The sequence below is a fragment of the Phenylobacterium sp. genome (genome assembly GCF_030693405.1).
Classification (GTDB): Bacteria; Pseudomonadota; Alphaproteobacteria; order Caulobacterales; family Caulobacteraceae; genus Phenylobacterium.
Map to the genome: position 1 here is coordinate 1 of NZ_JAUYAW010000071.1, position 46,908 is coordinate 46,908.

Annotated in this window: 44 protein-coding genes and 3 pseudogenes; 18 read left to right on the plus strand and 29 right to left on the minus strand. The window is 67.0% G+C overall.

Going from position 1 to position 46,908, the window contains the following annotated elements; genetic code table 11:
* The 4 genes from Q8N19_RS14785 to Q8N19_RS14800 form a co-directional block, all read right to left on the minus strand.
* On the minus strand, window positions 1-213 hold a 213-nt coding region (locus Q8N19_RS14785), incomplete at its 3' end, for a hypothetical protein (RefSeq protein ID WP_305591963.1).
* Between the two features lie 623 nt (window positions 214-836).
* Window positions 837-986 (minus strand): hypothetical protein, encoded by a 150-nt coding sequence (locus tag Q8N19_RS14790; protein ID WP_304713911.1) that lies wholly within the window; start codon window positions 984-986, stop codon window positions 837-839.
* Complete coding sequence (locus Q8N19_RS14795; protein ID WP_304754502.1) at window positions 983-2,209, minus strand: LptF/LptG family permease; 1,227 nt, start codon at window positions 2,207-2,209, stop codon at window positions 983-985. The genes Q8N19_RS14790 and Q8N19_RS14795 overlap by 4 nt, the downstream gene beginning before the upstream one ends.
* Window positions 2,206-2,643 (minus strand): HIT family protein, encoded by a 438-nt coding sequence (locus tag Q8N19_RS14800; protein ID WP_304754501.1) that lies wholly within the window; start codon window positions 2,641-2,643, stop codon window positions 2,206-2,208. Before Q8N19_RS14800 ends, Q8N19_RS14795 begins: the two co-directional genes overlap by 4 nt.
* Window positions 2,644-2,706: 63 nt before the next feature.
* Between Q8N19_RS14800 and Q8N19_RS14805 the strand changes: the two genes are divergently transcribed.
* The 3 genes from Q8N19_RS14805 (at window position 2,707) to Q8N19_RS14815 (ending at window position 4,867) form a co-directional block, all read left to right on the plus strand.
* A complete protein-coding gene (locus Q8N19_RS14805) occupies window positions 2,707-3,180 on the plus strand; it encodes a DUF2141 domain-containing protein (protein ID WP_293416840.1) in 474 nt (157 codons plus the stop codon).
* A gap of 73 nt (window positions 3,181-3,253) precedes the next feature.
* Window positions 3,254-3,775, plus strand: a complete 522-nt coding sequence (locus tag Q8N19_RS14810) for a hypothetical protein (protein ID WP_304754500.1) — start codon at window positions 3,254-3,256, stop codon at window positions 3,773-3,775.
* 150 nt (window positions 3,776-3,925) lie between these two features.
* The gene (locus Q8N19_RS14815) at window positions 3,926-4,867 is read left to right on the plus strand and encodes a hypothetical protein (RefSeq protein ID WP_304754499.1); all 942 of its coding nucleotides are present in this window, start codon (window positions 3,926-3,928) and stop codon (window positions 4,865-4,867) included.
* 21 nt (window positions 4,868-4,888) lie between these two features.
* On the opposite strand, the gene Q8N19_RS14820 is transcribed toward Q8N19_RS14815, so the two are convergent.
* From Q8N19_RS14820 to Q8N19_RS14835, 4 genes and pseudogenes are all read right to left on the minus strand, one after another.
* Window positions 4,889-6,106: a pyridoxal phosphate-dependent aminotransferase family protein gene (locus Q8N19_RS14820; protein ID WP_305282681.1), complete on the minus strand. Its 1,218-nt coding sequence runs from the start codon at window positions 6,104-6,106 to the stop codon at window positions 4,889-4,891.
* Between the two features lie 2 nt (window positions 6,107-6,108).
* Window positions 6,109-6,360, minus strand: a complete 252-nt coding sequence (locus tag Q8N19_RS14825) for an acyl carrier protein (RefSeq protein WP_304754497.1) — start codon at window positions 6,358-6,360, stop codon at window positions 6,109-6,111.
* 69 nt (window positions 6,361-6,429) lie between these two features.
* Window positions 6,430-7,383 (minus strand): NAD(P)-dependent oxidoreductase, encoded by a 954-nt coding sequence (locus Q8N19_RS14830; RefSeq protein WP_304754496.1) that lies wholly within the window; start codon window positions 7,381-7,383, stop codon window positions 6,430-6,432.
* A gap of 1 nt (window position 7,384) precedes the next feature.
* Window positions 7,385-8,500, minus strand: a pseudogene (locus tag Q8N19_RS14835) (AMP-binding protein); the annotation flags it as partial.
* 332 nt (window positions 8,501-8,832) lie between these two features.
* Between Q8N19_RS14835 and Q8N19_RS14840 the strand changes: the two are divergent.
* On the plus strand, window positions 8,833-11,376 hold the full coding sequence (locus Q8N19_RS14840; protein WP_304754495.1) for a TonB-dependent receptor: 2,544 nt from the start codon (window positions 8,833-8,835) through the stop codon (window positions 11,374-11,376).
* Between the two features lie 232 nt (window positions 11,377-11,608).
* Here Q8N19_RS14840 and Q8N19_RS14845 read toward each other — a convergent pair whose 3' ends face one another.
* Window positions 11,609-11,869 carry an integrase core domain-containing protein gene (locus Q8N19_RS14845; RefSeq protein ID WP_371133873.1) on the minus strand — a complete coding sequence of 87 codons (261 nt, stop codon included), beginning with the start codon at window positions 11,867-11,869 and terminating at the stop codon, window positions 11,609-11,611.
* A 102-nt stretch (window positions 11,870-11,971) separates the two neighbouring features.
* Between Q8N19_RS14845 and Q8N19_RS14850 the strand changes: the two are divergent.
* Window positions 11,972-12,433, plus strand: a pseudogene (locus Q8N19_RS14850) (integrase core domain-containing protein); the annotation flags it as partial.
* A 186-nt stretch (window positions 12,434-12,619) separates the two neighbouring features.
* On the plus strand, window positions 12,620-13,105 hold the full coding sequence (locus Q8N19_RS14855; RefSeq protein ID WP_293416858.1) for an Hsp20/alpha crystallin family protein: 486 nt from the start codon (window positions 12,620-12,622) through the stop codon (window positions 13,103-13,105).
* Here the strand turns inward: Q8N19_RS14855 and Q8N19_RS14860 are convergent.
* The 5 genes and pseudogenes from Q8N19_RS14860 to coxB all read right to left on the minus strand — a co-directional run bounded on the left by Q8N19_RS14860 (window position 13,055) and on the right by coxB (window position 19,068).
* On the minus strand, window positions 13,055-14,464 hold the full coding sequence (locus Q8N19_RS14860) for an AarF/ABC1/UbiB kinase family protein (protein ID WP_305282680.1): 1,410 nt from the start codon (window positions 14,462-14,464) through the stop codon (window positions 13,055-13,057). The genes Q8N19_RS14855 and Q8N19_RS14860 overlap by 51 nt on opposite strands.
* Before the next feature lie 279 nt (window positions 14,465-14,743).
* Window positions 14,744-15,214, minus strand: a pseudogene (locus Q8N19_RS17010) (integrase core domain-containing protein); the annotation flags it as partial.
* 346 nt (window positions 15,215-15,560) lie between these two features.
* Window positions 15,561-15,902: a hypothetical protein gene (locus Q8N19_RS14870; protein WP_305591969.1), complete on the minus strand. Its 342-nt coding sequence runs from the start codon at window positions 15,900-15,902 to the stop codon at window positions 15,561-15,563.
* Window positions 15,899-18,421: a cytochrome c oxidase subunit I gene (gene ctaD / locus Q8N19_RS14875; protein ID WP_305591971.1), complete on the minus strand. Its 2,523-nt coding sequence runs from the start codon at window positions 18,419-18,421 to the stop codon at window positions 15,899-15,901. The genes Q8N19_RS14870 and ctaD overlap by 4 nt, the downstream gene beginning before the upstream one ends.
* Window positions 18,418-19,068, minus strand: a complete 651-nt coding sequence (gene coxB / locus Q8N19_RS14880) for a cytochrome c oxidase subunit II (RefSeq protein WP_305591973.1) — start codon at window positions 19,066-19,068, stop codon at window positions 18,418-18,420. Before coxB ends, ctaD begins: the two co-directional genes overlap by 4 nt.
* Before the next feature lie 66 nt (window positions 19,069-19,134).
* Here coxB and Q8N19_RS14885 point away from each other — a divergent pair, with 66 nt between their 5' ends.
* Window positions 19,135-19,617, plus strand: coding sequence for a DUF2231 domain-containing protein (locus tag Q8N19_RS14885; protein WP_305591975.1), 483 nt, complete (start codon window positions 19,135-19,137; stop codon window positions 19,615-19,617).
* On the opposite strand, the gene Q8N19_RS14890 is transcribed toward Q8N19_RS14885, so the two are convergent.
* Both Q8N19_RS14890 and Q8N19_RS14895 read right to left on the minus strand, forming a co-directional pair.
* On the minus strand, window positions 19,587-20,078 hold the full coding sequence (locus Q8N19_RS14890) for a CopD family protein (RefSeq protein WP_305591976.1): 492 nt from the start codon (window positions 20,076-20,078) through the stop codon (window positions 19,587-19,589). The two genes, Q8N19_RS14885 and Q8N19_RS14890, sit on opposite strands and share 31 nt — an antisense overlap.
* On the minus strand, window positions 20,066-20,824 hold the full coding sequence (locus tag Q8N19_RS14895; protein ID WP_305591977.1) for a cytochrome c oxidase assembly protein: 759 nt from the start codon (window positions 20,822-20,824) through the stop codon (window positions 20,066-20,068). Before Q8N19_RS14895 ends, Q8N19_RS14890 begins: the two co-directional genes overlap by 13 nt.
* Before the next feature lie 185 nt (window positions 20,825-21,009).
* On the opposite strand from Q8N19_RS14895, the gene mtnP reads away from it, so the two are divergent.
* Window positions 21,010-21,891 carry an S-methyl-5'-thioadenosine phosphorylase gene (mtnP, locus tag Q8N19_RS14900; RefSeq protein ID WP_305591979.1) on the plus strand — a complete coding sequence of 294 codons (882 nt, stop codon included), beginning with the start codon at window positions 21,010-21,012 and terminating at the stop codon, window positions 21,889-21,891.
* Here the strand turns inward: mtnP and Q8N19_RS14905 are convergent.
* From Q8N19_RS14905 to Q8N19_RS14915, 3 genes are read right to left on the minus strand one after another with little or no spacing between them, the layout of a single operon-like run.
* The gene (locus tag Q8N19_RS14905) at window positions 21,869-22,471 is read right to left on the minus strand and encodes a DUF2064 domain-containing protein (protein WP_305591981.1); all 603 of its coding nucleotides are present in this window, start codon (window positions 22,469-22,471) and stop codon (window positions 21,869-21,871) included. The genes mtnP and Q8N19_RS14905 overlap by 23 nt on opposite strands.
* Entirely contained in the window at window positions 22,461-23,144 is a 684-nt protein-coding gene (locus tag Q8N19_RS14910; protein WP_305591983.1) for a TIGR04283 family arsenosugar biosynthesis glycosyltransferase, read from the minus strand. Before Q8N19_RS14910 ends, Q8N19_RS14905 begins: the two co-directional genes overlap by 11 nt.
* Entirely contained in the window at window positions 23,141-24,109 is a 969-nt protein-coding gene (locus Q8N19_RS14915) for a radical SAM protein (RefSeq protein ID WP_305591985.1), read from the minus strand. Before Q8N19_RS14915 ends, Q8N19_RS14910 begins: the two co-directional genes overlap by 4 nt.
* A 162-nt stretch (window positions 24,110-24,271) precedes the next feature.
* Between Q8N19_RS14915 and Q8N19_RS14920 the strand changes: the two genes are divergently transcribed.
* Window positions 24,272-25,075 (plus strand): DUF1499 domain-containing protein, encoded by an 804-nt coding sequence (locus tag Q8N19_RS14920; protein WP_305591987.1) that lies wholly within the window; start codon window positions 24,272-24,274, stop codon window positions 25,073-25,075.
* Window positions 25,076-25,096: 21 nt separating this feature from the next.
* Entirely contained in the window at window positions 25,097-26,206 is a 1,110-nt protein-coding gene (locus Q8N19_RS14925) for an NAD(P)/FAD-dependent oxidoreductase (RefSeq protein ID WP_305591989.1), read from the plus strand.
* Here Q8N19_RS14925 and Q8N19_RS14930 read toward each other — a convergent pair.
* From Q8N19_RS14930 to Q8N19_RS14940, 3 genes are all read right to left on the minus strand, one after another.
* Window positions 26,190-27,611, minus strand: a complete 1,422-nt coding sequence (locus tag Q8N19_RS14930; RefSeq protein WP_305591991.1) for an NAD(P)/FAD-dependent oxidoreductase — start codon at window positions 27,609-27,611, stop codon at window positions 26,190-26,192. The two genes, Q8N19_RS14925 and Q8N19_RS14930, sit on opposite strands and share 17 nt — an antisense overlap.
* Window positions 27,608-28,324 carry a TVP38/TMEM64 family protein gene (locus Q8N19_RS14935; protein ID WP_305591993.1) on the minus strand — a complete coding sequence of 239 codons (717 nt, stop codon included), beginning with the start codon at window positions 28,322-28,324 and terminating at the stop codon, window positions 27,608-27,610. Before Q8N19_RS14935 ends, Q8N19_RS14930 begins: the two co-directional genes overlap by 4 nt.
* Before the next feature lie 181 nt (window positions 28,325-28,505).
* A complete protein-coding gene (locus tag Q8N19_RS14940; RefSeq protein WP_305591995.1) occupies window positions 28,506-31,328 on the minus strand; it encodes a TonB-dependent siderophore receptor in 2,823 nt (940 codons plus the stop codon).
* A 519-nt stretch (window positions 31,329-31,847) separates the two neighbouring features.
* On the opposite strand from Q8N19_RS14940, the gene Q8N19_RS14945 reads away from it, so the two are divergent.
* Window positions 31,848-32,351, plus strand: coding sequence for an Lrp/AsnC family transcriptional regulator (locus Q8N19_RS14945; protein WP_293318469.1), 504 nt, complete (start codon window positions 31,848-31,850; stop codon window positions 32,349-32,351).
* 86 nt (window positions 32,352-32,437) lie between these two features.
* Here the strand turns inward: Q8N19_RS14945 and Q8N19_RS14950 are convergent, their stop codons facing one another.
* Complete coding sequence (locus Q8N19_RS14950) at window positions 32,438-34,033, minus strand: amidohydrolase (protein ID WP_305591998.1); 1,596 nt, start codon at window positions 34,031-34,033, stop codon at window positions 32,438-32,440.
* A 468-nt stretch (window positions 34,034-34,501) separates the two neighbouring features.
* Here Q8N19_RS14950 and Q8N19_RS14955 point away from each other — a divergent pair, with 468 nt between their 5' ends.
* The 7 genes from Q8N19_RS14955 to der all read left to right on the plus strand — a co-directional run bounded on the left by Q8N19_RS14955 (window position 34,502) and on the right by der (window position 40,671).
* On the plus strand, window positions 34,502-34,906 hold the full coding sequence (locus Q8N19_RS14955; protein ID WP_305592000.1) for a DUF6249 domain-containing protein: 405 nt from the start codon (window positions 34,502-34,504) through the stop codon (window positions 34,904-34,906).
* A gap of 22 nt (window positions 34,907-34,928) precedes the next feature.
* Entirely contained in the window at window positions 34,929-35,507 is a 579-nt protein-coding gene (locus Q8N19_RS14960; protein ID WP_305592002.1) for an RNA polymerase sigma factor, read from the plus strand.
* The gene (locus Q8N19_RS14965) at window positions 35,494-35,880 is read left to right on the plus strand and encodes a hypothetical protein (protein ID WP_305592004.1); all 387 of its coding nucleotides are present in this window, start codon (window positions 35,494-35,496) and stop codon (window positions 35,878-35,880) included. Before Q8N19_RS14960 ends, Q8N19_RS14965 begins: the two co-directional genes overlap by 14 nt.
* Window positions 35,881-35,882: 2 nt before the next feature.
* The gene (panB, locus tag Q8N19_RS14970; RefSeq protein ID WP_305592020.1) at window positions 35,883-36,710 is read left to right on the plus strand and encodes a 3-methyl-2-oxobutanoate hydroxymethyltransferase; all 828 of its coding nucleotides are present in this window, start codon (window positions 35,883-35,885) and stop codon (window positions 36,708-36,710) included.
* A 113-nt stretch (window positions 36,711-36,823) separates the two neighbouring features.
* A complete protein-coding gene (locus tag Q8N19_RS14975) occupies window positions 36,824-37,579 on the plus strand; it encodes a tetratricopeptide repeat protein (protein ID WP_305592006.1) in 756 nt (251 codons plus the stop codon).
* Entirely contained in the window at window positions 37,576-38,961 is a 1,386-nt protein-coding gene (locus tag Q8N19_RS14980; protein ID WP_305592008.1) for a PQQ-binding-like beta-propeller repeat protein, read from the plus strand. The genes Q8N19_RS14975 and Q8N19_RS14980 overlap by 4 nt, the downstream gene beginning before the upstream one ends.
* Window positions 38,962-39,099: 138 nt before the next feature.
* Window positions 39,100-40,671 (plus strand): ribosome biogenesis GTPase Der, encoded by a 1,572-nt coding sequence (gene der / locus Q8N19_RS14985; RefSeq protein WP_371133871.1) that lies wholly within the window; start codon window positions 39,100-39,102, stop codon window positions 40,669-40,671.
* Here the strand turns inward: der and Q8N19_RS14990 are convergent.
* From Q8N19_RS14990 to alr, 6 genes are all read right to left on the minus strand, one after another.
* Entirely contained in the window at window positions 40,625-41,380 is a 756-nt protein-coding gene (locus tag Q8N19_RS14990; RefSeq protein ID WP_305592010.1) for an SDR family NAD(P)-dependent oxidoreductase, read from the minus strand. The genes der and Q8N19_RS14990 overlap by 47 nt on opposite strands.
* A 9-nt stretch (window positions 41,381-41,389) precedes the next feature.
* Window positions 41,390-42,388: a bile acid:sodium symporter family protein gene (locus Q8N19_RS14995; protein ID WP_371133872.1), complete on the minus strand. Its 999-nt coding sequence runs from the start codon at window positions 42,386-42,388 to the stop codon at window positions 41,390-41,392.
* Entirely contained in the window at window positions 42,385-43,875 is a 1,491-nt protein-coding gene (gene purF, locus Q8N19_RS15000) for an amidophosphoribosyltransferase (RefSeq protein ID WP_305592012.1), read from the minus strand. Before purF ends, Q8N19_RS14995 begins: the two co-directional genes overlap by 4 nt.
* Window positions 43,872-44,480, minus strand: a complete 609-nt coding sequence (locus tag Q8N19_RS15005; protein ID WP_305592014.1) for a CvpA family protein — start codon at window positions 44,478-44,480, stop codon at window positions 43,872-43,874. The genes purF and Q8N19_RS15005 overlap by 4 nt, the downstream gene beginning before the upstream one ends.
* Window positions 44,477-45,856 carry a DNA repair protein RadA gene (gene radA / locus Q8N19_RS15010; RefSeq protein WP_305592016.1) on the minus strand — a complete coding sequence of 460 codons (1,380 nt, stop codon included), beginning with the start codon at window positions 45,854-45,856 and terminating at the stop codon, window positions 44,477-44,479. Before radA ends, Q8N19_RS15005 begins: the two co-directional genes overlap by 4 nt.
* Window positions 45,857-45,915: 59 nt before the next feature.
* Window positions 45,916-46,908 (minus strand): alanine racemase (alr, locus tag Q8N19_RS15015; protein ID WP_305592018.1); only part of this gene is annotated, 993 nt, incomplete at its 5' end.

The window sequence follows — 46,908 nt, forward strand, 5'->3', positions numbered from 1 at the left end:
ACGAAACTTCGGATCGATGTAGTCGACGTAGCAATGTTGCGGCTCGGTAATGTGGGAGTCAGCGGATATGGGCTTCTTCATCATCTTTATCCAAGCCCGCGTCGTTTCAGGGAAGCGTCCTCGCCGCGCCTGCGCTTGTGCGCGCGCAGCATTGACGGATGGCCGCCGCTTCTTGCTGTCTGGTCCAAGCGCGGTCGCTTGGCGATCACCCATCGTGTACGATCGCAAAATATATATCTGTTAGCCCGAAACTACTATGTATTAAATGACATGGTGAGCTTGGCCGCCCTCCGCGGGTCCCGTGCTCACCGCCGGTCGCGACGGGCCAACTTGCCATATATGGGGGTATGCCGGCTTGCCGGGACGAACGCCTGCGAGGGGCCTTCAAAGAGAGGGTGGTTTGCAAGATGGCTCGACCTGCAGGGTTTCGCCCCAGGGGCCGGACGACCACGCCACCAAACACTCACGCTTCGTTTTGGCCATTTCAACAACCGACCAAAACTCTCAGTGCTGATCCTCATCATGAGGTCATTTATCGTATTGCGACTTACGAGAATGACGTGTACCAGCCATCAGCCGATGAGGCTCGCACGGTATTCGGCTTTTCGTCTCTGAGAGCACGCACTGCGGCCCCATCCTGCCCAAAGCTCCAGCCTACCTCCCGGGGCCCAGGGCAGCTTAGGCGGCGCGGAAGACCGGCCGTGCCGCCCTTTTTTTTGGCAGGTGTGCAATGGTCTATCCGCGCCTCACGGTTCGCGAAATTGCATTCGGCTCTGAGAGGCTGTTTGGAAAAGGCGTGAGCGGGGATTCCGCTTCGTCGTGGTCTGTGATTCAAGCTAGGCGACGCCGCCCAGCCCCAGGCCGCGCTCAAGGATCTCCGGGGTGGCGTCGAGCAATTCCAGCACCTGCAGGATGCCCAGCAGGATGGCGGCGGCGGCCAGGATGCGCGTGCCGACGATCGACAGGATGTAGGCGTAGAGCTTCACGAGGCCTGGACCCGCGCATCCCGCGCCGCCATCGCCCGGGTGATCCTGTCCCCGGCCGTGCCGATCAACCGGCTGATGGGCGTCTCGCCGGGCCTGTTCCGGCTGCCCAGGAACATCCAGACGCCAAACCCGGTGAACAGAGCGAAGGGCGTCCAGATCCCGAAGAAGGCCGGGACGACCCCGCTTTCGGCCAGGGACTGGCCAAGCTGCAGGGCGTGCTGGAAGGCCAGCAGCAGAATGCCGGCGAAGACCAGGCCCGGCGTGCGCCGTCCCCGCTTGGTCGCCAGGCCGAGGGGAAAGGCGATCAGCGGCAGGAAGGGCAGGAAGGCGGCCCGCGCCAGCCGGCCGTAGAGCTCCGACAGCAGGGTGCTGCGGGGCAGGACGCTGTCGCCGGACCCCGCCAGGCGGGCCAGCTCGCCCAGGGTCAGTTCGCGTTCATCGCCGCCGCGGGCGCGGAGCAGTTCGGTGGCGCCGGCCAGGGGGGCGGTGGTGCTGAAACTGTCGAAATCCAGGATGTCATAGACCCCGTCCGTCCCCTCCAGGATGCGCCGGCCGTTCTGGAGGTTGAGGGTCACATTCAACCGGTCCTGGGACACCTGCAGGTCGGCCGTGGTGGCGGTGATCACCTCTTCGCGGCCGGTCGGCGTCAGCCGGCGTATGAACAGCCCCTCCAGCCGCTGACCCTGGGGGTCAGCCCGGTCGGCGGTCATGATCAGACGATCCTCGGTGACGAAGGCGCCCGCCTGCAGTTCGCCGTTCCAGCCGGCGTTGGCCGCCGCGTGCATCACCGCCCGATAGGCGTAGCGGCTGTAGGGCTGCATGTAGCCGAACACGATCAGGCTGACCAAGGTGAGCGCCAGGCCCAGGCAGATGAAGGGGGTGGCTAGCCGGGGGAGGGACACGCCGCTGGCCAGCAGGGCGTCGATCTCCGACCCGTCGCTCAGCCGCGTGATGACAATGAACAGCGCGACGAAGAAGGCCACCGGCAGGGCGAGGCCAAAATAGTGAGGCACCAGCTGGCCGGTCAGCTGCACCACGAAGCCGAAACGATCGCTGCTCTGGGCCAGCAGGTCGAGAAGGCGCAGCGCCCGTTCGAGCAGGAGGGCGATCAGGGTCACGGCCAGGCAGCCCAGCATCGGGCCTGCCGTCAGCCGCAGGACGTAGCGGTCGAGCAGGGGCAGACCGAACGTAAAGGTGGGCTTGGGCGTCAGAGCCGTGGTCACGCCGCGCGCCACTCGCGCCGCCAGGCCTCGGCCAGCGCCGCAAGACCTTCGGGACTGAGCGCCACGGCCGACGCCAGGTTGGGCTGGCCCGGCCAGCCGGCGTCGGCGAAGGTCTCGCCCGCGTGTTCACGCACGCCCTCGTACCGGGGAATCACGTGGAAATGTACATCGGGATCGACCATCATGAGCATCAGATAGTTGATCTTGGCGTAGTCCACAGTCTGGCGCAGAAGACGCTCAATCCCGCGGACCGCCACCTGCAGATCTTCAAAGGCCTGGCCGCTCAGATCTGAAAATGCCTGGACGGGCTCCTTGCACACAAGGACGAGAGACCCAAATGTAGGCTGCTTGGGGCGCACCAGCAACAGCCAATGGTCAGTCTCACCCACCATCGAGTGGGGATAGCCAAAGTTTACCGCGGTCGCATTGCTCATGAAGCACCCTGCTGATCGGGCGCCATCCGCCGTCGGCGCAAACATAGGGGGTCGTCACAGCCCATGAAAGTCCGAACAGCCCTTGCGGGCCTTGCCTTCGTCGTGTCGCTCGGGGTCGCTGCGCCCAGCCTGGCGGCCGACCAATGCGTGGGCCGTGAAGGGCCGCACAAGGTCTCGGTGGCGGTCACCGGCGTGAGCCCGATCAAGGGGGAGGTGGCGGTCACCCTCTATCCCGACAACCCCCGCCGGTTCCTGGCGCCCAAGGGCAAGCTGCTGCGCGCACGGGTGAAGGCGACGCCGCGGATGACCGAGGTCTGTTTCTGGGTTCCCGAGCCGGCCTACTACGCCATCGCCATCTATCACGACGTCAACAGCGATCATGACTTCAACCGGACGATCATCGGCATGCCGGCGGAGGGGTTCGGGTTTTCCAACAATGCGCCGACCCGCGTCGGCCTTCCGTCCTTTGAGAGCGTGCGGTTCCGCGCCGGACCAGGCACCACCCAGGTCCCCATCTCCATGCGCTATCAGCGCTAGAGACTGATGCGATCAGACGGAACCGTCCGATCTTTTAATCAGGCTCGGCGCCTCAACGCCAATTCTGGCCGTCTTGCCCTCTGGCAAGACCAACGTACTGGCCCTCGACCTCGGGATCCGGCCCGGCTGGACCCTGGACGCAACTCTGGCGCGGATCACCCGTGGCCCGCTGAACCTGAAGACACGGCGTCCCCTGGCCCTGGGCTGGGCTGGCGATGAGCAGGCGGATCTCGCGGGGTTCATCTTTGGCCTCGGCGCCTTCGTTCGCGCCACCCAGATGTCGCAGTCCGTCCACCGCATGGGGGCCTTCCACAGCCTGGCGGTGGCCTTGACGGTCGTCGGCGCAGCCTTTGGCGCACTGTTTGGCCAGGACGGCGACGGCTGGCGCCAGGGGGTGCGCGCGAGCCTGTCCATCGATGGGCGCGAGACGACGCTCGCCCCGCGCTTCGTCGTGCTGGCCACGTCGCTCAAGCGCCTGCCCCTCGGGCTTCGCCCCTTCGGTCCCCCGCAGGATGGGATGAAAGTCTTGGACGTCGCCGCCCCCCCCCAGGCGACTGGCGCTGGCCCTGCCGGCCGTGCTGATGGGTCGCGCTGAGACCTGGCTGCGACGCCAAGGTTACCGTCGGAGCCTGGCCGAGCGCGTTGTGGTTTCCAGCCCGGCGCCCGTGGTCGTTGACGGCGAGGTGTTCCCCGGCGGCGAGATCGCGATCGGCCTGGGCGCGCCTGTGCGATTCCTGGTCCCGTGATGGAGGCTCTGCAGACCCTGGTCGGCGAAGACCTGGCGCGGGCCGCCCCACCGCCGGGGCGCGCCATGGCGCAGGCGCTGGCCAGTCGCATCGAGGGCGTCGCCGCGGTTCTGTTCTACGGATCGGTCCTGCGCACAGGCGATCTGGACGGCGTGGTGGACTTCTACGTCCTTACCCATGGCCCGCGCCCGGGTTGGCGCGGCCTGGCGGGCCGGGTTCTCTGGCCCGATGTCAGCTACCACGAGCTGGAGCTCGACGGCCGTATCCTGCGGGCCAAGGTGGCGACCATGACCCTGGCCCAGTTCCGCTCGGCGGTCACGGGACGGCGGATCGACACGACCATCTGGACGCGCTTCGTCCAGCCCTCGGCCCTGGTCTGGGCGTCGGATGCGGACACCCTTCGGGACATCTCCCGGGCCGTCTCCGAGGCCGCCTGCGCCGCGGCCCGGTTCGCCGCCGCCCTCGGTCCATCGGAAGGCCCTGCCCTGGACTACTGGCGGGCCCTATTTCGCCAGACCTATGCGGCGGAGTTCCGCGTCGAGGCCCGCGGGCGGGAGAACGATATCCTGGGCGTCGATCCCGGCCGCTACGAGCGGCTGCTGCTGGCGGCCTGGCGGGCGCAGGGCCTGGCGTTCGAGGAGACGCCGGGTGATGGGACGGTGCGGCCCGTGTTGGACGACCATGAGCGGGGGCGCATCCTGGCGGCCTGGCGACTTAGGCGCGCGCTTGGCAAGCCGCTCAACCTGGCCCGTCTCGCCAAGGCGGCCTTCACCTTCGAGGGGGCGGCCCGCTACGCCGCCTGGAAGATCGAGCGGCACACCGGCCTGCGCGTGCCGCTCACGCCGTGGCGGGAGAAGCACCCCATCCTGGCCTCGCCCGGGGTGTTCTGGCGGCTGTGGAAGGCCCGTCGCGCGCAGACCGCCGGCCGCGACCGCGCCTGAGGGCGCCGACCGACCCGACCTTCAGCCGCGGGCACGCTTGGGTTCGGTCGCCAGCACGCCGAGTTCGCGCGCCACCTTGCCCATCACCGCGATGACCTGGTCCAGCTGTTCGATGCTGTGGGCCGCGCTGACGCTCGAGCGGAGCAGGGGGCGGTTGTCCGGGGTCGCCGGGGGCAGGGCGAGATTGAGATAGACCCCGTTCTGCAGCAGCAGGTTCCACATGGCGGCGGCCACCGCCTGGTCCGGCATGGTGACGGCCACGATCGGGCTGCAGGTCGGCCCCGTCGCCAGCCCCAGGGCGGTGAGCCCGTCATAGAGGTGCTGGGCGTTGGCGTGCAGCCGGTGGCGCAGTTCCGGCGCCTCCTGGATCCGGCGCAGGGCGCCCAGGGTCGAGGCGATCACCGCCGGCGGCAGGGAGGCGGTGAACATGTAGGGGCGGCAGACGATGCGCATGACATCGAAATCATCCATGTCCGAGACACAGAAGCCGCCCACCGAGCCCAGGCTCTTGGAGAAGGTGCCGACGATGACGTCCACATCGGCCTCGGCCGCCACCTCCTCGGCCAGACCGCGGCCGGTCGCCCCCAGGACGCCCATGGAATGGGCCTCATCCACCAGCAGATAGGCGCCCATCTCGCGCTTCACCGCCGCGATCTCCCGCAGGGGCGCCACGTCGCCGACCATCGAGTAGATGCCCTCGACGACGATGAGCTTCTCGCCGGGCGCGTCCTTGAGGCGACGCAGGCGCTTGTAGAGATCCTCGGGATCGTTGTGGCGGAAGCGGGTGACCTCGGCGTGGCCCAGGCGCGAGCCGTCATAGATGCTGGCGTGGCTGTCGGCGTCCAGAAGCAGGTGGTCGCCCCGACCGACCAGGGTCGAGAGCACGCCCAGATTGGCCTGATAGCCCGTGGTGAACACCATGGCGTGCTGGCGGCCATAGAAGGCTTCCAGGGCGCGCTCCAGCTCCACATGGCCCTCATAGCTGCCATTGGCGATGCGCGACCCCGTAGTGCCGGTGCCCCGCTCGCGCACTGCGCGGACCGACTCCTCGACACAGGCCTCGTCAAAGGTCAGGCCCAGATAGTTGTTGGTGCCGAGCAGAATGGTCGGACGGCCGTCGACGACGCCCTCCGTGGGGGAGATGACCGCATCGAACCGGACCCCGAACGGATCGGCCGCCGTATCGCGAAGCGCCTTATAGGCGTCTCTGGACGCCGCGTGCCTATCGAGCAGAGCCATGCTCAAACCTTGTTCCGGATGTTGTCGATAAGCGCCGCGAGATCGCCCACGGTCTGGACTTCGCTCAGGCGGTCGATGGGGATGGAGATGTCGAAGCGATCTTCGAGCTCCATCACGATGTTCATGAGGGCCAGGGAGTCCACGGCGAGGTCGCGCGAGATGTCGGATGACGCGGTCACAAGGACCTCGCGCTCCAGCACGGCCTCAGCGGCCTTCGCCACCTCAAGCACGGTGGGATCTGTCACCAGTTGCATAGAGACCGACTCGCCCCCTAGAACGATCGTCCGTTAACGCCGCATCTTTGGCGCAATATGACGCGGGCGTCAGCACCTGATCGCCTGCTGTAGCGGCGGTTTGCGAAACCTGACGCCGGAGGCCGCATACCCCTGAACCGTATGTAGGAACCCGTCGGCGAGATTAAAGCGGGCCGGCGGAAGTCCGGAAATCTGCTCGCCCGGCGCCACCGACCAGTCCAGGTGCGTCAACTCTCGCAGCTTGCCGAAGGTCAGCATGGGGGCCGATCGACCGCCCCGCGCCGCGCCCATCACGGCGACGACGCCCAGGGCGGCGTTGGGGATCCGCTGGAAGCGGGGCCTGCGGCCAAAGGCGTCCGCCGCCGTCTGGAACACCTCGCGCCAGCCATAGCCCTGGGGGCGAGGATCGGACAGGCTGAGCGTCTGGCCGCCCGGCTGTCCCGTCAGGGCGGCGATCTGCCGCGCCGCGTCCTCGACATGCATCATGGCCATCCGCGCCTTCGGATCGAGAAGCGGCAGGATCGGACTTGCGGCGGCCAGCTGGAAGAGGGGCAGGGTCTCGGCGTCGCCGGGGCCGTAAAGGGCCGGGGGGCGCACGATGGTCAGGCGCTCGCCCAGCACTGCGTGCGCCGCCGTCTCGCCGGCCCGCTTGCTGGCGGCGTAGTCCGAAAGTCCGGGCTCCCGCGCGGCCAGGCTGGAGATCAGCAGCACCGCGCCCTCGGCGCGCTCAGCCACCCGGCGGGCGCCTTGCTCATTGACGATGAAGAAGGCGGCCCGGCTGCGCGCCTTGATCAGGCCAGCCCCATGAATGACGACGTCGGCGCCGGCGCAGGCCCTGTCCAGGGCGCGATCATCTCCCAGATCGCCGGGCACGACCTCGACCTCCAGGCCGCGCCACAGGGGGTGGATAACGTCGCGGCGGGCCAGCACCCGTATGCGCCAGCCGTCGGCCGCGAGCGCGGGCACGAGATAGCGGCCGAGGAACCCCGTCGCGCCGGTGACCGTGACGAGACCCCGTGACACCCTAGGCCGGCTCGGCTTCGGCCAGCCCGGCGAGATACTCAGCCTTGGCCCGCGAACGGCTGAGCTTGCCCGACGAGGTCTGGGGCAGGGCGTGCCCGCCGACAAGGTTCACCTGGGCCTCCACGCCGTGGCGCTGGCGGAGCAGGTCGGTGACCTCGACGGCCAGCTTCTGGCGCGTTTCAGCGTCGCTGCTGCGGGTCTGGACCAGGACGATCACCGCCTCCTCGCCCTCGGCGGGAACGGAGAAGGCGGCGACATCGCCGCTGCGCAGGCCGGCGATCTCGGCCTCAGCGGTCCATTCCAGGTCCTGCGGCCAGATATTGCGGCCATTGAGGATGATCAGGTCCTTGCTGCGCCCGGTCAGGACGATCTCGCCCTCCGACAGATAGCCGAGGTCGCCGGTGTCGAGCCAACCCTCGGCGCCCAGGACGCGGGCGGTGGCGTCGGGGTCCTGGAAGTAGCCGCTCATCAGGCTGGGGCCGCGGGCGAAGACCCGACCGGTCCGGCGCTCCGGCAGGATCTCGCCCCGCTCGCCGCGGACCTGAAGCTCGTGCCCCGGCAGGGGCGGCCCGCAGCGGGCGAACTCCCGGACGCGGGGCGAGGGCGCGCCTGAGGCCGCCACGCCGTCGCGCTCCAGGCGGTGCACATCCAGTCGCTCGGTGACCAGGCCCTTGCCCAGGGGCGCCATGGTCAGGGCCAGCGTCGCCTCGGCCATGCCATAGCTGGCCACGAAAGCCTGGGGGTCGAAGCCCGCCGCCGCGAAGCGCGCGGCGAAGTCCCGCAGGGGCTTGGTGCGGACCATGTCGCCGCCGAGGCCGGCGATCCGCCAGCGCGACAGGTCATAGCCTTCGAGGCTGGCGTTCTCGGCCCGCCGCGCGCAGAGCTCGTAGCCGAAGGTGGGGCTGTAGGAGATGGTCGTACCGTTCTTGCCCATAAGGTCGAGCCAGAGCAGCGGACGGCGGACAAAGGCGCCGGTGGGAAAGCGCGTGCTGCCGGACGAGAACTGGAGATAGCAGGGGCTGTCTGGCCCGATCTCCGGCAACGCTTGTCCGGTGGACTGTGGCAGGTCGACCAGGGCGCCGGCGAACTGCATCGGGCGAACCGCGGCGGTTTCGGACGCAACGGGCGCACCCCAAATCACCACCCGATCAGTGAATCACAGGTCGAAAAGCGGAGATACAACAAACCGATCGGCCCGCGCAATTCGCAAGCTTTTGCGCACCCAATCCCCAAAACTTGCGAAAACGAATATCTGAAATCGCCGGGATTGACCGTCAAATCAAGGCGTTGATATTTTTCACGAGCGACTTCGGACTTATTTTAAGCACCGACCAGTGGCTGGTCGCGCGACCCGAGGGAGGGGCATTGCCTCAGGCGTGAACGGCGTTATGGTAATGGCCATTACCGTCAGCATAGAGGCAATAATGCCTAGCGACTGAGGGGGGAAACATGAAAAATTGCAAGAATCTACGATTCGCCTTCGCGAGCGGCGCATCCGCGCTCGCTCTGGCTGCGGCCTCGCCTGGTTGGGCGCAAGACACCGGCTTCACCATTGAAGAGCTGGTGGTGACGGCTGAAAGGCGCGATCAGCGCCTTCAGGATGTGCCCGTGGCCGTGACGGCCTATACAAGTGAGCGGCGCGACGTGCTTGGGGTAGCCAACGTCGAGGATTTGGCGCGTGTATCGCCGAGCGTCACTTATACCAACAACGACCGCCTCTCGATCCGAGGCTTTGGTCGCCTGACCAATGCTATCGGAACCGATCCTTCCGTAGCGCTGTACTCCGACGGAATATTCTCAAACTCCATGGCTGATGCAGCCACGCCGTCACTGTTTATCGAACGCACGGAGATTCTGCGTGGACCGCAAGGCACGCTGTACGGACGTAATTCCATCGGCGGGGCGCTGAACATCATCGCCAAGCGTCCAACGGAGGATTTCAACGGTGAGGTCCGTGCCGTTCTTGGGAACTACGGCACCTGGCGAACCGACGCCTTGGTTCGTGGACCGATCACGGATGGCCTACGCTTCCTTCTCGGGGGCTCTCTGGAGCGCCGAGAGGAAGGCTTCTTCGAGAACCTCGGGCCTGCCGGCGATTCCAGCGCTGTTAAACGGTACATAGTCGAGGCCCAGCTGGAAGCCGATCTTGGCGAGAACATCACGGCCCGCCTGCGCTATACGAAATTCGACTGGGATGACAGCTTCGGCGTTGGCAACGTCCACGAGTCGATCACGAGCCGCTACGACACCACGTCTCCGACCGGTCTCGGCAATGCTGGCCTCTACTACAATCCGACCTTCGGCTTCGCAGGAACTAATCCGGCGATGACCGACCCCTACAAGATCAGCACCAACCAGACGAGTGAAGGTAAGCTCAGTAATCATGAGCGATTGCACTTAGACCTTACCTGGGATCTTGGCGGCATGACCCTCAAGTATCTGGCCGGCTACCAATCCTATCTCTACGACACGGCTGGGGACGAGGATCGTTCATCGCGCACCGGCCTATTCAGCGTGCCGACCGCGACGCCTTTCGGCGCCTACACCGCTACGGGCGTGTCGCCAGACCAGAGGTTCTTCTACCGCGAGGACCAAAAATGGTACTCCAACGAGATCAACCTGTCATCGAACACGGGCGGGCCACTGCGCTGGATCGCCGGTCTGTACCAGTATCATCAAACCTACGCGCAACCCCAGGGCCAGCGGGTCCTTAACGATCCGGCCGTTCAGAACCCGATCAATCTGGCGACCAGTGGCCCGGCGGCACCGAACCCGATGGGGAACTATCTCTTCGTAGACGGTACGCTTGAGGTGGATTCTTACGCGGCCTTTCTTCAGGTCGACTATGATATCACCGATACCATCACGTTTACGGGTGGCATCCGGTACACGGTCGATGAGAAGTCGGGTACAGACTCGGCTCGCTACGTGTCGCGCACCAACACCACGACAACAATCTTGGCCGCCGCGGGGATACCAGCCGCCGTCGGACAAGGGATCGCGGTGGATTTGACAACCTTTGCCATATGCGGCGGCCCAACCATCGCGTCCTGCCTGGCCAACCCGTTGTACGCCAATGTACGTGAGCTCTCAGGCGGTGGTCTGACGCGTGACCTGTCGGGCGACTACGACGCCTGGACCGGGACCTTGGGTCTGCAATGGCAGCCGGACAGCGACACCAACGCCTACGCCCGTTACAGCCGCGGCTATAAGTCGGGTGGTTGGCAGGCCTCGAGCGGCCTCGCTCCGATCCCCTATGCTGATCCCGAATATGTTGACAACTTCGAGCTCGGGCTGAAGAAAAATGTGGGGCGGCGCTTCCAACTGAATTCTGCGCTGTTCTACGCGGACTATCAGGGTTTTCAGGCGCCGCTGACCGTGGTTCTTGACCCCGCGGCGGGCTTAACGGGCAGTCAGTTCGTGAATCTGGACGCTGTGAGTTGGGGCCTTGAGATGGAGGCCCAGTGGGCTCCGATCGATCATCTTCAGATTTTCGCGAGCTATTCGTACCTCAATACCGAGATTAAGAGCGGCTGCTGCTTCGTCGATACAGCCGACCCGAAGGCTCTGCAGGCGGGCGCGCGACCTACGGGCGTCGTGTTGCCGGACGGAAGCAGGCTCCAGACCCTCGTTGGGAACAGGCTTCCCATAACTCCGGAGAACAAACTCAACCTAGGACTGAATTATACAGTCGAGTTGGCTGAGGGCGATCTCGTACTTGGGGCCACCTACACCTTCACCGACGAGCAACAGGCCGTCGTTTTTGCTCAGCCGGGCTTCCGCTCGCCATCGAACGAAGTCGTCGACTTCCGGGCGCTTTGGAAGGACGCCGACGATCGCTACACGGTGATCGGCTACGTCAAGAACGCCTTTGATGAGTTGGCCTATCAGGACTTCCGAACCGGAGCCCCCTCGGCCAGCGGAATCCAGCGTACCACATTGAAGCCGAACTTTCCTCGGACCTATGGGATAGAATTCCAGTACCGGTTCTAAGCCAACAGTGGGCCGTTTCCGAGCGATAGCAGGGAGACGGTCCACCCCTTCCGTTGGTGGCAAGTTGCCTGGTCAGGTGACCTGCCCCCTCCGGTCCCTCGATCGTTGTGGGAGCCCAGGGGTTTGATAGTTGATCTGCAGCGCTGGCGGTGGCGGCCGGGCGCCATAACCTTTGAGGTTGCGCAGCCGACCGGCCGCGGGGTTCAGCCGCACTGCTTCCGGCATTGGGCCGCTATGCGCTGAGTGGGGCCGCAGATTTGTTGTAATCGCGCCGCCAGCGCTCGATTACGGCCCGGGCGTTCGCTGGGTGCGCGAAGACCTTCTCGTTCAGGCCCTCGTCGTGCAGCTTGCCGTTGAAGCTCTCCACGAAGCCATTCTGCTGTGGTTTGCTCGGCGCGATGTAGTGCCAGCCGGTCCCGGTGCGGTTGGTCCATTCCAACATCGCACGGCTTGTCATTTCCGTGCCGTTGTTGCTGACGATGGTGGGTGGCATTCCATGCCGGGCGATCAGGCAGCGTGCCATGCGATGGCCGCCGATCGAGGTGTCCACGATCAGCGCCAGGGCCTCGCGGGTGAAGTTGTCGACGGCGCACACCAGCTCTTCGACGGGCGTAAGATACGCATCCTGGCGATAATAGACACCTTCAGTCGGTGTTCGCCGGCGCTGGATCCCCGCTTTGCCTACAAGGCCTGCGACGTCGTCCAGACGCTGGAACTGGCCAGCAAGGCGGTCGGCTATCCACGGGTCATCCGCGTCGACAATGGCCCCGAATTTGTCTCCCGCGACCTTGATCTCTGGGCCTACCAGCGGGGCGTCATCCTGGACTTCAGCCGCCCTGGCAAGCCGACGGACAACGCCTTTGCGGAGTCCTTCAACGGCAAGGTCCGGGCCGAATGCTTGAACACCGCCTGGTTCATGTCCCTCGACGACGCCTGATCAAAATGCGAGGCTTGGCGTAGGGACTACAACGAACATCGTCCCCACAGCGCGATCGGCGACAAGTGCCCGACCGTGCTCATGAATGGCGCCGGGACACATGGCCCACCCGACGCCTGACCGGCGAGAAATCCCGGCCCGACCTGGTCCAAGGTTTGGGGGGCAGGTCCGGCGCAAGACCAACCCCCGGCCATCCCTCGCTGCTCTCCCGCGAGCCTAACAACCCGTTCCGACGTTAATCGCCTTGAATTCGCCGCCATCAGGCGCCCAACTCTTCAGTCGGAGAATATTCCCCAGGAGTTTCGAATGATCGGCAGCATCTCGGTCAAGTTGGGGCGGAAAGTATATTCCGCCACCCTTGAATACGACAGCCTTATCGGCCGCGGGTTGAGGGGTGTCCGGCACCGGCTTGAGACCCAGCTCGGCTCTCCTTTGGGAGATGTTCCGGCTTTTGCAATCGCCCAGACGATCGAGGACGTGACCGTTGAGGTCGATGCCCCTGGGTATGCCATAGGCGACATGGTCCTGGAGGCCACTCCCACGCGTTTGCGTCTGCGAGCGGCCGGCCGTCTAGGGCGGTCCGGGAACATTGGGCGTCCGTTCGACCTGAGCGTCGATCTCCCGGAGCCGGTCGATCCCGACGAGGTGACGGCGACCCTCGAAGACGGCGTTCTGACCGTGAGAATGATCAAGGCCGCGTGGGTGCGCGGGGAAGCAAGACGTGTTCCCGTGCGCGAAACCTCAATCCCGCCGGAACAGGCGACTCACGAAGGCGGCCAGGCCCACGCCTGACAGGATGACGATGGCGATCCGAGCGACCGCGGCGGCCTGATCGTCCTTCGCGACGATGACGACGGCGGCAGCGACGATAAGGGCCGCGACCACGATCCCGAGCGACAGGGTATCGGCGGCCCGTCTGACCGCTCGCGGCAACTCGGCCAGGTCTGAACTTGAGACCTGGATGACAATGCCCTCACGGCTGATGCGCCCGATACCGCGCCGGATCGCTTCTGGCCCGATGGCGAGGATCTGATCTAGTTCCTTGAACGTCCGGAAGGCGCGGGTGGCGAGCGCTTTCGGCGCAAACCGAGATGCGAAAGCCCGGAGAACCACTGGCGCGATAGCGGCGACGACATCGAGGTCGGGATCGAGCGTCCTCGCCAAGCCTTCGGCGATGCCCAGAGCGCGCATGAGCAGCAGCAGGTCCGGCGGCAACGTCAGTGCGTTTTCTCGGGCGATGGAGATGAATTCGGTGATCGCCTCCGCAAGCCGGATCGGTCGCCCGGAATCCGCGGCGTAACGCAGGAAGAATCGCTCGACACCTTGTTCAAGGCCGGGCGGCGGGGGTCCCGAGCGGCCAGCCCATTCCATCAGCACATCAGAGACCGCCGCTACGTCGGCATCCACGAGGGAGCCGAGGACCACGAGGACCTGCTCTCGCCTTTTCGCCGAGAGCCGCCCGACGGAGCCGAAGTCCAACAGCGCCAGACGACCATCCGGAGTCACCAGAATATTTCCTGGATGAGGGTCCGCGTGGAACACCCCGTCCAGCAGGATCATCCCCAGCAGCCCCCTCGCCGCATCGGGCGCCAAGGCGCGCGCCATGGCAGGCTCTTCGTTGCGGAACGCGGCGTTAGGACTGCGGCCACGGACGCGTGCGCTGACCATGGTCCTTTCTGTGGTAAATCGCTCATGAACGAGCGGAACATGGAAGACGGTTGCGCGTCTGCGGACCTCCGCTTGATTGCGAGCCTCGATCCGAAAATCGATCTCCTCGAGAAGGGCTTCGCTGAGCTCCGTCACGACACGCACAGGCTGATGTCGACGCAGTGCCGGGGCGCGACGCTCGATGACGCGGGCAGCGGCCAACAGTAGCCGCAAATCAGCGCGCATGACCGCCTCAATCCCCGGCCTGCGAACCTTGAGAACGACATCTTCACCGGTCATGAGCCGCGCGGCGTAGACCTGGGCAATGGACGCAGCCGCAATTGGCGTCGTCGAAAATTCGGCGAAGAGCTCTTCCGGCGGCGCGCCCAGATCGATCGTCAGCTGTTCGCGCAAATGGTCGAAGGGCACTGGAGCCACGTCGTCGTGAAGCCGGCCGAGCCGCTCGGTCAGCTCTGGCGGAAGCAGATCGGATCGTGTCGCCATGATCTGGCCTAGCTTCACGAATGTAGGACCTAGGGCCTCAAGTGCCGCAACGAAGGCCTCATATGCCGAGCCCTCGTTCGCCTCGTCGGAAGCCGCGCCCCGGAGCAGACCCAGCCGCACCAAGACCGGCCGCGCGGCTGTAGGGGCTAAGGTGTGGATCACCTTAGCGAGACGACGATAGTCGTTGGGCGAAAGGGTCAAGGGTGACATAGAGCCTCGATGCTTGGTCGGCCCTGGGGGCGCAAGACCCTGGGCTCGAACCGGTGGGCCCCTCACGGGTTATCTCTGGCGGCCCATGTGGAGGATCAGTTTTTGACTAGCTACATGATCGGCGGGCTGAGCGCTCTCATGATTGTGGCGGGCGTTGCGGGCCTGACTTTCGCCATCAGACGCCTTCGAGATTAGAAGGCAGAGGATTATGCATTTGAGTTCACTCACGATGATGGTGATCAAGCGAACGGTGAGGTGATCCTCCCCCGTTTTGGTGGACTGATCTTCCGCCGAAGTAGTGGACGGGGTTAGGCGGCTCTGCGCTCGGCGGCGGCTGGGGCTGATGTAGCCCAGGGCTGAGTGCAGGCGTCGGGGATTGTTAGAAGCCCTCGATGTAGTGGAACAGATCCCGGCGGGCTGGTCGCGCGTGGCATAGACCCGATGATGGACCCGTTCGGTCTTGAGGGTGGGGAAGAAGCTCTCCATTGGGGCGTTGTCCCAGCAGTCGCCCTTACGGCTCATCGACGGCGTAATCCCTTGTCGTGACCTGCTCCCGGAAAACTGGTCCAGTTTTCCGGGAGCAGGTCACACGCGCAGGCCACCTTGAATATCAGCAATCAGCCTACGTTTTCAGCATTGACGGTGTTTTGAAATGAACCCCCGTATGCGCAACTCGGTGCAAGGGATTACGTTTTCCGTCCGATTGGAGACGATACATCTCGAAAGATCCATTCTAGGAACAACGCCTAATTATTATACGAATCTCAGAAGCATAACTTTTTGCTGGCTGGCGTGACGGTATTTTCGCATGAGAATATTTTTTGTCCCGCAGAATCAAAGGGGTTGTGCATACCCGAACAATCGAGTGGGAGTAGGAGCGGGCGGCTCAGGCGCACACGCGCAGGAGTAGGAGCGGCAAGCCCAGCCAGGCGGTTGAGACGGCGCCGACCACCGCAATCGCCAGGGTGGCGAGGCGGAGAAACCGCTCGACGCCATCGTCGGATCGTCTCCGCCAGCTCCACCAGGCATAGGCGATCGACAGAGCTGTCATCGCGAGCCAGAGACCCACAAGGATAATCCGCAGCGGCCAGGGCTCGTCGGGGCTGGCCCAGCCGCGGGCGCAGGCCACGCCATGGGCGCCGTACAGGACAATAAAGGCGAGGCTCCACAGGAGAAAGGCGCCGACCAGGGCCAGGAGGTCGCCGAAGGGGCGAAACTGTGGGGTCATGACATCCACGCCGGGCCGTGCAGGAGGGCGAGGCTGATCAGGCCTGTGGCCCCAAGATAGAGCCACCAGAGGCGCAGGGCTGAGAACTCTACCGCCCGCTGCGCCGAGATCCAGCCGTTGCGGGAGCGCGCCCAGGCATAGGCGCTGAGGATGGCGGCGATCAGCCCGTGGAAGGCCAGATAGCCGCTGATGAAGGTCACCGCCGCGGCGTAGGCGTGGCTGTTCGGGGCCGGGGCTGTGAAGAGTGGGACGGCCAGGGCGCCGCCGGCGATCACGGCGCCTGCGGCCGCTGAGACCAGCAGCCAGGTCTGGCTGTCGGCGGCGCGGCTCTCGCCGTTCGCCCGGGCGCCTCGCCAGACGGCGGCAAGACCCGTGGCGAGCCCCGCCAGGACGAGCAGCGGCGTTACGGGCTCCCGCGCCAGCAGGGCGGGCGGCGGCCAGTTGGGGGCCACCACCCAGAGGAACAGGTAGCCGAAGACCAGGGCGCCGAAGAAGACTCCGTTGGCCATCAGGGTGAAGACCATGCCCCACAGGGTGGGGGGATCGGCGGCCATGGCGTGCAGGGGCGCGGTCTGACCCCGTCCGATGTCCACCGGGGCGACGTCCTCCCGCAAGCCAGAGGCCCACATCCACCGCCAGCCGCAGATCACGATGAGGACGAAGGCGATGGCCGAGAGGGGATAGAGCTTGAACAGGAAACTGACGAAGAACAGGCCTGTGGCCAGGGCCGTCCATAGGGGCATGAGGGTCGGCCCCGGCAATAGCACCACCTGATCGGGCTCGCCGCTCAGCATGTGGACGCTGAGCGTCTCGCGCCACCCGTTGCGGGGCTGGCCGAGATAACCCTCGCCCCGGGCCAGGGCGGCGGGCAGGCCTGGATCATCCTCCAGCGGGTCGCGGCTCGTCACATGAGGCTGGGAGCCGATATTGTAGGCTGGCGGCGGCGTGGGCATGCCCCATTCCAGGGTGCTGGCGCCCCAGGGATTTCGCCTGGAGCGCCGTCCGAACCGGGCGACCTGCACGACATCGACGACCACCAGCGCAAACCCGATGGCGAGGATGAAGCCCGCGACGGAGCTGATCAGGTTCAGGAGATCCCAGCCCATCTCCCCGCCATAGGTGAAGACCCGCCGGGGCATGCCCCAGAGACCCGTCAGGTGCATGGGCAGGAAGGCGGCGTTGAAGCCGATCATGATCAGGGCAAAGGCCGTACGGCCCAGCCCCTCCAGGTGTTTTCGGCCGGTGAAGTGCGGCAGCCAGTAGTAGATCCCGGCCAGTACAGGAAAGACGAAGCCCCCCATCAGCACATAGTGCAGGTGGGCGACGATGAAGTGGGTGTCGTGGGCCTGCCAATCGAAGGGCACAACGGCGACCATGACGCCGGTCAGGCCGCCGATGACGAAGGTCGACAGGAAGCCGTAGAAATACAGCATCGAAAGCGTGATGCGCGGCCGCCCGCTGAGCAGGGTGGCCAGCCAGGCGAAGATCTGCACCGCCGTGGGGATCACCACCAGGGTGCTGGCCGCTGAGAAGAAGGCGAGCGACAGGTGCGGGATGCCCGTCGCGAACATGTGGTGGGCCCAGATGCCGAAGCTGATGAAGCCCAGCGCGATCAGGGCGACGATGATCCAGGCGTAACCCACCAGCTTCTGGCCGGTGAAGACCGGCAGGATGGTGGAGATGATCCCCGCCCCCGGCAGGAAGATGATGTAGACCTCAGGATGGCCGAACAGCCAGAAGAGGTGCTGCCACAGGAGCGGGCTGCCCCCCCGGGTCGGGTCGAAGAAGGGCCAGTCAAAGGCCCGCTCCAGCTCCAGAAGCACGCTGCCCAGAATGAGGGGCGGAAAGCCGAACAGCATCATGGCGGCGGTGACCCAGAGGTACCAGACCATGATCGGCATGCGATGCAGGGCCATGCCGCCGGTGCGGATCTTCAGCACCGTGGTCATGAACTCCACCGCCGCGCAGACCGCTGAGACCTCCACGAAGGTCACGCCGATCAGCCACACGTCGGAATTGATCCCCGGCGAATAGGGCTTGGACGACAGCGGGGTGTACATGAACCAGCCGCTGTCTGGCGCCACCCCGCCCAGCATGGCCAGGATCAGGATCGAGCCGCCGAACAGGTAGCACCAGTAGCCAAAGGCGCTGAGCCGCGGAAAGGCCAGGTCCCGGGCGCCCAGCAGCTTGGGCAGCATGTAGAGGGCCAGCCCCTCAATGGCGGGAATGGCGAACAGGAACATCATCACCGTGCCATGCATGGTGAAGACCTGGGCGTAGGCGGCCGCGTCCAGGAAGTCGGTCTCAGGACCCGCCAGCTGCGCCCGGATCAGCATGGCCAGCACGCCGCCGATCAGGAAGAAGACGAACGACGTGATGATGAAGCGCAGACCGACCGTGGAGTGGTTCACCGCCGACAGGGCGCCCCAGCCGGGGGCCGTTCCCCAAAGGCGCTCCAGGGCCTTGTGGCGGCCGATTGCGGAGAGCGGCGCCGGCGCGCCGGGTGTCTGATCGCTCATTCTGTGGCCCCCTGTGCGGCCCGCCAGGCGGCGTAGTCGGCGGGGCTGTGGGCTTGGACGACGAAGTCCATCATGGCGTGCGCGTTTCCACAGAACTCGGCGCACTGGCCGCGATAGATCCCAGGCGCGTCGGCCTGCAACCGGATGACGTTCGTGTGGCCCGGGATGGCGTCAATCTTGCCGCCAAGCCTCGGCGCCCAGAAGCTGTGAATGACGTCACGGCTGGTCACCTGCACCTCAAAGGGCCGGCCCACCGGGACGTGCAGCACCCCCTCGGTCGCCGCCTGGCCTGGCAGGTCGGGGTACTGGAAGGTCCACGCCCACTGGCGCGCCTCGGCCTCGATGCGAAGCACCCCGGGCTCGCCGCGGGGACTCAGTCGGTCGCCCACCAGAAGGGCCGCGACCAGCAGGGCCAGCAGGACGACGCCGGGAAACACCAGTCCGCCGCCGATCAGCATGGCGCGCGCCGACGGGGCGCTCCACCGGCGAAGGACCAGCGGCAGCAACGAGGCGCCGACAACCCCTAGAAAAATGACCACAGAGCCGGCCAGCATCACCCACCAGAGGGTTGCAATGGCCTGGGCGGCCTCGCCGGCCGGCGCCAAGGTGGACAGCGGCCCTCCACAGCCGGCCAAGGCGAGCGTCACTATGATCGCGGACCCATTACGGCCTAGCCGCGTTGGGCTCCCATGTCGCAGCATCAGGAGGCCCCCGTGTCGCAGGATCGATCCGAAGACCCGTTCGTCGGAAATGTCGCCTCGAGCATCCATGTGGCCGGCCACCCCATTCACGTGATGCTGGTGACCTTCCCCATCGCCCTGGTCTGCGCGACCCTGGGCGCCGATCTCTTCTACTGGTGGAGCGCCGACCCCTTCTTCGCCCGCGTGGGCCTGTGGACCAGCGGCTGGGGCTTTGTGATGGGCGCGGCCGCCGCCCTGAGCGGCACGGCGGAGCTGCTCCTGGTGCGCGGCATCCGGCGCAGCGCCGAGCCCTGGAGCCACGCCGTGGCGGCCATGATGCTCCTGAGCGTCATTGGCGCCAACTGGGGGCTGCGCCTGTTCGATCAGGCCGCAGCCATCCTGCCGTGGGGCCTGTTCCTGTCGGTTCTCGGCCTGATCTTTGTCGGCCTGGCCGGATGGCATGGGGGCAAGCTGGTGTTCGAGCATCAGATCGGCGTCGAGGTCAGCAAGGACTGAAGCCCGCCGGGCTCCAGCAGCCACGACGGCAGGCGGCTCGATCCCAGGAAGGGCTTCTCCAGGACAAGCCAGAGGATGGCTGTCATCACTCCGAAGACCAGCGCCCAGACCGCCAGCAGCCGCAAGCGGGGCGGCTGGGATCCCGGCTCTGACAGGGCCGAAAGGACAAAGCCGTACTGGACGTGGGCCATCACCAGCAGGCCGACGAGGGCCAGCTTCACGAACATCCAGCCCTGCAGCACCCCGGGCGCCAGCAGCAGCAGGGCCGTGCCCGCGCCGATCGCCACGAAGGCGGCGGGCGAGGTGATGGCGTTGTAGCTGAACCGGCTCGCGTTTCTGATCCGGATGAAGTCCTCGCGATTGGTCATCGTCCGGTGGGCCAGCAGCAGGCCAGGCAGGTAGATCAGTCCCGCGCACCAGATCAGCAGGCCGGAGATGTGCAGGAATTTCAGCCACGCCACGCCATCGCCTCATCGTTTTCCAGGCCCTTCAGCCAGCGCGCGGCCAGCCAGACCACCGCGGCGAAATAGGGCAGGGCGCCAGGCGCCCACATGATCAGGCCGGCCAGTTGCTGATCCTCAAGCGGGGTCAGCCCGAAGGCCTGGGTGGTGGCCAGATGAGGGCCAAACAGCGGCTCCTGGGCGAAGGTGATCAGCGCCGCCAGGAGGCCCATCTGGGCCATGGTCAGGATCAGGGCCAGGATCACCGACGGGGCCTCCGGCCGGCGGGCGACCGCGGCGCTCCAGAAGGCCACGGCGCTGGCCAGCAGAGTGACCTCCATCAGCCAGTAGCTCGCGACACCCTCCACCGCCCAGCCATAGGCCAGCGGCGCATGCCAGAGCCACAGCAGCACCATGTGGCCGAGGGCCGCCGCCGTCAGCCAGCGGCCCGGCAGGGTGCGCGGCAGGGCATAGGCCAAAAGGGGCGCCGCCACGGCGACCATGAGCATGTGGTGGGCGATCCGGGCCGAGAACAACGCCACGCTGAGCGCGCAGAGCGGGCTGACAAAGGCGATGAGCAGAACCGCCTGGGCGCTGAGGAAAGCGGTCCGCTGGCCGCCCGTCGCCCGGCAGCGCCACAGGTAGGCCACCGTGCTCGCCCCGAGGACCCCCAGAAGGACAGGGTCCAGATTCCAGCTGGTCACAAGCTGGGTGGGCGCCGGCGGCGGGCCGCAATAGGCGAGGTCGAGGGCTTCCGGGCCGGCCATGCGGGACACACCCCTCCTGCTGTCAGAACTGAGGCTTGAGCCTTGAGAACAAGCTTGGGCGCAGAGCGTTCCGAAAATTCCTGAGGATCGTCGCTGATTGCCCTGCGCAGCCCGGCTCGGCCGTCGACAACCCGCAGCGTCTTGGCTAGGCCGAAGGGAGCGGTAACCAGCGGGGCGCGGGCGTCATGAAACAGTGGACCATCGGCGTCATCGGCGGTTCCGGACTGTACGACCTCGACGGTCTGCGCAATCGCCAGACCCTGTCGATCAACTCCCCCTGGGGTGCGCCTTCCGATGAGTTGGTTACCGGCGAGCTGGACGATGTGCGTCTGGTCTTCCTTCCCCGGCATGGTCGCGGCCACCGCATCCCACCCGGCGCCCTGAACGCGCGCGCCAATATCGATGTGCTCAAGCGGGCCGGTTGCACCGACATCCTCTCGGTTTCAGCGGTCGGATCGCTGAGGGAGGAGTTGCCGCCCGGGACCTTTGTGCTGGTCGACCAGTACATTGACCGCACGGTGTCTCGCCCGGCTTCCTTCTTCGGGGAGGGGTTGGTCGCCCACGTCTCCATGGCCGAGCCGGTCTGTCCGCGCCTGTCCGCCGCCGCCGCTGCGGCGGCCCGCTCAGCCGGCGCCCCGACCGTCGAGGGAGGAACCTACCTCGCCATGGAGGGGCCGCAGTTCTCCACCAAGGCCGAAAGCCATCTCTACCGGTCCTGGGGATGCTCGGTGATCGGCATGACCGCCATGCCCGAGGCGCGGCTGGCCCGCGAGGCGGAGCTACCCTACGCCAATGTCTGCATGGTCACCGACTATGACTGTTGGCGCGAGGCCACCGCCCATGTGGAGGTGTCCAACGTGCTGGAGGTGCTGCAGAGCAATGCTGACACCGCCCGACAGATGATCGCCGCCCTGGCCCGCAGCCTGCCGGAGATGCGCGAACCCTCGCCCATCGATACGGGGCTGGACTATGCGGTGATCACCGATCCCGGCCTGTGGGATCCTGCGCTGGCTGCCAAGCTGGCGGGGATCTGCTCGCGCAAGTTCAGCGCAGCCGCCGCGGGGTGAGCGCACGCTGCAGGGCCGCGCCGTCATCGACGTCCTCGCGCATCTGCAGCCGGGCGTAGGGCGTGTCGCCCAGGGCGTCGATCGTGTCCTGGAGCGTCTGGTCGCTCGACCACCGGATCCCGTCGAAGGGCCGGGGCTCCCGCGGACGTCGGCGCAGCCCGATCAGCCAGTAGCCCCCATCGGCGGCCGGCCCCAGGACCGCTGCCTTGGGGCCAAGGGCGGCGAAGGCGCGGGCGACGTCTGTGCGCGTCACGCCGGGCGTATCTGCGCCGATGATCACGACGGGGCCGGCGGGCAGGACGTCCGTCACCCGCCGGAGCTTCGCCCCCAGACCGCCCGGACCCTGGGGCAGGGGACGACCGCGGCGGACCCACCGGGTCGGACGATCGGGCGAGGTCGCGACCCATAGGGTCCAGCGGGGGTCTGCGCCCAGCTCCCGCCATAGCCGTTCCAGGGCGTAGCGGCCAAATCTCAGGGCGGCGAGGTCGCCCACCTCGGCGGCCAGCCGACGCTTGCCGACCCCAAGCCGGGGCTGGCGAGCGAAGATGACCAGATGTCGCCGGGTTCGGTCAGCGGCCATAGATCTGGGCGATCCTGGTCGGCGGCGTCCCGGTCAGATAGAGGGCGAGGCATCGCAGATTGAGCAGGCTCTGCCGCGCCCAGCCCCGCTTGCGCCACCGGGCGGCGGACGTCAGCGCGTGGCCCGTAAGCCGCCGCAGGCGACGCCGCCCCAGCCGGCGCACCAGATCGACGTCCTCCATCAAGGGCAGGGGTCGATATCCGCCCACGGCCGCATAGAGGTCGCGGTGGATCAGCAGGCCCTGGTCGCCATAGGGCAGGGCCAGCGCCGCCACCCGCAGCCGGACTCCCAGTTCGAGCAACCTCGCCTGCCATGCGGGGTCGTCCAGCTTGAACCGGAAGGCGGCCGCCGAATGGGCGTGGTCGGGGTCAGCAAGGTAGGCGTCCAGGCTTCGCCAGGCCGTGGGATCGAGCCTGGTGTCGGCGTGCAGAAAAAGCAGCCACGGCGCCCGCGCCGCCGCCGCCCCGGCGGCGAGCTGTCCGCCACGGCCCGGCGCGCTGCGCAAAACCTCCGCCCCGCTGGCTAGGGCGACCTCGACAGTGCTGTCCGTCGAACCGCCATCGACCACGATCTTCTGGGCGACGGGGGGCAGGGCGGCCAAGGTTGCAGCGAGGCCCGCTGCGGCGTTCAGGGTCGGAATGATGACCGCCAGGTCGGACCGGGCGTGGCTCATGCGCTGCAGCTGGCGCCGCCCAGGACGCAGAACTGCGCGCAGAAGGGGTGGTTCAGACTGACCGGGACGGCCGCGCCGGCGAGGGTCGTCGAAAGCTCGAACTGCGTGTCGTAGGGGGTCAGGGTGCAGGCGACGACCGCCGGGCCAGGGGCGCCGCGGCGGCGGACAACCATGCGGCTGGTGGCGCACATCATCTCGCCTGGCGACCGGTTGAGAATTCCCCAGCAGGCCTCGGTGATTTCTGGAACCTCGGCGCCGGGCTCCATCTCGGGGAACAGGACCAGCTCGCCGGGATGGGCGGCGTCCACCTTCAGACCCCTGGCGTGGAACAGCGTGGCGAAGGCCGCCCTGGCGTCGTCCTCGGTCTCGTCAGCGATGCGTCGTCCGGCGATCGCGATCCTCGCCCCCTGTTCGTTCAGCCAGGCCAAACCGGCCCAGGCCTTGTCCCAGGCGCCGGCGCCGCGCTCGGCGTCGTGCGCCGCCTGGCTGTGGTGATCCAGACTGACCCGGAAGGTGAGCTGCGACCCGCCCCGAGCGATCAGCACGGCCAGGCGCTCGCCCCATCGCATCATCGGGCGCATGGCGTTGGTCAGGACCAGCACCTGACGGCCGCTGGCCAGGGCCTGATCGAGCATGACCAGAATGTCGGGGTTCATGAAAGGCTCGCCGCCGGTGAACCCGATCTCCCGGGTGGGCAGGTCCAGGCGCTCGATCTCGGCCAGGTAGGCGGCAACGTCGCCGGCGGTCAGATAGACCAGGGCGTCATTGGTCGGCGAGCTTTCGATGTAGCAGTTCAGGCAGGCGATGTTGCAAAGGCTGCCGGTGTTGAACCACAGGGTCTCCAAGACTCTGAGGCCGACATGGGCGCGGGGCGATCCGTCGGCGGTCACGCGAGGATCGACAAACCGACCGGCGGTGGCTGGCCCGCGATGGGTGGCGAAGGGGGACAGGGCCGTCTGGGTCATCTGGTCCTTGCGTGATGAGCAGGCGGGCTGCTGCGGGCGTATTGGGGCGTCCCTAGTCCTATTCGGCCACCGGCGCCGATTGGTTTCAAGCCTGGCCCTCTATCCTGAGGCCCAGGATCGTGAAACGGTCACGCTTGCTGATTTCTGAGGAAGGCTCACCCCATGCGGCTGCTGATCGCCCGTATCGCGCTTGTACTGTCCCTGCTGCTCCCGGTCTGGTTCATGGTCGCCGCGCTTGGGGTCAAGTTTGATCTCTGGTCCTGGCGGCTGGGCCTCGGCGTGCTCATCATCCAGTGGGGACCCCGCCTGTTGATCGGCGCCCTGGTCATCGCGCTTGTCGCTCTGGTGGCCACCCTGGCCAAGTCGCCTCGCACGGGTTGGCGCGCCGCCCTGATCGCCCTGCTGATTCCCGCCCTTGGGTTTGGCTACCTCGCCTATGTGCGCGGGCAGTCGGCCGACATTCCGCCGATCCACGATGTGACCACCAATGTTGAGGACCCGCCCATCTATTCCGAGGCGTTGATGGCCGTCCGGACCGCGGAAGACGCCAATCCGGTGGCAGAGTTCTCCGCCCAACTCACCAGCCTTCCGGCCTATCAGGGGCCACGCTTCGCCCCGCTGGCAGGCAAGAGCCTGGGCCAGGTCGGGGAGGAGGCCTATCCCGAACTTGAGACCCTGGTGACAGCCGCGGCGCCCGCCGACGCCTTTACCGCTGCCGAGGCCGAGGCCCGGGCGCAGGGCTGGACGATCGTCTCCGCCGACGCCGGGACCGGGATGATCGAGGCCACGGCGGAGACCTTCTGGTTCGGATTCAAGGATGACGTGGCTATCCGGGTCCGCCCCGGTGAGGCCGGCGCGGCCATCGACATGCGCTCGACCTCGCGGGTGGGGCTGTCCGATCTGGGGGCCAACGCCGCGCGGATCGAAGCCTATATGACGGCGCTGTCGGGCCGCCTCGCGGACTGAACGCGGGCGGTTTTCCGGCGCATGAGACTGGTCCTGGTGGGCGCGGGCCACGCCCACCTGCACCTCTTGGCGCAGGCCGGCGCCCTCCGGGCGGCGGGCCTGGACGTCACCCTGATCGCGCCCGCCGGGTTCCACTATTCGGGCCTGGCGACCGGCGTGCTGTCGGGGGCTCTGCCTTCTGCGGCCGCCCGGATCGATGTCGCGGCCCTGGCGGCGTCCCGCCATGTGCAACACCTGCAGACTACGGTCGAGGGCGTCGATCTTTCGGCCCGCATTGTCCGGCTGGCTCGGGGCGCTGATCTTCCCTTCGACCTGGTGTCGTTCAATGTGGGATCGACGGTCCAGGATCCGATGGGGCTGGCCGGGGCGGCGGAGGTCTGGCCGGCCAAGCCGCTGTCTCGCCTGTTTGACCTGAAGGCCCGCCTGGAGGCGGAGCTCAAACGCGAGGGGCCTCCGCCCAGGGTGGTGGTGGCCGGCAGCGGCCAAACGGGGTTCGAGATCGCCGCCGCCATCGCAGGCCTCTGCGCCCGCCATGGTCAGCAGGCCGATGTCACCATCGTCAGCCGAACCACGCCCCATTGGGGTCCGGCTGCGGCCCTCGCCAGCCTGAGACGCCGTCTGGCGGCGCGAGGGATCGTGGTGGCGATCGGCGAGGTCGTGGGTCGCGAGGCGGGACACTGTCGCCTGGCCGATGGGCATAGCTTGGCCTGCGACATGCTGGTCCTGGCCGGAGGTCTCGTGGCGCCGCCTCTGATCAGCGGTCTAGGCCTGCCGACCGATGACGCGGGCCGGTTGCGGGTCACGCCGGCGCTACATGCCCGCGACGATCCCGCCGTCTTCGCCGCAGGGGACTGCGCTGTGATAGAGGCCTCGCCGCGGCCGCCGGTCGGCGTCTTTGGCGTCCGAGCCGCGCCCATTCTCGCGGCCAACCTCATGGCCCGGGCCCAGGGCGGCGCCTTGCGCGCTTATGAGCCCCAGCGGCGCTGGCTCTCGATCATGGACCTCGGCGACGGGACCGGGCTCGCGCTTCGCGGGCGGTTGTGGTGGCGGGGTCGCGCCGCGCTGTGGCTCAAGCGCCGCCTGGATCTCGGCTTCGTCGCCGCCGCCCGCGGCCTCAGGCCAGGCGCTTGAGGATCGAAACCACCTTGCGGGTGCGCGCGGAGAACAGCGCCGGCGTGTACCACTGCCCCGCCAGGCGCTTGCTGATCTCGCCCCGGGTCGGATAGGGGGCGATCATGCCGGTGATCTGGCTGAGCTTCAGTCCGGCTGACAGCACCAGGGCCCAGAGCGCGATGTGGTCGCCGGCGTGCCGGCCCACCAGGGTCACGCCCAGAACCTTGCCCTTGGCCGTGGTGATCAGCTTGCCCATTCCACGGGTGTCGCCCTCGGCGATGGCTCGGTCGTTGCCGGCGAAGTCGAAGACCTCAACGCGAATATCGTCCCCATGGGCCTTGCGCGCCTCAGCCTCGCTGAGGCCCACCGCGGCGAGCTCGGGGTCGGCATAGGTCACCCGGGGCGTGGCCAGATTGTCGGCGTTGACCGGCAGACCAAAGATGGCGCGGCGCACCACCAGGCCCGCATGGGCGCCGGCGAGATGGGTGAACTGGCCGCGGCCTGCGGCGTCGCCCACGGCATAGACGCGGCGGTTGCTGCTGCGCAGGGATTTGTCGGTGATGACGCCGTCGCGGTTCCGCTCGATCCCGGCCGCCGCCAGGTCGAGGTCGTCCAGGGCCGGCTTGCGACCCACCGCCACCAGCAGGTGGGAGCCCGAGATGCGGGTCTCGCCGCTCGCGTCCTCGACCACCAGTGTGGGGCCGGCCTCCACCCGGATGGCCTTGCGGCCGGCCATCAGTTCCACCCCATCAGCGCGAAGCTGTTCGATCACGATGGCGGCGGCGGCGGGGTCCTCGCGACCGAGGATCTTGTCAGCCTCGACGATCACCACTTCGCTGCCCAGGCGGCGGAAGGCCTGGCCGAGCTCCACCCCGATGGGGCCGCCCCCCAGGACGATCAGGCGCGACGGCGCCTCGGTCAGCTCGAAAACCGACTCGTTGGTGAGATAGGGGACCGTGTCGAGACCGGGAATCGGCGGAACCGCCGCGCTGGAGCCGGTGGCGATGACGATCTTGCGCGCGCGGACGCTCAGGCTCGCGCTGCCAACGGTGCGGGCGTCAAGGAAGCGGGCGGGTTCCCGGACCACCGTGACGCCCAGGCCTTCGAAGCGTTCCTGGCTGTCGTGGGGCGCAATGGCGGCGATGGCGGCGTGCACATGGGCCATGACCTGGGCGAAATCCACCACAACCTCTGGGGCATGCACCCCCAGCGCCTTGGCGTGTCGGGCCTCATGGGCGGCCGACGCTGCGGCGATCAGGGCCTTGGACGGGACGCAGCCATAGTTGAGGCAGTCGCCGCCCATCTCGCCCTTCTCGAACAGCACGACCTTCAGCCCCAGCTGGGCGGCGCCTGCGGCCACCGAAAGCCCACCGGAGCCTGCGCCGATGACGGCCAGATCCGCCTTGATCACTTTGCCGGTCACAGGGCGTCTCCGGTCTTGGCGCGGCGGCGCTGATAGAGGGTGACCCCCAGCGACAGCAGGCCAAGCGCCACCAGCGGACCGAGGATATTGGGCTGGAAGATGACCCCGAGGTCCGGCGCCTCGCCGCGGGCCAGCAGATCGCCGATGCCGGCGCCGATGCCGCTATAGATGAAGGTGGCCGGCATGATGCCGATGAAGGTGGCGAGCGCATAGGGCGCCAGGGGCGCATGGGCCAGGGCCGCGGCCACATTGACCAGCCAGAAGGGCGCCAGGGGGATCAGCCTCAAGGTCAGAATGTAGCCGAAGGCGCCGGCGGCGACCCCGTCGATGATCGCCTTGAGCCGGCCATTGGAGGCCTCTGCGCGCGCGCGCAAGGTGGCGCCCAGGGACGTGCGCACGGCATAGAAGACCGCGATCGCCCCGATCGTGGCGCCCACCACGGTGGCCGCGCCGCCGACCCAGATCCCAAAGAGGTAGCCGCCCGCCAGGGTGAGGATGACGGCGCCCGGCACGCTCAGCGCCGTCGACAGGGCATAGACGCCGATGAAGGTCAGCAGCGCCAGCGGCAGGTTGTCGGCCACCAGGGCGCGCAAGGCCGCCTCATGGGTCTGTAGGGCCTGAAGGTTCAGGAACCGGCCCAGGTCGCTGGTGAAGACCAGGATTAGCCCGATCGCCAGGATCAGCAGGGGCAGGTAGCGTTTCAGGTGAGTCATGGGTCCCCCAGGCACGGCCGCTGTCCTCGCCCGCGTTGCAGACAGCCGCCTGTCTGGTCTTCGTCGCCGGGCTGACCCTGGTTACAGCCCCGCCTGGGCGCCCGTCGCGAAAAAAGGGAACGGCGCGCCAGTCTTTCGACTGACGCGCCGCGCTTGTCCCGAAGGCTGGGCGGTCTGGCTTCTAGAAGGCCAGGCGCAGACCGACCCGGAAGGTCCGGCCCAGCACGTCGTAGAGGCTGCGGTTGGTCTGCAGATAACCGACCGTATTCTCGGCGCCCAGGACGTTCGGGTTCGCCGTGAGGGGCGGGTCATTGTTGAAGAGGTTCTTGATGGAGATATAGGCTTCGCCGCTGGCCCCGCTCTGGCCGAGGTCGAAGGCGTAGGTGGCCGAGGCGTCGAAGTAGAGAGCGCCTTCGATATTGTTGTCGTTGATCGTGTAGTAGGGCGGCGCAAGGGTCGGGCAAGCGCTGGTGCATTCGGTATAGGCGTTGCTGATGACCCCGTCGCTCACCCCGCGGGCGGTGAAGTTCAGGCTGATCGGTTCGAGTTCATAGGCGGCGGTCACCCGGTAGGACCAGTCCGGCGTCGCGCTGATATTTGAGCCGGCCAGGTCGATGGCGGTGACGCCGTTGTCGGTGACGTTTTCGATGTAGTGCGTGGCCATGGCCCGCAGCGTCAGGTCGCCGGCTGCGCTGGGGATGAAGGCGTCGAGCGACGTCCGGTAGGACGCTTCGATGTCCAGGCCCTTGGCGCTCAGGCTGTTCAGGTTTTCGTAGTACAGATCGATAAAGGCCAGCTGACCGTTCTGGTAGCGGAGATTGTTGCAGTATTGCTGAGCGTTGTTGAGCAGGCAGAAGTCGGCTGCCTGCTGCGCCGTGACGAAGTCGATCACCCCTTCGACCTTGATCTCGTAGTAGTCGAGCGAAGCGGCGAAGCCGGGCAGGAAGCTCGGCTGGAAGACGACTCCCAGGCCAAGCCCGTCGGCCACTTCCGGCTGGACGTTGATATTGCCCTGCAGGTTCTGGACGAAGGCGGTGGAGACCCCGTTGATCGAGACGGCGTTGCTGCGCGCAGTGCCGGCGTCGAACAGCTCGCTCATATTGGCCGCCCGGATGTCCCGCGACGCGGTTGCGCGCAGGGTGATGTCCGGGATCGGCGAATAGGTCAGGCCAGCCTTCCAGGTGGTGACGCCGCCCGAGGTGCTGTAGCGCGTGTAGCGGGCCGCGCCGTTGAAATCGAGGCCCTCCATGATCGGGACCAGGGTCTCGATATAGCCTTCGACAACGTCATACTCGCCTTTGGTGACCTTGTAGTTGCCGTACTTCCAGCCGGCCTGGGACTCGGCGTCGACCTCACCATCGAGGGTTTCATTGCGCCATTCTGCGCCGAAGGCGATATCGATCGGGCCGGCCCAGCCGGTGAAGTCGGTGGTGAAGTTCACCGCCGCCACGTCCTGGACAAACTCCTGGGTGCGCAGCGGCTGACCCAGCACGTAGTCGATGGCCGCCTGGCTGGCGACGCCGATCCCGAAGCGGTTCAACGGGACGCAACCGTTGGAGGGAGAGGTCAAGGTTGAGCGGCAGACGATCTGGCCCGTGGTCGGATGCACCACGGCGTCCGTGGCGAGCGTCAAGCGTGTATTGTTCCAGGTCGGGGTCAGCTCTTCACGGGTCTTTGTCACCCCGTGCTGGTAGTAGGCGTCCCAGCCGAAGTCGCGGCCGAAGAGGCTGAAGTCGCCGTCGGCGCCGACCACGTAGCGGGAGGTCTCGCGGATGTTGTTGCTGCCCGACCACGGGAAGTCGGCGGTGCCTGAGCCCATGACGAAGGAGGTCAGGCCCAGGGTCGTCATCTGGTTGCGGACAGATGCGGGCAGGAAGGCGTTGTCCGACCGGATCGTGATCCCGGTGCTGGTGGGCTGGATATAGTAGCTTAAGCCCTCGTACCGGGCGTAGGAAGCCTGGGCGAAGACATTGATATTGGGGGCGACCTCATAGCTGACGCGACCAAAGAAGCTGTCGCGGTCTTCGTCCGGCAGAAGGGAGTTGGTGCCATTCAGGCTGGAGGTGTACTCCCAGTCGCCGCCGATCATCCACTGGCCGGAGACCTGGCCATAGGCCAGCTGATTGACCGACCCGTTGACGCCGAAATAGGTGCCCCGCAGGGGGCCAGCGGTGATCAGGCCGCCCGGGGTGTAGGACGATATGCCCACATTGTCGGCCACCACATAGAAGGGCTGACCCGCGGCCGTGTTCGGGTTGCGGATCGCGAAGTGGCCGGACTTGTTCCAGTCCCGGCTGACGCCATGAATCCCCTCCTGGCTGACTGTCTCGGCGCTCAGGAGAATGTGGCCCTTGCCATCGGCGAAGGGTGATCCGGCGGTGAAGTTGTACTTCCAGTTCTCGCCGTCACCATAGGTGGTCTCGCCGTACTCGGCGGTCATCTTCAGGCCGGTATAGGCCTTGTCGAGGATGAAGTTCACCACGCCGCCGACGGCGTCGGAGCCATAGGCCGACGAGGCGCCGCCGGTCACAACCTCGACCCGCGAGATCAGCGACTGCGGGAAGGTGTTGGTGTCCACCTGACCCGTGGCGGCCGACACCACCGAGCGCTGACCGTCGAACAGAACCAGGGTCCGACCCGTGCCAAGGGCGCGCAGGTTCAGGGCGCTGATGCCGGCCTGGCCGTTGCTGAGCGATCCGGACGAGCTTGAGGCGGTTACTGAACCCGCCACGGAGGGCAGGGTGTTGACGAAGTCGGCGATATTGGCCGGCGCCTCGGCGAGGATTTCGGCTGAGCCCAGCACGTTGACGGGCGTTGGCGCGTCGTAACCGTCGCGCACGATGCGCGAACCGGTCACGACGACCTCTTCGAGTTCAGCGCTGGGGCCCGTCTGGGCCAGGGCGGGAACGGCCTGAGCCATCAGGGCCGCAGCGCTGGCCGTGGCCAGGGCGTAGCGACGCAGGCGGCGCGAGGCGGTGGTGGTCGATGGAGACGGATAGATCATGACGATTCTCGACTTTTCTTTAGGGCCGCTCGCGCCTGGGGCGTGAAGGACCGTCGCGCGCGCCCCCCAAAGGCGTGCGTCAGCAGGAGAAGGTCGCGGACGACCCTCGCTTCTCATTGTGCGGATAGGCGCCTGGCGCGACGTGGATCGGGGAGGTGATCCCTCGTCAGGCTGGAGCCCTAGGCTCTGGACCCTGGCGGTCAGCTCGCGCCAAGGTGGGGCAGGCTGATTAAGGGCTGCCGCGCCAGCTCGGAACGCTATCGGTTAGGCGCGCCCCGTCGCGCCGGCAAGGACGGGCCAATTTGATCGGTCGGACACACATGGAGACTACCCCCGGTTATATTTGTTCCAATGCGTCAGTTGCTAACGACCCAAGTTGCCGACACCCTCTGCAACCGCCGGTCGCTAACTCAGCGAATTCAGATTAGTTTGGATTGTTGATCATCCGTCTGGATATCTAAGGATTTTATGCGTAAATCGTCTATCTGCTGTCGATTTACGCATTGAAGCGGGAATTGCATGTCGAAATTCGAACACGTTGGTTTGGACGCTATCGACTTCCAAATTCTTCGGGAGCTGTCGATTGATGGACGGGCGTCCGATGTCTGGTTGGGCGAGAAAATAAACCTGTCCAGCACCGCGGTCGCACGTCGCCGCAAAATTCTTGAAGAGCGCCAGGCGGTGCTCAGCTATTCCGCTGATCTGAATATGCCGATGTTGGGATTCAGCGTCGTGGTGTTTGTGGCGATCGAGCTGAGTTCTCAGGCCGAGCGGGCCTTGAACGAGTTCGAACGCGAAGTAGTCAAGTGTCCCTCGGTGTCATACTGTGGATTCGTTTCCGGGGACACGGACTTCCTCATCATGCTGAACGTGGAGTCCTTCGAGGACTATGACCGGGTCTATCGGCGGGAGCTGTCTATGCTTCCCCATGTGTCCCGGATCCGCAGCAGCTTCGTGATCCGCGAAGTGGCGCGGCGCTCTACGCCGCCCATCGTGTTCCAGGATCGCACCGAGGGCCGCTGAAACTCTGCTGGCCAGTCGATTACTGTCCGCCTTGAGTAGTTTCGGCGTCCCGCGCCAAGGGGATAACGCGGGACGCCGCCTTGGGACTATTTCTTCGCCGGGAGATTGGGGTAGGCGATCCCAAGTTGTTCCAGATAGGTGTCGTACTTGCTGGGGTCGTAATAGAACGGCTCCATCTTGGGCCGCATCCGGGCCATAATGTCCTCGTTCAGATGAATGCCCGGCATGTCCGTGTCAGCGAGCACAGGATCATATTTCTGATCTTTGAGCTGCACGTTCTGGAAGTAATCCTTGGCCTCGGCGACCAGGCTGGGCGTTGTCACCAGATCCAGAATGGTCATGGCGACGGCCTCGGCGCCCACCACCACGCCCTTGTGGGCGATCGGCGTGGCCATGGCGATGGCCGCGGTCACATGGTGACCGATGGTGTTGGGGATGTTTGAGGGATAGCGGATGGTGATGGTCGGCACCGTCCACATGATGTCGCCGATGTCGTCGGAGCCGCCGCCCATGGAGATCCCGCGGGAGTCCGGCGTCGACAGTTCGGCGATCTCCGTGGCCAGGGGTTCGACCTTCAGATGGTTGGCTTCCTGGGTCGCGCGGGCGAAGGCTTGGTCGGCCTCGCTCCACTGCGGCATGCCCACCGCCCTGATGTTGGCATAGGCGGCTTCGGCCAGGGGCTTGTTGCCGTAGTTCGGCGCCGCATAGCCGAGAACCCGGCGTTCGACCCGAGTGTCTGTCGCCATGGCGGCGGCCTCGGAGATCCGGTTGCCGATCTCATAAAGGCCGCGGATGGTCTCGAAGTTCTGCTCCCGGAAATAGTACCAGACGCTGGCTTCACCGGGCACGATGTTGGGCTGTCCGCCCCCATTGGTGATCACATAGTGCGATCGCTGTGTGACGGGCAGGTGCTCGCGCCGCATGTTCCAGGCGGTGTTCATCAGCTCGACGCCGTCCAGGGCGCTGCGTCCGGCCCAGGGGGCGCCGGCCGCGTGGGAGGTCTTGCCGTGGAAGGTGTATTCCACCGAGACCATGCCGTTGTTGCCGGCCGGTCCCCAGCCGGTGGAGAAGTCGCGGCTCACATGGCTGAAGATGTTGACGTCGACGTCGTCGAACAGGCCCTCGCGCACATAGAAGGCCTTGGTCGCCAGCAGTTCCTCGGCCACCCCGGGCCAGATCATCAGGGTGCCCGGCAGGTTGTTGGCCTGCATGATGTCCTTGGCGGCCAGGGCGGCGACAACCATCATCGGCATGCCGGAATTGTGGCCTTCCCCATGCCCGGGGGCGCCTTGAACCTGGGGCTTCAGCTCAGGAGAGCCTGGGGTCTGCGACAGGGCCAGCAGGGCGTCAATATCGCTGCCCAGGCCGATCTTCGGGCCGCCGGAGCCCCAGGTGGCGGTCCAGGCCGTGGGGATGCCTGCGACGCCGCGCTCGATCTTGAAACCGTTTTCCTCAAGGATCTTGGTGACATATTCCGAGGTGCGGAACTCCTGGAAGCCAGGTTCGGCGAAGCTGTAGATGGAATCGACCATCTCCTGGGCGAGCTTGGCCCGGCTCTTCACGCCTTCCGAGGCCGCAGCCTTCATCTCCGGCGGCGCGGCCGCCTGCGCGATCGCGCCGGGCAGATAGAGCGCGGTGGCGAGCAGGATCGCGGTAAAGGATCTGGTGCGGCTGGCAGCCATATGGTCGTCCCCCAACTGTGTTCACGGCGGCCTGAACGCCAGGCGAAATCCCGGCGCCGCCTCTCAAGATCAACTGCCTGGTCCTCATGGCGGCTCGATCCTGCAAACCCCTGCGGCCAACGCGGCCTTCTGCGCAGGAAATTCAATCAAATCGACCAAAAATCTTCGAAAACCATCAGTAATAGCGAGCGCATCATACAAAACCGGCGCTGTAAACGCGTGGGTTGATGAGCCGGTGTCAAATCGCCTGACGTCCCCGGTGATGATGATTTTTTATGCGAGCGCCAAGCCTCACCGCACAGATGATGGCAGTCCCTGGACGCCGCCCATGGGGCGCTTCCTCGGGGATCAGGGCCCAATCATGACCAAGATTTCATGGCGGAGCTTGCATCTGTCGGGGACGGCGCGCGCCTCTTATGGTGTGAACGGGTCAGAAGCGCCCGACCGCGCCTAGATAGGAAAACTCCCATGGACGTCGCCATCGCCGGCATTATTTCAAGCGTCTTCACAACCGCGATCGTGTTCAGCGCGATCGTCGCCATCGTCGTCGTGCCCCGCTATCTCAAGGCCAAGGAACGCGCCGCGCTCCACAAGACGATCCAGGCCGCCTATGAACAGGGCCAGCAGCTGCCGCCCGAACTGATCCAGGCCTTGACCCACGACGTGAAGATCAAGCCCAAGGCCTCGCCTGCGCGGGATCTGCGGACCGGGATCATCTGGGTCGGGGTCGCGGTGGGGCTGGCGGCCTTCGGCTACGCCCTCGGCTTTGAAGAGCCTGACGCCACCTACATCTTCCTGGGCATCGCCGCCTTCCCCGGCTTCATTGGCCTGGCCTTCATCCTGATGTCCTTCATCGGTCGGGATAAGGCCTGATCGCGCGCGGCGGGGAACAGCCATGTCGCGGGCCGAACGACACCGACTTTCCAGTCTGCATGACGTCGAGCTGGCCAGCCTGGCCGCATCCGGCGACCGCCAGGCCTTTGGCGAACTCGTGCGCCGGCATGGTTCAGCGGTCCGGGCGCTGTTACGGCGGATGGGTATGAGCGCGGCCGAAGCCGACGATCTGGCCCAGGACGCCTTCATTTCGGCCTTTGAATCGATCGCCGAGTTTCGAGGCGAGGGGGCCTTCGGGGGCTGGGTCAAGAAGATCGCGGCCCGGGCCTGCATGCGCCGGATTCAGAAGGATCGACAATTGCGGGCGCGCCTGGAGACTGCCGACCTGCAGGAGACCGTCGAGCCCTCAGACCCGGGCCGGCGCATGGACCTGGATGAGGCGCTAAAGGGCCTCGGTGACGCCGAACGACTCTGTGTCAGTCTCTGCTATGGAGCAGGGCTGTCCCACGCCGAGGCGGCGGAGGCCTTGAACCTGCCGCTTGGAACGGTCAAATCCCATGTCAAACGTGGTCTGGATAAGCTCAAGGCCCGACTGGCGCCTGAGGGCGAGGCGATGGAGGGACGGCGTGGCAATGGCTGAGATGGAGGTTGAACGCACCATCGAGCGCCTGTTCGCCCGCGCCCCCGAATGCCCGGATGCTGACCTCTTCGCTGAACGGGTGCAGAAGCGGCTTGACCGTGGCTGGGCCGCCCGGCGGGTGCTGATCGGCGCGGCCGGCCTGGTGGGTGGCGTCATCGGCGCCAGTCAGCTGATCATGTCCAATCTGTTTTCACGCGCCGAGGCGGCCTCAACCGAATCGGCCCGCGTGCTGACCAGCGGCGTCCGCCAGCTGGCGCCGCAGGCCGAATGGCTGTTGAACGGCCCGGCCGGGATCGAGGCCATCTGGCTGGTGGCTGGCCTCGCCGTCGTCGCCATGGGGCTCGTCCTGACCCGTATCATCGAGGAGATCTGACCCTGTCCGCCCAACGCCAGGAGACGGTGCGACGCCTTGCGGCGCCCGACATCACCGGACGAAAGGGCAAGACGCCGATCGTCTGCCTGACCGCCTACACCGCCCCCATGGCGGAGTTGCTGGATGACGCCTGCGACCTGCTGCTGGTGGGAGACTCGGTCGGCATGGTGATCCACGGCCTGCCCAATACCGTCGGGGTCACCCTTGAGATGATGATCCTGCACGGCCAGGCGGTGATGCGCGGCTCGCGCAAGGCCATGGTGGTCGTCGACATGCCCTTCGGGTCCTATGAGGGCTCGGCTGAGCAGGCCTATGCCAACGCCGCGCGCCTGATGAAAGAGACCGGCGCCCAGGCGGTGAAGGTGGAGTCTGGCCCCACGGTCGCTGAAACCATCGACTATCTGGTCAAGCGCGGCATTCCGGTCATGGGCCATGTTGGCCTCAGGCCGCAGGCTGTGCTGGTGGATGGCGGGTTCCGCGCCAAGGGCCGCGGCGAGGCCGAGCGGGCGAAGATTCTCGATGAGGCGCGCGCCACCGCCGCGGCCGGCGCCTTCGCCCTGGTGGTCGAGGGGGTGGCCGAGGGGCTGGCCCGGGAGATCACCCAGGCGGTGGATGTGCCTACCATCGGTATTGGCGCCTCGGCCGGGTGCGACGGGCAGATCCTGGTGACCGACGACATGCTCGGCCTCTTCGACTGGACGCCCAAGTTCGTCCGTCGTTATGCCGACCTGCGAGGGGAAATCCTTGGCGCGGTGCAGACCTATGCCGAGGATGTCCAGGCGCGGCGGTTCCCGGGACCGGCGGAAATCTATTTTCCCAAGGCCGGTTAGCAGCCGCATCGGGCCTTATGCGTCGCAGCGGCCGGGCGGCGTTGCGGCGCGACCGCTTGCACTATAGGTTCGCCGCCTCTGATTTCGTCGCCTGAGCGCGGGGTTTCCAATTCGTGACTGACGTTTTTGAAGAGGTCGAGGAGCAACTCCGCGCCGACCGCTACAAGACGCTCGCCCTGCGCGCCCTTCCGTGGGTGCTGGGTGGGCTTGCCCTGGTGCTGGTCATCGTCCTGGGGGTGTGGGGCTGGAACGCCCTTCAGACCCGGTCCATGGCCGAGGCCTCCGAGGCCTATGCCGAAGGCGTCGAAGCCTTTGGCGCCGGCGACATGAACAAGGCCGAGCAGCGCTTCGCCGAAGTGGCCGCCGAGGGGCCGGACGGTTACGCCGCCCTGGCCCTGATGCAGCAGGCGGGGCTGCGGGTGAATGACGGCGATATCGATGCGGCGGTAAAGCTGTTCGATGAGGCGGCCGACAAGGCCCCGGACCCGATCCTGGCCGACGCCGCCCGCCTCAAATCCGCCTTCGCCCTGCTCGATACCGCTCCCCTGTCGGAGTTGAAGACCCGGCTGGAGCCGCTGACCGAGGACGGGCGTCCCTATCGCGCCCTGGCTCTCGAGGCCCTGGCCTTCGCCAAGCTCATGGGGGGCGAGATGGATGAGGCCCGTGCCGATTTCGGCGTTCTCGCCCTGATGCCAGGGGTCTCGGAACTGGCCCGGCAGCGGGCCCAGGCCGCCCGGGCGATGATCGACTCCGGCACCGCCGGGGCGCTGCCTGAAGCGGTCAAGGCTTCGCGCGCGCTCCCTGAGCCCGCTTCCGACGATGCGGCCGCCGCCCAGGCGCCGCAGCAGCAAGGTTCTGCTCCGCAATGATCCTGTCCCGCCCTTCGATGGTCGCCGTCCTCTTGGCCAGCACCGTTGCGATCTCCGGCTGTTCGACCGTCAATCGCCTCAATCCCTTCGATCGGGATGATGGTCCTCAGGAGATCGCCAGCGAGGGCGAGCGCATCTCGGTCATCGCCTTCAACGACACGATCGAGCCGTCAGACACCCTGACGGGCGCCGACTTCTTCCTGCCGACGCCCTACGCCCGGTCGGACTGGCCGCTGCCGGGCGGCGTTCCTGAGCAGGCGTCCGAGCACATCGAGGCGCCGGTCGGATTCAATATCGCCTGGCGCCGGAACTTCGGCGAAGGCTCGGGCCGTGGCCATCATGTCACCGCCCCGCCGGTGGCCGCCGATGGTCGGCTCTATGTGATGGACGGCTCGGCCCAGGTCTCGGCCATCGATCTCAAGACCGGCCGGACAGTCTGGAGCGTCGATCTGAAGCCGTCACGCCGCGCTGAGCGGGAAGGCTTCGGCGGCGGTGTGGCCTATGCGGGCGGCAAGCTCTATGTCACCTCCGGCTACCGCTTCGTGGCGCGCCTGGACGCCGCCACGGGCGCCTCGGAATGGCGTCGAGAGACCGAGCAGCCGATCCATGCCGCCCCCACTGTGACGGCCGGCCGCGTGATGGCGGTGGCGATCGACAACACCCTGCTGACCTTCGAGACCGCCACCGGCGCGCCGAGCTGGACCTATCAGGCCCTGAGCGAGCCCGCCCGGATCCTCGGCGCCTCGACCCCGGCGGTGTCGGGCGACACCGTGGTCGCCGCCTTCAGCTCCGGCGAACTGGTGGCCTTGCGCAGCGGTAACGGCAATGACCTCTGGAACGAGGGCCTGTCGCGGGGCAGCCGCACCAACGCCCTGTCTGAGATCCGCGACATCGCGGGCCGCCCCGCGATCTATCGGGGCGACGTTTACGCGGTCAGCCATGCGGGCGCCTTCGCCGCCATCGACCTGCGCACCGGCGCGCCGCGCTGGACCCTGCCTGTGACCTCCACCACCACGCCGTGGCCGGCTGGGGATGTGGTCTATGTGGTCTCCAAGGCCGGGGAGGTGATCTGCGTCTCCCGGGAGAGCGGCCAGGTCTACTGGATCCGCGACCTGAATGAAGGCGTGACGCCCAAGAAGGTCGGCGGTGTTCTGGGCATCGGCGGTCGTCCGGGCGCCAAGCCCCTGTGGACGGGTCCGCTGTTGGCCTCAAACAAGCTGATCGTCGCCTCCTCGACCGGGGAGCTGGCCGTACTGGATCCCAAGACCGGCGCGGTGGACCGCAAGATGAACCTCGGCTCGAGCGTCCTCCTGGAGCCAATCGCGGCCGACGGGATGGTCTATGTGGTGACCGACGACGCCCAGGTGATCGCCCTGCGTTAGAGGGAGGGAGCCGGCGCGCCGGCTCAACCCCGACGTTCCTGTGTCATTCAATCCGCGCCTGCGGCGCGGATTAGCACTATTTGAGCGGAATCTGGTCTATGGAGACCAGCTTCTGTTCCAGCGCGCCAGGGGGCGCCTATGCCGCTCAAAATCGCCATCGTCGGCCGTCCGAATGTGGGCAAGTCCACGCTCTTCAACCGGCTGGCCGGACGGAAGCTCGCCATCGTCGATGACCTGCCCGGCGTCACCCGGGACCGCAAGTTCGCGTCGGGCCGGCTGGGCGATGTCGACCTGGAGCTGATCGACACGGCCGGCTTCGAAGACGTCACCGACGAGAGCCTGGAGGCGCGGATGCGCCAGCAGACCGAACTCGCCGTCGAGGAAGCCGACCTGATCCTGTTCGTCATGGATTCCCGCGAAGGCGTCGCCCCGATGGACGAGGTGTTCGGCGAGCTGCTGCGCAAGTCGAGCAAGCCGGTGATCCTCCTGGCCAACAAGGCCGAGGGGCGGCAAGGCGACGACGGGACCCTGGACGCCTTCCGGCTGGGGTTCGGCGAGCCGATCCCCGTCTCAGCCGAGCATGGTGAGGGTATGGCTGATCTCTATGCAGAGGTCGTCCGCCTGTTCCCCGAAGCTGGCGAGGACGAGGACGATGGCGGCATCAAGCCGGTACAGCTGGCCATTGTCGGGCGTCCCAACGCCGGCAAGTCCACCCTGGTCAACCGCCTGATCGGCGAAGACCGGCTGCTGACGGGCCCTGAGGCGGGCATCACCCGCGACTCGATCCCGGTCGACTGGACCTGGGATGATCGGGCCATACGCCTGGTGGACACCGCCGGCCTGCGTCGCAAGGCCAAGGTCCAGGAAAAGCTCGAGCGCCTCTCCACCCAGGACACCATCCGCGCCATCACCTTCGCCGAGGTGGTGCTGCTGGTCATGGACGCCACCCATCCCCTGGAGATCCAGGACCTGCAGATCGCCGATCTGGTCGAGCGGGAGGGCCGCGCCCTGGTCTTCGTCCTGGCCAAATGGGACCTGGTGGAAGATCCGCAGATCCGCCTTAAGGAGCTTGAGGAAGAGGTCTCGCGCAAGCTGCCGCAGGTGCGCGGCGCGCCCATGATCGCCCTGTCGGCGGAGACGGGCCGCAATCTGGACCGGCTAATGCCGGCGGTCTTCAAGGCGCACGATGACTGGTCAACCAAGGTCAAGACCCGCGACCTGAACGACTGGCTGGCCATGGCCGTTCAGCGCCACCCGCCGCCGGCGGTGAATGGGCGCCGGGTCCGTCCCAAGTACATCACCCAGACCAAGGCGCGGCCGCCGACCTTCGTGCTGTTCGCCAGCCGGGCCAGCACCTTGCCCGACAGCTATCGCCGCTATCTGATCCACTCGATCCGCGAGAGCTTCGACCTGCCTGGCGTTCCGGTGCGGCTGACCGTGAAGTCCGGGGCCAACCCCTATGCCGAGGGTGAGTCCCGATCGCCGGGACCGTCCCGCACCGCGCCTCGCAAGGCCAAGGCCAAGACAGGCTCCTCCAAGCCCGGGGCCAAGAAGCCTCTGGGCGCCAAGACGGGCAAGCCGGTCAAGGCCGGCAAGCCCTCGCGGCCGAGCAAGTCTTCAGGGTTCGGCGGCGCCAAGGCCCGTCCCACCCGCGCCCGTCCGGTCAGTGGCCGGAAGACGCCTTCGAAGCCTTCCACGCGGAAAAGCTGATCGGCGCGTCGGGCTGACCCAGGTCGGCCTGGGCCAGATCTACGATCATCGGCCCGATCTCGGCTGGATCCGGCAGGCTGCCCGGATCCTCGCCCGGCATGGCTTCGGCGCGCATCTTGGTGCGCATGGCGCCTGGATCGATCAGGGCCGCCCGCACGCTCGTGTTCTCAAGCTCGTCCGCCCAGGTGCGCACCAGATGATCTGTGGCGGCCTTGGTGGCCCCGTAGGCGCCCCAGAAGGCCTTCGGCCGGGCCACGCGACCGCTGGTGAAGATGAGGGCCCGACCTGCCGGCGCGGCCTTGAGCAGCCGCTCGGTGCTGCGCAGCAGGCGGTAGGTCGCCGTGAGATTGATGGCGACGGTCTTGTCCCAGGCCGGCGGATCAATGTGAGAGATGGGGCTCAGGCCCCCCAGGACGGCTGCGGCGTGGACCAGGATGTCCAACTTGCCGTGACGCTCGTGGATGGCGAGCCCCAGCTGGTCGATCCCGTCGCCCTGCGCCAGGTCCATGGGAACCAGGGTGGCGGCCTGGCCTGAAACCGCGCGGATCTTGTCGTCCAGAACCTCAAGGCCCCCTTGGGTGCGGGCCACGCCAATCACATGGGCCCCAGCCTGAGCCAGGGCGATGGCGCACTCCCGCCCGATGCCACGGCTGGCGCCGGTGACCAGGGCGACACGGCCGGCGAGGGGCAGGTTGGGGGTATCCGTCATGGGAACTGTCTAGCTGGCTTCTGAGGGGCCATCGGCCCGTTTGGCATAGTGTCCGGCGATGGCCGCGCAGGCCATCAGCTGGAACTGGTGATAGAGCATGATGGGCAGCAACACGAAGCCCACCGTGGCGGCAGGGAACAGGACGGCGGCCATGGGCGCGCCCGCCGCCAGACTCTTGTTGGAGCCGCCAAACAGGATGGTCGCCTCGTCCTCCACCGGGAACTTCATGCGTCGGCTGATCCAGACGGTCCAGCCCACGGAGGCGACCAGCAGGACGAGACAGATGAGCGACAGGCGCACCAGGTCGCCCACAGACACCTGGCTCCAGATGCCGACGGCCACGGCGCCGGAAAAGGCGTTGTAGACCACCAGCAGGATCGAGCCCCGGTCGACGAGACTGGCCTGCTTGGCGTGGCGCTGAATGAAGCCGCCGATCCATCGGCGCAGGAGCTGACCGGCGATGAACGGGACCAGCAGTTGCAGCAGGATGGCCTCGAACGCCCCCCAGGACAGACCGCCCCCCTGCGCGCTCAGCAGGACGCCCACCAGCAGGGGCGTGATCGCGATCCCCAGGATATTTGACGCCGAGGCGCCGCAGACGGCGGCGGCCACATTGCCCCGGGCCACAGCGGTGAAGCCGACCGCCGACTGGATGGTGGAGGGCAGGCAGCCCAGATAGATCAGGCCGGGCGCGAGCGCCGCTGGCACGATCCAGGGCGGCAGGGTCGAGAACGCCAGCCCCGCGAGCGGAAACAGGGCGAAGGTGGTGCCTAGAACCACCAGATGCAGACGCCAGTGCGCGATGCCCGCCACCACGGCCTGGGGCGAGAGCTTGGCGCCGTGCAGGAAGAAGACCAGGGCGACGCCGATCTTGGTCGCGATCCCCACCACTTCGGCAGCCTGTCCTCGGGCTGGCACGAGGGAGGCGAACACCACCGTGGCCAGGATGGCCAGGATGTAAGGGTCGATCTTGAACCGGGCGAGCGCGCCGCGAACGGCGCCGATCACGCGTCGACCAGGAAGGTCAGTTGGCGCTCATCGGCCGCATTCCGGCCCTCGGCGATCTCCCGGTCGAGCAGTCGGGTCGGATAGTCGCCCGTGAAGTAGTGGTCGGTGAACTGGGGCGCGGCCGGGTCCCGGGGCTCGGACTCCATGGCCCAGTAGAGGCCGTCCACCGAGAGGAAGCCGAGGCTGTCGACCTCCAGCATCTTGGCCATCTCGGCGATGGTGTTGTTGGCCGCCAGCAGCTGCTCGCGCTCAGGCATGTCGATGCCGTAGAAGTCGGGCCACATGATGGGCGGCGAGCCGGAGCGAAGGTGAACCTCCTTGGCGCCGGCCTCACGCACCATCCGCACCACCCGCAGGGAATTGGTGCCGCGGACGATGGAGTCGTCGATCAGCATCACCCGCTTGCCGGCGAGAACGGCGCGATTGGGCGACAGCTTCATGCGCACGCCAAGCTCCCGGGCGCCCTGGGTCGGCTGGATGAAGGTGCGGCCCACATAGTGGTTACGCATGATGCCCATCTCATAGGGCACGCCAGTCTCCTGGGCGTAGCCGAGCGCCGCAGGCACGCCGGAGTCGGGCACGGGCACCACCACGTCGCAGGGTGGCGCGCTCTCCTGGGCCAGGCGACGACCCATGCGCTTGCGCACCTCATAGACCGAGCGGCCGTTCACCACGGAATCGGGGCGGGCGAAATAGACATATTCGAAGATGCAGGGGCGGGCCCGGGCGGCGGGGAAGGGCCGCAGGCTCTCGACGCCGTTCTCGTCGATCACCACCATCTCGCCATGTTCGATGTCGCGGACGAACCGGGCGCCGATCATGTCGAGGGCGCAGGTCTCGGATGCCAGGACCCAGGTGTTGTCGAGCTTGCCCAGAACCAGCGGGCGGATGCCCAGGGGATCGCGGACGCCGATCAGCTTCTTGTTGGTGAGCGCCACGAGGGCGTAGCCGCCCTCGATCATCGACAGGGCGTCGATGAAGCGGTCGGTCATCCGCCCCTTCCTCGAGCGAGCCACCAGATGGAGGATAACCTCGGAGTCCGACGTCGACTGGAAGATAGCGCCCTCGGCCACCAGATGCTGGCGCAGGGTGAGGAAGTTGGTGAGGTTGCCGTTGTGGGCCAGCGCGATGCCGCCGCTTTCCAGATCGGCGAACATCGGCTGGACGTTGCGGATGAAGCTGCCGCCAGCGGTGGAGTAGCGGGTGTGGCCGATGGCGGCCCCGCCAGGCAGGCGTTGGGCGAGATCGGCGTCTCCGAAGGCCTCGCCGACGCGGCCCATGTGGCGTTCAGTGTGGAAGCGGTGGCCATCGAAGCTGGCGATCCCGCAGGCTTCCTGCCCCCGGTGCTGCAGAGCGTGGAGCCCCAGGGCGGTGAGACCTGCGGCCTGGGCCGCGCCATAGACCCCGAAGACGCCGCACTCGAGCCTCAGGCTGTCGTCATCAGGGTCTCGGACCGGGGGGGACCAGATCTCAGAAGCCGGGCTCATCGGGATTTCTCCACCAGATCGTCGATGTCGTCGCGCGCGCGCTCGTCATAGCCTTCTTCCGAAGGCGGATCACCCGCGCCGTCGCGAACCGCGCTAGCAATCGCTGGCCGTAGCCGATCGGCCACATCCATTCCCTTGGGCGCGAAGGCTTTCAGCACCTCGCCGGCCGCCTTGGTCAAGGGATAAAGCGCCGCACCGGCGATCCATTGCGGCATCCGATCTGGCGGGGTCGCGGCGTTGAAGGCCAGGCTGAAGGCGCCGAGCACCACCAGGGAGCGCACCAGGCCAAAGCCGGCGCCGATCAGTCGATCGAGAAAGCCCAGGACGTCCGTGGCCTGCACCCGGGCGGCCATGTTCCCTCCGATGAGGCGCAGAACCACATAGACGGCCACAAACACCACGAGGATTGCGGCCACATTGGCGGCCCAGGCCGGCTCGACAATCCCCCGGAGGATCGGACCGGAGAAGCGCAGGCCCCAAAGGGCCGCCGCGCCGGCCACCAGCAGGGCGAGCACGGTCATCATCTCGCGGACCGCGCCCCGGAAGAAGCCGACGCCCGCCGAGATGGACAGCAGCCCCAGGGCGATGATGTCGAACAGGGTCAAGAGCGACCTTTCCAATCTTGCTCGCCGATCCTGGCGATGGCGTCGGCGAGCCGGGCGACCGGGTTGACCTTCATGCCCGTTCCGCCCTCGGCCTCCATGGGCGCAAGGGCCTGGCCGAAGCCCAGCTTGGCGGCCTCCTTCAGGCGTCCATCCATCCGGCTGACCTGCCGGATATCTCCCGACAGGCTGATCTCGCCGAACACCACGCAGTCCTGGGGCAGGGCGACGTCGAGGGCGGAGGAGGCCAGGGCGGCGGCGGCGGCCAGATCAGCGGCGGGCTCGGTGACGCGAAGGCCGCCGGCAACGTTCAGATAGACATCGCGGTCGCCGAAACCAAGGCCACACCTCGCCTCCAGCACCGCCAGCACCATGGCCAGCCGGCCGGAATCCCAGCCGACGACAGCCCGCCTCGGCGTGCCATAGGCACTGGGGGCGACGAGGGCCTGGATTTCCACCAGCACCGGCCGCGAGCCTTCGATGCCGGCGAACACCGCCGCGCCTGCCGCCCGTTCGCCAGAGGTGTTGAGGAACAGGGCCGAGGGGTTCACCACCTCCATCAGGCCGGCGTCGGCCATCTCGAATACGCCGATCTCGTCGGTGGCGCCGAAGCGGTTCTTGACGCCGCGAAGAATGCGGAACGGATAGCCCCGCTCACCCTCGAAGGTGAGCACGGCGTCGACCATGTGCTCGATGACCCTGGGGCCAGCTATGGCGCCTTCCTTGGTGACGTGGCCGACGAGGATGACAGCCACCCCGCGCTTCTTGGCGATGCGGACCAGTTCACCGGCCGCGGCGCGAACCTGGGTGACCGAGCCCGGCGCGGCCTCATGTGCATCGCTCCACATGGTCTGGATGGAGTCGATGATCACCAGATCGAAGGCGTCGCGCTTCAGGCCGTCCAGGATGATGCGCAGGGACGTTTCGGCGGCCAGTTGCACGGGGGCCTTGGCCAGGCCCATGCGGTGGGCGCGCGCGCGGACCTGCTCAACGGCCTCCTCGCCGGAAATATAGGCGCAGCGGGCGCCGCGCAGGGCCGCCTGGCCGACCACCTGCATCAGCAGGGTGGATTTGCCCACGCCTGGATCGCCACCCACCAGCAGGGCCGAGCCCGGCACCACGCCGCCGCCGCAGACCCGGTCGAATTCGGCCACGCCGGTGAGGATCCGCGGCGGCGCTGGGGTCTCCGCCTCAAGGGTCTCGAACACCAGGCCGCGCTGGCCCCGGCTGGACTTGGCGGGCGCGAGGGCTCCGGGCGGCCGCGACTGCGCCTCCTCGACCATGGTGTTCCAGGCCCCGCAGGCGGGACACTGGCCGGCCCATTTTCCGTGCACGCCGCCGCAGGACTGGCAGACATAGACCGCGCCGTCTCTGGCCAAGCCGGACTCCTGATTCGCTGATGGCGTAGTCTAACGCCCGGCGCCTGGGTTTGGCCGCCTTAGGCGCTCAAGGAGGCCTCGGCTCCGAGATAGCTGCGCTGGGCGCGGGTGGATAGCCGCACCAGGCATTCGTGCGCGATGCTGCCTGCTGCCTGAGCCTGATCGTCGAGCAGCGCGTGGGGCCCCAAAAGCTCGACCATGTCGCCAGGCTGGGCGGGCGCGTCCCCCAGGTCCACGACGGTCAGATCCATATCGACGATGTAGAGCCGGCGCAGCGCGCCCGCCGCCCAGGCCCGCCCGCCGCGGCGGGTGGCGCGGATGACGCCGTCGGCGTAGCCCGCGCCGACCAGGGCGACCCGGGTTGCGGCTTCGGCCCGGATCGTCGCGCCATAGCCGATGAGCTCTCCGGCGCCCACATGGCGGATGTCGAGAATGGGCGCCTCCAGCCGCGCCACCGCCCGGAGCCGGGAATCGGGCCGTTCCATGGGTCCGCCACCGAACAGGCTGATGCCCGGGCGGACGAGATCGAAACGATAGTCGGGTCCCAGAAAGGCGCCGGCGGAGGCGGCGAGGCTGGCCTTCGCTTGCGGGAAAAGCTGTCTGACGGCGCGGAAGACGGCCAGCTGCTCAGCATTGCGCCCGTGATCGGGGGTCGCGCCGCAGCCCAGGTGGCTCATCACCAGCTCAATCTCCAGGCCCCCGAGGCGGTCGGATTGAACGAGGGCTGCAGCCTCACCCCGGCCCAGGCCCTGGCGGTTCATGCCGGTGTCCACCTGCAGCGCGCAGGGCAGGGAGATTTCGGCGCCCAGCGCGAAACGACTGGCGGCGGCGACCTGGTCGAAACTGTTCAGCACGGGGATCAGACCGGCGGCCGCCAGCCGCGGGCCGCCGCCCGGCGTGAAGCCGTCAAGCACGAGAATGCGGGCGGGGCGGTGGGCCATGGCCGCGCGGAGCGCTTCGCCCTCCTCGAGCCGGGCGACGAAGAAGGTCCGGGCGCCCTCGGCCCAGAGGCGGCGCGCGACCGGCGCGGCGCCCAGGCCGTAGCCGTCGGC

Excerpts from the sequence above, each read along its gene's own strand:
- Q8N19_RS14800 (WP_304754501.1), bottom strand. The coding sequence starts at position 2,643 with ATGAGCAATGCGACCGCGGTAAACTTTGGCTATCCCCACTCGATGGTG.
- Q8N19_RS14855 (WP_293416858.1), top strand. The coding sequence starts at position 12,620 with ATGATCGGCAGCATCTCGGTCAAGTTGGGGCGGAAAGTATATTCCGCC.
- Q8N19_RS14920 (WP_305591987.1), top strand. The coding sequence starts at position 24,272 with ATGCGGCTGCTGATCGCCCGTATCGCGCTTGTACTGTCCCTGCTGCTC.
- Q8N19_RS14990 (WP_305592010.1), bottom strand. The coding sequence starts at position 41,380 with ATGACGGATACCCCCAACCTGCCCCTCGCCGGCCGTGTCGCCCTGGTC.
- Q8N19_RS14895 (WP_305591977.1), bottom strand. The coding sequence starts at position 20,824 with ATGGCCGGCCCGGAAGCCCTCGACCTCGCCTATTGCGGCCCGCCGCCG.
- Q8N19_RS14980 (WP_305592008.1), top strand. The coding sequence starts at position 37,576 with ATGATCCTGTCCCGCCCTTCGATGGTCGCCGTCCTCTTGGCCAGCACC.
- Q8N19_RS14870 (WP_305591969.1), bottom strand. The coding sequence starts at position 15,902 with ATGACCCCACAGTTTCGCCCCTTCGGCGACCTCCTGGCCCTGGTCGGC.
- Q8N19_RS14960 (WP_305592002.1), top strand. The coding sequence starts at position 34,929 with ATGTCGCGGGCCGAACGACACCGACTTTCCAGTCTGCATGACGTCGAG.
- ctaD (WP_305591971.1), bottom strand. The coding sequence starts at position 18,421 with ATGAGCGATCAGACACCCGGCGCGCCGGCGCCGCTCTCCGCAATCGGC.
- Q8N19_RS14925 (WP_305591989.1), top strand. The coding sequence starts at position 25,097 with ATGAGACTGGTCCTGGTGGGCGCGGGCCACGCCCACCTGCACCTCTTG.
- Q8N19_RS14825 (WP_304754497.1), bottom strand. The coding sequence starts at position 6,360 with ATGCAACTGGTGACAGATCCCACCGTGCTTGAGGTGGCGAAGGCCGCT.
- Q8N19_RS14955 (WP_305592000.1), top strand. The coding sequence starts at position 34,502 with ATGGACGTCGCCATCGCCGGCATTATTTCAAGCGTCTTCACAACCGCG.
- Q8N19_RS14805 (WP_293416840.1), top strand. The coding sequence starts at position 2,707 with ATGAAAGTCCGAACAGCCCTTGCGGGCCTTGCCTTCGTCGTGTCGCTC.
- purF (WP_305592012.1), bottom strand. The coding sequence starts at position 43,875 with ATGAGCCCGGCTTCTGAGATCTGGTCCCCCCCGGTCCGAGACCCTGAT.
- Q8N19_RS14950 (WP_305591998.1), bottom strand. The coding sequence starts at position 34,033 with ATGGCTGCCAGCCGCACCAGATCCTTTACCGCGATCCTGCTCGCCACC.
- Q8N19_RS14860 (WP_305282680.1), bottom strand. The coding sequence starts at position 14,464 with ATGGCGACACGATCCGATCTGCTTCCGCCAGAGCTGACCGAGCGGCTC.
- Q8N19_RS14940 (WP_305591995.1), bottom strand. The coding sequence starts at position 31,328 with ATGATCTATCCGTCTCCATCGACCACCACCGCCTCGCGCCGCCTGCGT.
- Q8N19_RS14935 (WP_305591993.1), bottom strand. The coding sequence starts at position 28,324 with ATGACTCACCTGAAACGCTACCTGCCCCTGCTGATCCTGGCGATCGGG.
- Q8N19_RS14815 (WP_304754499.1), top strand. The coding sequence starts at position 3,926 with ATGGAGGCTCTGCAGACCCTGGTCGGCGAAGACCTGGCGCGGGCCGCC.
- Q8N19_RS14910 (WP_305591983.1), bottom strand. The coding sequence starts at position 23,144 with ATGAGCCACGCCCGGTCCGACCTGGCGGTCATCATTCCGACCCTGAAC.
- Q8N19_RS14845 (WP_371133873.1), bottom strand. The coding sequence starts at position 11,869 with ATGCCACCCACCATCGTCAGCAACAACGGCACGGAAATGACAAGCCGT.
- der (WP_371133871.1), top strand. The coding sequence starts at position 39,100 with ATGCCGCTCAAAATCGCCATCGTCGGCCGTCCGAATGTGGGCAAGTCC.
- Q8N19_RS14915 (WP_305591985.1), bottom strand. The coding sequence starts at position 24,109 with ATGACCCAGACGGCCCTGTCCCCCTTCGCCACCCATCGCGGGCCAGCC.
- Q8N19_RS14945 (WP_293318469.1), top strand. The coding sequence starts at position 31,848 with ATGTCGAAATTCGAACACGTTGGTTTGGACGCTATCGACTTCCAAATT.
- Q8N19_RS14840 (WP_304754495.1), top strand. The coding sequence starts at position 8,833 with ATGAAAAATTGCAAGAATCTACGATTCGCCTTCGCGAGCGGCGCATCC.
- Q8N19_RS14820 (WP_305282681.1), bottom strand. The coding sequence starts at position 6,106 with ATGGCTCTGCTCGATAGGCACGCGGCGTCCAGAGACGCCTATAAGGCG.
- Q8N19_RS14905 (WP_305591981.1), bottom strand. The coding sequence starts at position 22,471 with ATGGCCGCTGACCGAACCCGGCGACATCTGGTCATCTTCGCTCGCCAG.
- mtnP (WP_305591979.1), top strand. The coding sequence starts at position 21,010 with ATGAAACAGTGGACCATCGGCGTCATCGGCGGTTCCGGACTGTACGAC.